Source organism: Azospirillum sp. ST 5-10, from assembly GCF_051225715.1.
Taxonomy (GTDB): Bacteria; Pseudomonadota; Alphaproteobacteria; order Azospirillales; family Azospirillaceae; genus Azospirillum.
In genome coordinates this window covers 1-55,906 of the sequence record NZ_JBPJSP010000010.1, presented here as the reverse complement: position 1 = coordinate 55,906, position 55,906 = coordinate 1, and the positions used below count along the sequence as shown (strand labels likewise).

Annotated in this window: 54 protein-coding genes (1 of these 54 cut by a window edge); 14 read left to right on the top strand and 40 right to left on the bottom strand. The window is 71.4% G+C overall.

Annotated elements, in window-relative coordinates; all coding sequences use genetic code 11:
• From ACSBPG_RS13585 to ACSBPG_RS13555, 7 genes are all read left to right on the top strand, one after another.
• Positions 1-551 carry the end of a PLP-dependent aminotransferase family protein gene (locus tag ACSBPG_RS13585; protein WP_435537709.1) on the top strand. The gene continues 955 nt to the left of window position 1, outside the view, so 551 of the gene's 1,506 nt are visible here — the last part of the coding sequence; its start codon lies beyond the left edge, outside the window; it ends in the stop codon at positions 549-551.
• A gap of 228 nt (positions 552-779) precedes the next feature.
• Complete coding sequence (locus ACSBPG_RS13580; protein WP_435537708.1) at positions 780-2,261, top strand: NAD(P)-binding domain-containing protein; 1,482 nt, start codon at positions 780-782, stop codon at positions 2,259-2,261.
• 4 nt (positions 2,262-2,265) lie between these two features.
• Positions 2,266-2,808, top strand: a complete 543-nt coding sequence (locus ACSBPG_RS13575) for an ureidoglycolate lyase (protein ID WP_435537707.1) — start codon at positions 2,266-2,268, stop codon at positions 2,806-2,808.
• Positions 2,809-2,844: 36 nt separating this feature from the next.
• Entirely contained in the window at positions 2,845-3,714 is an 870-nt protein-coding gene (locus tag ACSBPG_RS13570; RefSeq protein ID WP_435537706.1) for an amino acid ABC transporter ATP-binding protein, read from the top strand.
• A gap of 98 nt (positions 3,715-3,812) precedes the next feature.
• Positions 3,813-4,613, top strand: a complete 801-nt coding sequence (locus ACSBPG_RS13565) for a transporter substrate-binding domain-containing protein (RefSeq protein WP_435537705.1) — start codon at positions 3,813-3,815, stop codon at positions 4,611-4,613.
• 59 nt (positions 4,614-4,672) lie between these two features.
• On the top strand, positions 4,673-5,326 hold the full coding sequence (locus tag ACSBPG_RS13560) for an amino acid ABC transporter permease (protein WP_435537704.1): 654 nt from the start codon (positions 4,673-4,675) through the stop codon (positions 5,324-5,326).
• An 8-nt stretch (positions 5,327-5,334) separates the two neighbouring features.
• Complete coding sequence (locus ACSBPG_RS13555; protein WP_435537703.1) at positions 5,335-6,705, top strand: amidohydrolase family protein; 1,371 nt, start codon at positions 5,335-5,337, stop codon at positions 6,703-6,705.
• Between the two features lie 31 nt (positions 6,706-6,736).
• Here ACSBPG_RS13555 and ACSBPG_RS13550 read toward each other — a convergent pair whose 3' ends face one another.
• From ACSBPG_RS13550 to ACSBPG_RS13540, 3 genes are all read right to left on the bottom strand, one after another.
• The gene (locus tag ACSBPG_RS13550; protein ID WP_435537702.1) at positions 6,737-7,138 is read right to left on the bottom strand and encodes a formate hydrogenlyase maturation HycH family protein; all 402 of its coding nucleotides are present in this window, start codon (positions 7,136-7,138) and stop codon (positions 6,737-6,739) included.
• A 150-nt stretch (positions 7,139-7,288) separates the two neighbouring features.
• Positions 7,289-8,797 carry a lysozyme inhibitor LprI family protein gene (locus ACSBPG_RS13545; RefSeq protein ID WP_435537701.1) on the bottom strand — a complete coding sequence of 503 codons (1,509 nt, stop codon included), beginning with the start codon at positions 8,795-8,797 and terminating at the stop codon, positions 7,289-7,291.
• Between the two features lie 135 nt (positions 8,798-8,932).
• Entirely contained in the window at positions 8,933-10,036 is a 1,104-nt protein-coding gene (locus tag ACSBPG_RS13540; RefSeq protein ID WP_435537700.1) for a glycerol dehydrogenase, read from the bottom strand.
• 392 nt (positions 10,037-10,428) lie between these two features.
• Here ACSBPG_RS13540 and fdhD point away from each other — a divergent pair, with 392 nt between their 5' ends.
• Positions 10,429-11,262 carry a formate dehydrogenase accessory sulfurtransferase FdhD gene (gene fdhD, locus ACSBPG_RS13535; RefSeq protein ID WP_435537699.1) on the top strand — a complete coding sequence of 278 codons (834 nt, stop codon included), beginning with the start codon at positions 10,429-10,431 and terminating at the stop codon, positions 11,260-11,262.
• 26 nt (positions 11,263-11,288) lie between these two features.
• Here fdhD and moaA read toward each other — a convergent pair whose 3' ends face one another.
• The 13 genes from moaA to ACSBPG_RS13470 all read right to left on the bottom strand — a co-directional run bounded on the left by moaA (position 11,289) and on the right by ACSBPG_RS13470 (position 24,525).
• Positions 11,289-12,314: a GTP 3',8-cyclase MoaA gene (gene moaA / locus ACSBPG_RS13530; RefSeq protein WP_435537698.1), complete on the bottom strand. Its 1,026-nt coding sequence runs from the start codon at positions 12,312-12,314 to the stop codon at positions 11,289-11,291.
• Positions 12,315-12,394: 80 nt separating this feature from the next.
• Entirely contained in the window at positions 12,395-13,306 is a 912-nt protein-coding gene (locus ACSBPG_RS13525) for a formate/nitrite transporter family protein (protein WP_435537697.1), read from the bottom strand.
• A 64-nt stretch (positions 13,307-13,370) separates the two neighbouring features.
• On the bottom strand, positions 13,371-13,829 hold the full coding sequence (gene hycI / locus ACSBPG_RS13520; protein ID WP_435537696.1) for a hydrogenase maturation peptidase HycI: 459 nt from the start codon (positions 13,827-13,829) through the stop codon (positions 13,371-13,373).
• A complete protein-coding gene (locus tag ACSBPG_RS13515) occupies positions 13,826-14,233 on the bottom strand; it encodes a formate hydrogenlyase maturation HycH family protein (RefSeq protein ID WP_435537695.1) in 408 nt (135 codons plus the stop codon). Before ACSBPG_RS13515 ends, hycI begins: the two co-directional genes overlap by 4 nt.
• Complete coding sequence (locus ACSBPG_RS13510; protein ID WP_435537694.1) at positions 14,230-15,021, bottom strand: NADH-quinone oxidoreductase subunit B family protein; 792 nt, start codon at positions 15,019-15,021, stop codon at positions 14,230-14,232. The genes ACSBPG_RS13515 and ACSBPG_RS13510 overlap by 4 nt, the downstream gene beginning before the upstream one ends.
• Entirely contained in the window at positions 15,018-15,566 is a 549-nt protein-coding gene (locus tag ACSBPG_RS13505; RefSeq protein WP_435537693.1) for a formate hydrogenlyase complex iron-sulfur subunit, read from the bottom strand. The genes ACSBPG_RS13510 and ACSBPG_RS13505 overlap by 4 nt, the downstream gene beginning before the upstream one ends.
• Before the next feature lie 12 nt (positions 15,567-15,578).
• Positions 15,579-17,294 carry an NADH-quinone oxidoreductase subunit C gene (locus tag ACSBPG_RS13500; protein WP_435537692.1) on the bottom strand — a complete coding sequence of 572 codons (1,716 nt, stop codon included), beginning with the start codon at positions 17,292-17,294 and terminating at the stop codon, positions 15,579-15,581.
• Entirely contained in the window at positions 17,291-18,886 is a 1,596-nt protein-coding gene (locus tag ACSBPG_RS13495; RefSeq protein ID WP_435537691.1) for a hydrogenase 4 subunit F, read from the bottom strand. Before ACSBPG_RS13495 ends, ACSBPG_RS13500 begins: the two co-directional genes overlap by 4 nt.
• A gap of 5 nt (positions 18,887-18,891) precedes the next feature.
• On the bottom strand, positions 18,892-19,545 hold the full coding sequence (gene hyfE, locus ACSBPG_RS13490; RefSeq protein ID WP_435537690.1) for a hydrogenase 4 membrane subunit: 654 nt from the start codon (positions 19,543-19,545) through the stop codon (positions 18,892-18,894).
• Positions 19,546-19,557: 12 nt separating this feature from the next.
• Positions 19,558-21,021 carry a hydrogenase 4 subunit D gene (locus tag ACSBPG_RS13485; protein WP_435537689.1) on the bottom strand — a complete coding sequence of 488 codons (1,464 nt, stop codon included), beginning with the start codon at positions 21,019-21,021 and terminating at the stop codon, positions 19,558-19,560.
• 19 nt (positions 21,022-21,040) lie between these two features.
• Positions 21,041-21,979 (bottom strand): respiratory chain complex I subunit 1 family protein, encoded by a 939-nt coding sequence (locus tag ACSBPG_RS13480; RefSeq protein WP_435537688.1) that lies wholly within the window; start codon positions 21,977-21,979, stop codon positions 21,041-21,043.
• A gap of 12 nt (positions 21,980-21,991) precedes the next feature.
• The gene (hyfB, locus tag ACSBPG_RS13475) at positions 21,992-24,028 is read right to left on the bottom strand and encodes a hydrogenase 4 subunit B (protein ID WP_435537687.1); all 2,037 of its coding nucleotides are present in this window, start codon (positions 24,026-24,028) and stop codon (positions 21,992-21,994) included.
• Entirely contained in the window at positions 24,025-24,525 is a 501-nt protein-coding gene (locus ACSBPG_RS13470; protein WP_435537686.1) for a 4Fe-4S dicluster domain-containing protein, read from the bottom strand. The genes hyfB and ACSBPG_RS13470 overlap by 4 nt, the downstream gene beginning before the upstream one ends.
• Before the next feature lie 819 nt (positions 24,526-25,344).
• Between ACSBPG_RS13470 and ACSBPG_RS13465 the strand changes: the two genes are divergently transcribed.
• The 5 genes from ACSBPG_RS13465 (at position 25,345) to ACSBPG_RS13445 (ending at position 29,841) form a co-directional block, all read left to right on the top strand.
• Positions 25,345-25,821 (top strand): 4Fe-4S dicluster domain-containing protein, encoded by a 477-nt coding sequence (locus tag ACSBPG_RS13465; protein WP_435537685.1) that lies wholly within the window; start codon positions 25,345-25,347, stop codon positions 25,819-25,821.
• Positions 25,822-25,849: 28 nt separating this feature from the next.
• Positions 25,850-28,021, top strand: a complete 2,172-nt coding sequence (fdhF, locus tag ACSBPG_RS13460) for a formate dehydrogenase subunit alpha (RefSeq protein WP_435537684.1) — start codon at positions 25,850-25,852, stop codon at positions 28,019-28,021.
• Positions 28,022-28,114: 93 nt separating this feature from the next.
• Entirely contained in the window at positions 28,115-28,456 is a 342-nt protein-coding gene (gene hypA / locus ACSBPG_RS13455) for a hydrogenase maturation nickel metallochaperone HypA (protein WP_435537683.1), read from the top strand.
• Positions 28,457-28,494: 38 nt separating this feature from the next.
• Positions 28,495-28,791 (top strand): HypC/HybG/HupF family hydrogenase formation chaperone, encoded by a 297-nt coding sequence (locus ACSBPG_RS13450; RefSeq protein WP_435537682.1) that lies wholly within the window; start codon positions 28,495-28,497, stop codon positions 28,789-28,791.
• Positions 28,792-28,941: 150 nt separating this feature from the next.
• Positions 28,942-29,841 (top strand): LysR family transcriptional regulator, encoded by a 900-nt coding sequence (locus tag ACSBPG_RS13445; protein ID WP_435537681.1) that lies wholly within the window; start codon positions 28,942-28,944, stop codon positions 29,839-29,841.
• Between the two features lie 59 nt (positions 29,842-29,900).
• On the opposite strand, the gene ACSBPG_RS13440 is transcribed toward ACSBPG_RS13445, so the two are convergent.
• The 13 genes from ACSBPG_RS13440 to ACSBPG_RS13380 all read right to left on the bottom strand — a co-directional run bounded on the left by ACSBPG_RS13440 (position 29,901) and on the right by ACSBPG_RS13380 (position 42,220).
• On the bottom strand, positions 29,901-30,926 hold the full coding sequence (locus ACSBPG_RS13440; RefSeq protein ID WP_435537680.1) for an MBL fold metallo-hydrolase: 1,026 nt from the start codon (positions 30,924-30,926) through the stop codon (positions 29,901-29,903).
• Positions 30,927-30,955: 29 nt separating this feature from the next.
• The gene (locus ACSBPG_RS13435; RefSeq protein WP_435537679.1) at positions 30,956-32,038 is read right to left on the bottom strand and encodes a YeeE/YedE family protein; all 1,083 of its coding nucleotides are present in this window, start codon (positions 32,036-32,038) and stop codon (positions 30,956-30,958) included.
• A gap of 18 nt (positions 32,039-32,056) precedes the next feature.
• Positions 32,057-32,491 carry a DsrE family protein gene (locus ACSBPG_RS13430; RefSeq protein WP_435537678.1) on the bottom strand — a complete coding sequence of 145 codons (435 nt, stop codon included), beginning with the start codon at positions 32,489-32,491 and terminating at the stop codon, positions 32,057-32,059.
• A gap of 38 nt (positions 32,492-32,529) precedes the next feature.
• Positions 32,530-33,111 carry a rhodanese-like domain-containing protein gene (locus ACSBPG_RS13425; RefSeq protein WP_435537677.1) on the bottom strand — a complete coding sequence of 194 codons (582 nt, stop codon included), beginning with the start codon at positions 33,109-33,111 and terminating at the stop codon, positions 32,530-32,532.
• A 32-nt stretch (positions 33,112-33,143) separates the two neighbouring features.
• On the bottom strand, positions 33,144-34,865 hold the full coding sequence (gene soxB / locus ACSBPG_RS13420; protein WP_435537676.1) for a thiosulfohydrolase SoxB: 1,722 nt from the start codon (positions 34,863-34,865) through the stop codon (positions 33,144-33,146).
• Positions 34,866-34,911: 46 nt separating this feature from the next.
• Positions 34,912-35,550: a sulfur oxidation c-type cytochrome SoxX gene (gene soxX / locus ACSBPG_RS13415; protein ID WP_435537675.1), complete on the bottom strand. Its 639-nt coding sequence runs from the start codon at positions 35,548-35,550 to the stop codon at positions 34,912-34,914.
• Positions 35,551-35,561: 11 nt separating this feature from the next.
• Complete coding sequence (gene soxA / locus ACSBPG_RS13410; protein WP_435537674.1) at positions 35,562-36,371, bottom strand: sulfur oxidation c-type cytochrome SoxA; 810 nt, start codon at positions 36,369-36,371, stop codon at positions 35,562-35,564.
• A 60-nt stretch (positions 36,372-36,431) separates the two neighbouring features.
• The gene (gene soxZ, locus ACSBPG_RS13405; protein ID WP_435537673.1) at positions 36,432-36,743 is read right to left on the bottom strand and encodes a thiosulfate oxidation carrier complex protein SoxZ; all 312 of its coding nucleotides are present in this window, start codon (positions 36,741-36,743) and stop codon (positions 36,432-36,434) included.
• A 23-nt stretch (positions 36,744-36,766) separates the two neighbouring features.
• Positions 36,767-37,225, bottom strand: coding sequence for a thiosulfate oxidation carrier protein SoxY (gene soxY / locus ACSBPG_RS13400; RefSeq protein ID WP_435537672.1), 459 nt, complete (start codon positions 37,223-37,225; stop codon positions 36,767-36,769).
• A gap of 23 nt (positions 37,226-37,248) precedes the next feature.
• Entirely contained in the window at positions 37,249-38,280 is a 1,032-nt protein-coding gene (locus ACSBPG_RS13395; RefSeq protein ID WP_435537671.1) for a c-type cytochrome, read from the bottom strand.
• On the bottom strand, positions 38,264-39,613 hold the full coding sequence (gene soxC, locus ACSBPG_RS13390) for a sulfite dehydrogenase (RefSeq protein WP_435537670.1): 1,350 nt from the start codon (positions 39,611-39,613) through the stop codon (positions 38,264-38,266). Before soxC ends, ACSBPG_RS13395 begins: the two co-directional genes overlap by 17 nt.
• 226 nt (positions 39,614-39,839) lie before the next feature.
• A complete protein-coding gene (locus tag ACSBPG_RS13385; protein ID WP_435537669.1) occupies positions 39,840-40,472 on the bottom strand; it encodes a response regulator transcription factor in 633 nt (210 codons plus the stop codon).
• Positions 40,469-42,220: a sensor histidine kinase gene (locus tag ACSBPG_RS13380; protein WP_435537668.1), complete on the bottom strand. Its 1,752-nt coding sequence runs from the start codon at positions 42,218-42,220 to the stop codon at positions 40,469-40,471. Before ACSBPG_RS13380 ends, ACSBPG_RS13385 begins: the two co-directional genes overlap by 4 nt.
• Positions 42,221-42,809: 589 nt before the next feature.
• On the opposite strand from ACSBPG_RS13380, the gene ACSBPG_RS13375 reads away from it, so the two are divergent.
• Positions 42,810-43,937 (top strand): hypothetical protein, encoded by a 1,128-nt coding sequence (locus ACSBPG_RS13375; protein WP_435537667.1) that lies wholly within the window; start codon positions 42,810-42,812, stop codon positions 43,935-43,937.
• Positions 43,938-43,961: 24 nt separating this feature from the next.
• Here the strand turns inward: ACSBPG_RS13375 and ACSBPG_RS13370 are convergent, their stop codons facing one another.
• From ACSBPG_RS13370 to ACSBPG_RS13320, 11 genes are all read right to left on the bottom strand, one after another.
• Positions 43,962-45,431 (bottom strand): ATP-binding protein, encoded by a 1,470-nt coding sequence (locus tag ACSBPG_RS13370; RefSeq protein ID WP_435537666.1) that lies wholly within the window; start codon positions 45,429-45,431, stop codon positions 43,962-43,964.
• A gap of 7 nt (positions 45,432-45,438) precedes the next feature.
• Complete coding sequence (locus tag ACSBPG_RS13365) at positions 45,439-46,176, bottom strand: response regulator (protein WP_435537665.1); 738 nt, start codon at positions 46,174-46,176, stop codon at positions 45,439-45,441.
• 79 nt (positions 46,177-46,255) lie between these two features.
• A complete protein-coding gene (locus ACSBPG_RS13360; protein ID WP_435537664.1) occupies positions 46,256-47,371 on the bottom strand; it encodes an ABC transporter ATP-binding protein in 1,116 nt (371 codons plus the stop codon).
• A gap of 5 nt (positions 47,372-47,376) precedes the next feature.
• Complete coding sequence (locus ACSBPG_RS13355; protein WP_435537663.1) at positions 47,377-48,264, bottom strand: carbohydrate ABC transporter permease; 888 nt, start codon at positions 48,262-48,264, stop codon at positions 47,377-47,379.
• A complete protein-coding gene (locus ACSBPG_RS13350) occupies positions 48,257-49,165 on the bottom strand; it encodes a carbohydrate ABC transporter permease (RefSeq protein WP_435537662.1) in 909 nt (302 codons plus the stop codon). Before ACSBPG_RS13350 ends, ACSBPG_RS13355 begins: the two co-directional genes overlap by 8 nt.
• An 11-nt stretch (positions 49,166-49,176) precedes the next feature.
• Positions 49,177-50,433, bottom strand: a complete 1,257-nt coding sequence (locus ACSBPG_RS13345) for an ABC transporter substrate-binding protein (protein ID WP_435537661.1) — start codon at positions 50,431-50,433, stop codon at positions 49,177-49,179.
• Positions 50,434-50,527: 94 nt separating this feature from the next.
• Entirely contained in the window at positions 50,528-52,378 is a 1,851-nt protein-coding gene (edd, locus tag ACSBPG_RS13340) for a phosphogluconate dehydratase (protein WP_435537660.1), read from the bottom strand.
• Between the two features lie 31 nt (positions 52,379-52,409).
• Positions 52,410-53,105, bottom strand: a complete 696-nt coding sequence (pgl, locus tag ACSBPG_RS13335) for a 6-phosphogluconolactonase (RefSeq protein ID WP_435537659.1) — start codon at positions 53,103-53,105, stop codon at positions 52,410-52,412.
• A complete protein-coding gene (zwf, locus tag ACSBPG_RS13330) occupies positions 53,105-54,568 on the bottom strand; it encodes a glucose-6-phosphate dehydrogenase (RefSeq protein ID WP_435537658.1) in 1,464 nt (487 codons plus the stop codon). Before zwf ends, pgl begins: the two co-directional genes overlap by 1 nt.
• A 247-nt stretch (positions 54,569-54,815) precedes the next feature.
• Entirely contained in the window at positions 54,816-55,172 is a 357-nt protein-coding gene (locus tag ACSBPG_RS13325) for a PTS transporter subunit EIIB (protein ID WP_435537657.1), read from the bottom strand.
• Between the two features lie 26 nt (positions 55,173-55,198).
• The coding region (locus ACSBPG_RS13320; protein WP_435537656.1) for a glucose PTS transporter subunit EIIB at positions 55,199-55,906 on the bottom strand (708 nt) is incomplete at its 5' end.

Sequence of the window (55,906 nt, the reverse complement as noted above, 5' to 3'; positions counted from 1 at the left end):
TGGCCGGGGCCGAGGAGACGGTGTTCTACGCCCGCGGATTCGGCAAGGCGATGCTGCCGGGTGTCCGCCTCGGCTTCCTCCTGGCGCCGGCCTGGGCCCACAAGCGGCTGGCCGAGCTGAAGGCGCTCACCGACCTGCAGTCCAACGCCTTCATGCAGGGCGCGCTCGCCGACTGGCTGGGCGGCGACCGCGCCGCCGTGGTCGACCGGCTGGTGCGCGTCTACGGCGCCCGCCAGCAGCGCCTCGTCGACTGCCTGCGCGCCGGGCTGCCGCCGACGGTGCGGATCGTCCAGCCCGACGGCGGGCTCAGCCTGTGGATGGAGCTGCCGGACGGGGCGGCCGTCGGCGAGCTGTACTACCGCGCCGTGAACCGGGGGGTGGCGTTCGCGCCCGGCACCCCGTTCTACGCCGCCGCTCCCGATCCGCGCACCCTGCGCCTCAGCTTCGGCCTGGTGCCCGACGACCGCATCGCCGAGGGGGCCGGCCGGCTGTGCTCGCTGGTGCGCGACCTCGTCGACCCGACCGGGCCGTGGAACGGCTGGGTCGTCTGACGCCGACGCGAATTGTATTAGTATAAATTTCCGATGCACTAGTCTGTTTTGCGCGCACATCGCCCCGCGCGTGGGCAGCCGCCGCCCAAAATGCGGGCGATCCCCCCTTCTGGCCTTGCCGCACCCGCGGCAAACCGCCGCTGCCCAGTTGGCACGACGCTTGCTGATGGATGTATCATCAGACAAACGCTTTGTATCAATGGAGGCGGCGGGCATGGGAGACAGGCGATGAAGGCGGGCGGCGAGGAGCGGCTCGAGGCGCTGGCCCAACGGGTGCGGCGCGACCTGGAGATCCTGGCCTATCCCAACGTCGACTGGGTGCAGCCCGTCACCCATTCCTCGGGGGCGCGCGTGCACGACGTCGCCGTCGTCGGCGGCGGCCAGTCGGGTCTCGGGGTGGCGCTCGGCCTGAAACGCGACGGCGTGACCGACGTGGTGGTGATCGACCGCAACCCGGCCGGCTTCGAAGGGCCCTGGGAGACGTTCGCGCGCATGGACAAGCTGCGCACGCCGCGCTTCCTGGTCGGCCTCGACCAGGGCCTGCCGAACCTCTGCCTGCGCACGTGGTACGAGGCGTGCCACGGCGAAGAGGCGTGGCTGGCGCTCGACCGCCTGCCGCGCCCGGAATGGATGGCCTACCTGCGCTGGTACCGGCAGACCCTCGGCATCGCCGTGCGCAACGAGACGGTGCTGGAGGCGATCGAGCCCGACGGCCCGGTCCTCGCCCTGCGCCTGGGCACGCCGGCGGGGCCGGAGGTCCTGCTGGCGCGCCGGGTGGTGCTCGCCACCGGCTACGACGGCGGCGGCGAATGGCGCGTCCCCGCCGAGATCCGGGCGGCGCTGCCCGACCCGGTGTGCCGCCACTCCAACGGGCCGATCGACTTCGCGCCGATGCGCGGCAAGCGGGTCGGCGTGCTGGGGCACGGCGCCTCGGCCTTCGACGCCGCGCTGGCCGCGCTGCGCCACGGTGCGGCGTCGGTGGACCTGTGCTTCCGCCGCCCCGCCCTGCCCGGCGTCAATCCCCACCGCTGGATCGAGTTCGCCGGCTTCCTCAAGCATTTCCCCGACCTGGACGACGCCGTCCGCTGGAGCGTCAACCACCATTTCGACGCGGTCGACCAGCCGCCGGCGCGCCACAGCTTCGACGCCGCCCACGCCTTCGACGCCTTCCGCGTTCACCCCGGCGCGCCGTGGAGCCGCGTCGCCTGGGTGGACGGCGAGGTCCGGGTCGAGACGCCGGCCGGGCGCTTCGCCTTCGACACGGTGGTGTGCGCCACCGGCTCGGCCATCGACCTCGCCCACCGTCCCGAACTGCGCCCCTTCGCCGGCGCCATCGCCCTCTGGGAGGACCGCTACGTCCCGCCCCCGGAGGAGGCGCACCCGACGCTCGGCCGCTACCCCTACCTCGGGCGCCACTACGAACTGCAGCCGCGCCGCCCGGGCGAGGCCGACTTCCTGCAGCGCATCTACGCCTTCAACTTCGCCGCCATCGTCAGCATGGGGCCCCACTCGACGTCGATCAGCGGCCACAAGTACTCCATCCCCCGCGTCGTCGCCGGGGTGACCCGCAGCCTGTTCCGGGAGCAGTCGGACTGGCTGGTCCCCGCCCTCAGGGCCTACGACGAGGTCGAGCTCGAACTGCCGGTGCGCGACAGCGCGCCGCCGGTGTCGCTGTTCGACGGCACCGACCAATTCACCGCAGCGGAGTGACGCCGTGACCGAACCGACGACCGCCCCCGACGCGACGCGCATCCTCGATCTGCCGCTGGAGCCGATCTCGCGCGCCGCCTTCGCCCCCTTCGGCCACCTGGTGGAGGCCATCGAGGACGGCGTCCTCTACGGCCCGGACGACGCCCGCCTCGACCTCGCGCAGGGCACGCCGCGCTTCTACATCATGCGCCTCGACCCGCGGCCGATGCTGGTGCGCCGCATCACCCGCCACCGCCGCGTCACCCAGTGCCTGGCCAGCGTCGGCGGCCGCCCCTGGGCCATCGCCGTGGCCCCGCCCGACGGCCTCGACGACGCTGCGGCCGAGCCGGCTCCGGAGCGCATCCGCGCCTTCCTGGTGCCCGGCGACGCCGCCGTGGTCCTGCACCGCGGCACCTGGCACGCCGGCCCCTACTTCGACGGGGACTCGCTGTCCTTCTTCAACCTCGAGCTCAGCGACACCAACGAGGTCGACCACCACAACGCGCACCTCGACCGCCGCCACGGGGTGGCGCTGCGGCTGGTGCCGCCCGGCCCGGCCACGGCCTGACCGTCCCGTGCCGGCGACGAACCAACGGAGGCGCCGATGAGCGAACCCATGGTGCACATCTGGAACCTTCACAAGAGCTTCGGGGCCAATCCGGTGCTCAAGGGCGTCGACCTGTCGGTCGCCCGCGGCGAGGTGGTGGTCATCATCGGCCCCTCCGGGTCGGGGAAGAGCACGCTGCTGAGCTGCATCAACTTCCTGGAGCCCTTCGAGAGCGGCACCGTCAAGGTCGACGGCGAGTACGTCGGCTTCGGGCCGGAGCACGGCGGCGTCCGCGCCCGCCTGCCGGAACGCCAGCTCGACCGGCTGCGCACGCGCATCGGCATCGTCTTCCAGCACTTCAACCTGTTCCCGCACATGACGGTGCTGCAGAACCTCATCGAGGCGCCGGTCCACGTGAAGCGCGAGCCGCGCGACACGGCGGTCGCGCGGGCCCGCCTGCTGCTCGGCCGGGTCGGCCTGGCGGCCAAGGAGAACGCCTATCCCGGCGAGCTCTCGGGCGGCCAGCAGCAGCGGGTGGCGATCGCCCGGGCCCTGTGCATGGAGCCCAGGGTGATGCTGTTCGACGAGGTCACCTCGGCCCTCGACCCGGAATTGGTGGGAGAGGTGCTGGAGGTGATGCGCGGCCTCGCCCGCGACGGCATGACGATGATCATCGTCACCCACGAGATGGCCTTCGCCCGCGACGTCGCCGACCGCGTCGTCTTCATGGACGGCGGCGTGGTGGTCGAGCAGGGAAGCCCGGCCGAGCTGTTCGGCAACCCGCGCGAGCCGCGCACCCAGGCCTTCCTGCGCAAGTTCCGCGACCACGACCGCGACGCGGCCCCGCCGCGCGCCGCCGCCGGCGAGCCGCCGCGCCAGCACGACGGAACGCTGGCGCGCTTCCTCGGCGGCGCGGCCGGGGCGTGAGGCGGCGGAGACCCGACGAGAGCCGGCGGCGAAGCCGGCCGCGAGCGTGAACGAAACCAGCGGATCGGCGAGCGTCGATCGAACAGAGGAGAGTGGAGATGATCGCGAAGGCTTTCCTGGCGGCGACCGGCCGCATCGCCCTGGCCGCCGTGCTGGCGGTCGGCCTGTCGTCCGCCGCGGCGCGGGCCGAGACCACCCTCGAGAAGGTGATGCGCACCAAGACCCTGGTGGCGGCGAACTCGTTCGCCTACGCCCCCTTCGGCTACATCGAGAACGGCAAGCCCGCCGGCTTCGACGTCGACCTCGGCGAGGCCATCGCCGGGCGCATGGGCGTCGCGCTGAAGTGGGAGAAGATCGACTTCAAGGGCATCATCGCCGCCCTCACCTCGGGCCGCGTCGACGCCCTGGTCACGGCGATGACCTGGTCGCCCGAACGGGCCGAGCGCATCCTGTTCTCCAAACCCTACTACGACGCCGGCATCGGTGCCGCCTACCGCACCGGCGCGCCGGTCGAGAAGCCGGAGGATCTCCAGGGCAAGGTGGTCGGCGTCCAGCTCGGCTCCGCCGGCGAGCGCTGGGCGCGCGAGCATTTCGGCTCGGCCATGGAACAGGTCAAGACCTACGACGAGCTGCTGCTGGCCCTCAAGGACCTGGAGAACGGCCGCGTCGAGGCCGTCGTCTCGGCCCTGCCGGCGGTCAAGTACGCCGCCCGCGCGATGCCGACCCTGCACACCTCGCCGGTGTGGGACGGGCGCGAGGTCGGCATCAACACCCGCAAGGACGACGCCGACCTGATGGCCGAGATCGACAAGCACCTGGCGGCGCTGAAGGCCGAGGGCTTCCTCGACACGCTCGAGGCGAAGTGGTTCGGCCAAGCCACCGTCGTCGCCAAGCCCTGATGCCGCAGCCGGCGGGCCGACGGCAACGCCGGCCCGCCGGACGCCGAGGAGAGTGTGCCATGGACTTCGAGTTCTCGATCTTCGTCCAGTCCCTGCCGGCGCTGGTCGACGGATCGCTGACCACCGCCAAGCTGACCGTCGTGTCGATCGCGCTCGGCCTGTGCGTCGGCCTGGCCGGCGGCCTGGCGCGGATCTCCGCCAACCCGCTCCTGCGCTGGCCGGCGGCGGTCTACGTCACCCTGCTGCGCGGCGTGCCGATGCTGGTCACCCTGCTGTTCCTCTACTACGGCCTGCCGTCGGCCGGCATCCAGCTCAGCGCCTTCACCGTGGGCGTGCTGGCGCTGGCGCTGACCAACGGCGCCTACGTCGCCGAGATCGTGCGCGCCGGCATCCGCTCGGTCGATCCCGGCCAGCTCCGCGCCGCCCGCTCGCTCGGCATGTCCTACGCCACGGCGATGCGCCGCGTCGTGCTGCCCCAGGCGCTGCGCCGCGTGCTGCCGCCGATCACCAACGAATCCATCACCCTCCTGAAGAACACGGCCCTGGTGTCGACCATCGCCCTGACCGACCTGCTGCGCGCCGGGCTCGAGGTCATGACCTGGCAGGCCAACACCTTCAGCCCCTTCGCCGGGGTGGCGCTGTTCTATCTCGCCATGACCCTGCCGCTGCAGGCGGTCAACCGGCACCTGGAACGCACCTACCGCATCCGCTGAGCCGCGCCATGCCCCGCACCGCCATCACCCGGACCGCCATCACCGGCGTCGCCGCCCTGACCCTGGAGGCGGACGGCGGCGTGCTGTCCGACGCCGACATCCTGATCGAGGCGGACCGCATCGTCGCCGTGGGGCCGGGGCTGGCGGACGCCTGGCCGGCGGCGACGCGGATCGACGGCCGCGGCCGCCTCGCCCTGCCGGGGCTGGTCAACGCCCACACCCATTCGCCGGAGACCCTGGCCCGGGGGACCGGCGAGGGGCTGCCGCAGGCCGGCTGGCTGGCCACGGTGTGGCGGCGCCTCGACCGGCTGTCGCCGGAGTGCATCCGCCTGGCGGTGCTGCTGGGGGCGGTGGAGATGCTGCGCGGCGGCGTCACCGCGGTGCTCGACCATTTCCGGCAGACGCCGATGCGCCCGGAGGCGGTCGAGGCGGCGGCGGCCGCCTACGAGGAGATCGGGCTGCGGGCGGTGGTGGCGGTGATGCTGCGCGACGCCGTCGACGGCGACGGCCGGCTGGTCGGCGCGCCGTGGGCGCCGGCGGAGCCGGCCGGCCGCCTGCTCGACCTCTGCGAGGCGGCGGCGCGCCGGCGCGGCGGGCCGGACGCGCCGGTGCGCATCGGCGTGGCGCCGTCGGCGCCGCTGCGCGCCACCGACGCCCTGCTGGCCGGCGCCGGCGATCTCAGCCGGCGCCGCGCCCTGCCCTTCCACACCCACGTCGACGAGACGGCGGCGGAGGCCGCGGCGGCGCGCGCCGGCGACGGCCGGTCCGCCACCGCACGGCTCGACGCGCTGGGCGCCCTCGGCCCCCGCGCGTCGCTGGCCCACTGCGTCTGGCTCGCCCCGGGCGACGCCGACCGGATCGCCGCCGCCGGGGCGACGGTGGTGCACAACCCGGTCAGCAACCTCCGCCTCGGCGCCGGCGTGATGCCGCTCGGCGCCCTGCGCCGCGCCGGCGTCCGGGTGGCGCTCGGCACCGACGGGGCGGCCAGCAACGACGGCCAGTCCCTGCTCGAATCCGTCAAGACGGCCGCCATCCTGCACCGCGCCGGCCACGCCGACCCCGGGCTCTGGCCGTCGGCGGCCGAGGCCCTGCGCATGGCCGTCGACGGGGGCGCCGCCGCCCTCGGCCTGGCGCCCGGCCGGCTGGCCCCCGGGGCCCGCGCCGACATCGCCCTGTTCGACCTCGACGCGCCGGCCTTCGTGCCGTTGAACGGGGCGGCCGAGCAACTGGTGCTCGCCGGTGCGGCGTTGCGCGCCGACCGCGTCCTGGTGGCCGGCCGGGAGGTGCTGCGGGACGGCCGTCCCACCCGCATCGACGAGGCCCGGCTCTACGCCGAGGCGCGGGCCGCCTTCGCGTCGACCGCCGCCGCGCCGGCGTGATCCGGCACCGCCGCGCCGGCGCCGCCGGCCGTCAACGCAAGCGGGCGATCACGTAGAGCTCCGGTTCCGTCTCGATCAGCCGCAGGGCGGCGTCCAGGATGCGGGTCCACGCCGCCTCCACCTCGTCCAGCCGCGGCAGCGCCTCGGCCAGGGCGGTCCGCAGCAGGCGCGCGTGGGTGGCGTCGATCGTGGTTTCGCCCCAGTGCAGCGCCCCCGCCAGCTTGCGCCGGGCCTCCGCGTGCGGGATCTTGCCGATCCAGGCGGTGTAGGCCTCGTCCGGCAGGTCGAGAATGACGGTGAAGCGCTCGGTGACGCCGACCTCGTGGCCGAAGCCCAGCGAGTAGTAGACGAGCCGGGGCGGCCGACCGATGCCGGCCGCCCCATGCGCGAACTGGCGGGTCAATTGGTGGAAGACGACGCGACGGTCCGCCATGGCCACTCCTCCGGCGAGCGCCGGCCGATGCGGCACGACGGGCCGGCGACGATCGCCCCGCGGACCCGGGAGCACGCGGGGCGTTCCGGGAATCCTGCGCCCGGGCGGCGGAAAGGACCATGCGACAATCCGGCTCATGCCGGCGGCGCCCTACTTCGCGCGGGTCAGCACCGTCGCCGGGGCGCCGTCACCCTGCACCAGGACCGACCCGTCCGCCAGGCGCAGGGCGGCGAAGGACTCGTCCATGGCCTCGCCCGTCGCGACGACCGCCTGCAGCGGCTCCGCGGGAACGCGCGGCGGCGCCAGCGAGGCGGCCGCGTCGAGCAGCCCGGCGCGGGCGTCGTCCTCGGCCTCGACGGCCTCCAGGCTGCGGCAGGATGTGTCACCGGTGAGGCAGACCGCCGCGGCGTCGACGGTGATCCGGCCGCGCCGCTCGGTCACCGGGAAGGCGGCCTCGCCGGCGGCGCGGTCCCAGGTCCAGGCGCCGCGCAGCCACTCCGGCACCCGGGTGTCGGCGGCCAGCTCGACGTAGTCGGTGATGAACGGCACCATGGTGCCGAGCATGTCGGCCGCCGCCCCGCGGGCGACCGACCGCACCGTCGCCGGGTCCAAGCCGTCGGCGGACAGCCGCTTCTCCCAGGCCAGGAGGGCCGCGTCCATCGCCGCGCGGAAGCGGGACGGCCAGCCCTCCCCCACCCAGCGCGGGTTGCGCCAGGCCGCGACCTCCGCGACGATCCCGTCGAACGCGGCCGCGGCGTCCGCCAGCCGGCGCGGCTCGACCGCTGCCATGAGCCGGCTGATCTCCACGGCCCGGCCGACCGTCGAACGGATGGTGCCGGTCCGGCCGTAGGCCGCGCCCATCATCGGGTCGAACAGCGCGTCGACCGCCCGCCAGGCCGGATCGTCGAACAGGCCGCCGTCCCCGGCGGCGCAGTCGGGCATCGGCGCCGCGCCGTCGCGCGTGGAGCCGTAGATCGGCTGCACCGCCGCCCAGCCGGCGGCGCCGTGCCGGGTCACGACGAAGCACGGCAACGCCATGTCATGGACGTCGTTCACCAGGCGCAGGGCCGTGAGGAAGCCCTCGTCGGTGCGGAGGTCCTGGTCCCGCGCGATGTCCTGCGGGTAGGAATCCGTCAGGGCGGCGACGGCGGCCGACAGGGTGGTGGCCGCCTTGGCCGGGTCCGGCCGGGCGCCGTAGCGCTGCGCGTAGGCGAGCCATGCCCGGCCCAGGGCGCCGCGGCGCTCGCCCAGCGAGCGCGCCGCCGCGTCCGGATCGTCGGCGATCGAGCGCACCACCTGCGCCAGGCCCTCCGTCGCCGGCGCCACCGCGGCTTCGAGCTGGCGCGCCCGCGCCTCCATCACGCCGGCGAGGCAGGCGGCCGCGGCGGGATGGGCGGCGCAGCCGTTGCGGACCTTGGCGATCCATCCCTTCTGCTCGGCGCGCAGCCGGTCGCGGCCGGCGGCGTCGACGACGTCCATCACCGCCGAGAAGGCCTCGGCGATGCGCTGGTCCAGCAGCGCCAGCGCCTCGTCGGCGCAGATGGCCTTCTCGACGGCGGTCGACGCCGCCTTGCAGTCGAAGGAGGGGGCGCCCTGGGCGCGCCCCGCCGCGAGTCCGACGGCCAGCCCGGCCGCCAGCACGACACCGATCATCCGCATGACACGCCCCGCCGCTCCGTCCTGACGGTCGCCCGTCCCCTGCCCCCGTGTCTGCCACGGCACTCGGCGTCCGACAAGGGTCCGGAGCGGCGGGGGCGGCGGCGCGTCAGTCGCCGCGCGCCGCCTTGCGGCGGCTCAGCCGACCCGCGCCGCCTTGCGGCGGCGGCCCTCCGCGTCGGCCGCCTTCAGCGCCGCCAGGACGTGCCGCGCCGTCACCTCGTAGGGCTCGTTGTGGATGGTCTCGCCGGGCACGCAGGCGGCCTCGGCCGCCTTCAGGAGACGCTCGTCGCTCACCCCGGCCAGCCCGATCTCGGCCAGGGTCGTCGGCAGGCCCACCGCCTCGCAGAAGCCGTAGACCTCGTCGATGACGGCGGCGGGGCGGCCGGTGAGCATCAGCAGGCCGAGAGTGCCGATGGCGACCTTCTCGCCGTGCCAGTACCGGTGGGTCTCCTCCAGCATCGTCAGGCCGTTGTGGATGGCGTGGGCGGCGGCCAGCCCGCCGCTCTCGAAGCCGAGGCCGGAGAGCAGCGTGTTCGCCTCGACCACACGCTCCAGGGCCGGGGTGACCACGCCCTGCTCGCACGCCGTCCGCGCCAGCACGCCGTATTCCAGCAGGGTGTCGTAGCACAGCCGGGCGAGGCTGAAGGCGGTCATCGGCCCCATCCGTCCCGTCATGTTGCCGCCGCGCTTGATGCGGCAGTCCTCCGCCTCGAACCAAGTGGAGAGCGCGTCGCCCATGCCCGACACCAGGAAGCGCACCGGAGCCTTGGCGATGATGCCGGTGTCCACCAGCACGAGGTCCGGGTTGCGCGGCAGCACGAGGTAGCGCTTGAACGCGCCGTGCGCGGTGTAGATCACCGACAGCGCGCTGCACGGGGCATCGGTGGAGGCGAGCGTCGGGGCGACGGCCACCGGGACGCGCATGGTGTGCGCGACGGCCTTGGCGGTGTCCAGCGCCTTGCCGCCGCCGATCCCGACGACGACGTCGGCGCCGGCGTCGAGCGCCACGCCGACCAGGCGCTCGATCTCCTCGTCGCAGCACTCGCCGCCGAACGCCTCGACGGCGAGGGGGAGATGCCCGGCCATCGACGCCTCGACACGGGCGCGCAGGAACGCCAGCGTCGCCGGATCGACGACGACCAGGGCCTTGCGCCCGAGCCGCCCCACCTCGCCTCCGAGGGAGTCGATGGCGCCGTCACCCTGGACGTAGCGCGCCGGGAAAATGGCGGTTGTAATCATTGCCGGCCTCTTTCTCAGGAGGAGAGAAATGCACCCATGATTACGGGATCGCGCTCGTCCGGACCGCTTGCAGGGCCGGAGAGATGCGGCAGCGGAGTGCCGCGCTGACGCGGGCGGCCCGGATCAGGATCGGCCCCGCGCCATCCCCTGTAAAGCCGTTCCCCGGTGACCGGCCTGCAGCAAAGAGTCGCACGCGAGGGCGCACGCCTTGCGCCGCATGCGCGAGAGTCGCGCCGCCACGCAACAGTCGGACCATCACCAGAATACTTAGAGGTTAACACCAAGTCCCGCAGTTTTTGCGCGTCAGCCTGCCGATATATACTTGTGGATTGACCCACGAATCCATCGATGATACTATACCTATATTGCACATCAATTCGGCAGGCAGCGCCATGGATTGCGTCGTTTGCGGCACCGGGCCGGGCAGTGTTTCGACGGACGGGGCGCGCTCCGTTCCGGCCCTGCTCGTCACGGCCGACGAAACCCTCGGCCGGGAGGACAGCGTCGTCGAGGAGGTCCCCGTGGCGCTGGAGTACGGGCGCACCACCTTCGCCGTCATGCTGGCGACGCCGACCGATCTGGAGGACTTTGCCGTCGGCTTTTCCCTGACCGAGGGGATCGCCGGCACCGCGGACGAGGTCGCCGTCGACGGCGTCGAACGGCTGCGCGAGGGCGTGCGCGTGCGCATGTCGCTGCCCGTCGACCGCCTCGCCCGGGCCCTGCAGCGCCGGCGCAACATGGCGGGCGGTTCCGGCTGCGGCCGCTGCGGCACCGACAGCTTCGCCGAAACGCTGCGTCCCCTGTCCCCTCTTTGCTCCGACCGCCGCTTCGCGGCCGACGCCATCCGCACGGCGATGGCCGCGCTGCCGGCGCGGCAGAGCCTCAACCGCCGGGTCGGCGGCGTCCACGCCGCCGGCTTCGCCACCCCCGACGGGCGCCTGGTCGCGGTGCGCGAGGACGTCGGGCGGCACAACGCCCTGGACAAGCTGATCGGCCATCTCGCCCGCGCCGGCATCGATCCCGCCGCCGGGTTCGTCGTCCTGTCGAGCCGCTGTTCGTTCGAGCTGGTTCATAAGACCGCCGCCGCCGGCATCCCCCTCGTCGCCACCGTGTCCGCCCCGACCGCGCTCGCCATCGACGTGGCGCGGTCGCTGCAGCTCTGCGTCGCCTCCTTCGTCCGCGACGGCCGCTTCACCCTCTATTCCATGCCGTCGCGGGTGCTCTGACCGGCACCGGCGGCGGGCGGCGGCCGTCAGCCGCCGGTGGCGCTCATGAAGCGGCCGACCGCGGGGCGATCCGCGGTCGCCCGGGCGAAGGCGTGGCCGCGCGGCTTGCGCGCCAGCGCCAGGTCGATCGCCCGGTGCAGCGGCCCGTCGTCGGCCGACTCGCGCACCGCGCCGCGCAGGTCGACCATGGCCTCGCGCCCCAGGCACAGCGCGAGCTGGCCGGTGCAGGTCAGGCGCAGGCGGTTGCACGAGGCGCAGAACCCGTGGCTCATCGGCGTCACGAAGCCGACCCGCCCGCCGGTCTCCCGCACCCGGACGTAGCGCGCCGGCCCGCAGGTGCGGTCGGCCACGTCCTCCAGGGTGAAGCGCCGCGACAGCGCCTCGCGGACCTCCGACAGCGGCACGAAATCGTCGCGCCGTCCCGTCTCGACCGCGCCGAGCGGCATCGCCTCGATCAGCGCCAGGTCCATGTCGCGGGCGTGGGCGTACCACATCAGCCGCTCGATCTCGCCGTCGTTGACCCCGCGCAGCACCACCGCGTTGATCTTCACGCGCATGCCGAACGCCAGCGCCGCGTCGATGCCGGCGAGCACGTCGGCGATGGCGCCGCGCCGGGTCAGGGCCGCGAACCGCTCGGGATCGAGCGTGTCCAGCGACACGTTGATGCGGCGCACGCCGGCCGCCGCCAGCGCCGCGGCGTCGCGGGCCAGCAGCGAGCCGTTGGTGGTCAGGGTGATCTCGTCGAGGGCCCCGGAGCGCAGGTGCCGCGACAGGGAGCGCACCAGCGACAGAACGTTCCTGCGGACCAGGGGCTCGCCCCCGGTCAGGCGCAGGCGGCGCACCCCGCGGTCGACGAAGGCCGAGCAGATGCGGTCGATCTCCGCCAGGCTGAGCACCTCCGCCTTGGGCAGGAAGCGCATCCGCGCGCCCATGCAGTAGCTGCACCGGTAATTGCACCGGTCGATGACGGACACCCGGAGATAGTCGATCGACCGGCCGAACCGGTCGACGAGGCCCGTGCCGCCGGGAGCCGGCGCGCTGTCGTCTCTCATGGTCGTCGTCCTGGAGTCGGAACGGTTGCCGGTTCGGCCGCGGCGGGACGCCCGGCCCCGCCGCGGCCGAACCCGGCGGCTCAGCGGCCGGTCGCCGCCTTCGCCGCGACGACCTGCACCGGGGTCCGCTCGGGCAGCGGATGCAGCCCGCCCAGACCCTTGCGGTAGATCAGCCAGTAGATGCCGCCGACGAACACCGAGCCACCGACGATGTTGCCCAGCGTGGCGAACAGCAGGTTGTGCAGCACGCCGTTCACCGTCAGCGCGGCGACGTCGATCCCCTCCGGCACGTGGCCGGTGAACTTGAGGAGCAGGGCCAGCGGCAGGAAGTAGAGGTTGGCGATGCAGTGCTCGAAGCCGGCGGCGACGAAGGCGGCGACCGGCAGGGTCATGGCGAGGATCTTGTCGGCCACCGAACGGCCGGCGTAGGCGAGCCACACCGCCAGGCAGACCAACAGGTTGCACATGATGCCCTTGAAGAAGATCGTCACCGAATCCGGGGCGGTCTTGGCCAGCGCCAGCTTCAGGGTCGCGCCGGCGATGGCGCCGTTGCCGAGGTCGGGGTGATGGGACATGAAGATCAAGAACACCAGCCCCATGGCGCCGACGGCGTTGCCGATCCACACGGTGATCCAGTTGCGCAGCACCTGCGCGGTGGTGATCTGGCCGTTGGCGCGGGCCATGACGATCAGGCAGTTGCCGGTGAACAGCTCGGCGCCGCCGATCATCACCAGCGACAGGCCGAGCGAGAACACGACGCCGCCCAGCACCTTCTGCACGGCGAAGGAGAGCGTCGGATCGGCCAGCACGATGAGGAAGAACATGCCGCCGAGGCCGATGCTGCCGCCGGCGACGATCGACAGCATGAAGCTCGGCAGGAAGGGCATGGTCGCCTTCTTGACCCCCAGCTTCTCGACCTTCTCCTGGATCTCGGCGGGCGAATAGGCCTCCATGCCGAGGACGACCGTGTCTTGATTGGGACCCGTTGCCATGACGGAGCTCCTCGATGTCTGATGTTTGCAGATGGGCCGCAGGGCTCGCGCCCGCGGCGGTGGTTCAGGCCACCGCTTCGTAGTCGTCCACCCCCTCCCCTCGAACCAAACGGTCGTGGATACCGGCGACGGCGGCGGATACCGGTGCGGAGACCGGTTCCCAGAACTCGGTGGAGGCCGGCTGGATGCCGAGGAACAGGATGTCCTCCACCGATTCCTTCAGGCTGTCGATCAGGAAGTTCAGCGGGATCGCGTGGGTGGTCAGCAGGAAGTGCTGGGCCACGCAGTCCTGGTCGATGCGCCGCACCGAGCCGGGCGGCAGCTCCATGTCGGCGGCGTCGACGATCACCACCCGCCGCGGCGCCAGGGTGCGGATGCGGTGGGTGTGGTTCTCCGGCACGTCGGCGCCGTCGATGACCAGCCAGCCCGGCGCCGGCGCCTCCTCCAGCAGCCGCGCCAGCAGCGGCCCGGCGCCGTCGTCGCCGCGCAGCACGTTGCCGACGGTGAAGACGAGATCGCTCATGACATGCGCCTCCCCATGAGGTAGATCGCCGGCTCGCGCCGGATGGCGTCGAGCGAGGCCTCCAGGCCGGCGAACCAGTCCGCCACCTCCGGATCGGCGGCCGGCAGGGCCTCGGCGATCGCCTCCTTGAGCATCCGCGTGTGCGTGGAATCGACGATGATCTCGCCGAAGCGCAGCAGGCCGGCCAGCTTGCGCCGCGCCTCGCTGCCGTCGGCCAGCGTCTCGAGCACCCGGTCGTAGACCGCGCCGGAGCACTTCAGCTTCGGCTTGAAGCAGTCGAAGACGCCGATGTGGTGGCCGATCGCCAGCGAATAGTAGACGACCTGCTTGGCCTGCTCGGGAATGTCCTCGGCGCGCTCCAGGACCTTGGAGTGGAGCTGGTAGAAGATGACGTCGCCGCTCATGACGCGGCCTCCCGGATCGCCTCGTCGACGACCCCCTGCAGCCGGGCGAAGATCTCGGCGCGCCGCGGATCGGCCTGGGCGCCGACGAAGTCGGCGACCCGCTGCGGCAGCGGCTTCCCGGCGGGCCGCTCGAGCAGCGCCAGGAACTCCTCGACCAGGTCGCCGCCCTGGCGGTAGCCGGCCATCCGCCGCGCCTCGCGCTCCAGCCGCACCCGCAGCCCGTAGGGAAGGTCGGGATGGCGCAGGGCCGCCGCCTCGCCCTCGGCCTCGACGTGGGTCTCGGCCTTCAGCTTCTGCTCCAGCAGGCCGAGCGCCACGGCGAAGCCGTGGATGGTGGCCGCCGGGGTCGGCGGGCAACCGGGGATGTAGACGTCCACCGGGACCACCTGGTCGGTGCCGCCCCACACGCAATAGAGGTCGTGGAAGATGCCGCCGGTGCAGCCGCAGGCGCCGTAGGACACGACGATCTTGGGGTCGGGGGCAGCCTCGTAGGCGCGCAGCGCCGGCGGCCGCATCGCCCGGGTGACGGCGCCGGTGAACAGCAGGATGTCGGCGTGGCGCGGCGAGGCCACCACCTTGATGCCGAAGCGTTCGGCGTCGAACACGGGCGTGATCGAGGAGAAGATCTCGATCTCGCAGCCGTTGCAGCCGCCGCAGTCCACCCGGTAGACGTAGGCCGAGCGCTGGATGTCCTTGAGAAGCGTGCTCTTCATCCGGGCGATCTCGCCGGGGATGGAGACGTGCGGCATCTCCGGCACCAGGCCGCGGTCGGTCAGCGGAAGTTTCATGGCGTCGTCTCCATGGTGCGGGCGATGTCCATCCGGGCGATCTGGCCGACATCGTGCTTGCGCTTGCAGTCGGGGCAGGTGGCGACGAGCTGGCGCTGCAGCTCCGCCTCCTCGGTCGTGCGGGCCGCCTGGGTCAGCAGGGCGGCGACGTAGGCGACCTCCTTGGCCGGCGCGAAGGGCCGGCCGCAGCATTCGCACGCGGCCAGCGTGAAGACCGCCTTGCGGGTCAGGTCCTCCTTGCTGCCGACCGCCAGCTCGAAGTCCGTCGACAGGCGGATGGCGCCGGTCGGGCAGGATTCCTCGCAGCGGCCGCAGAAGATGCAGCGCCCGTAGTTGATCGACCAGGTGCGGGTCCCGGCCGTCACGTCCGTGTCCATCGCGATCGCGTTGGGCGGACAGGCGACGGTGCAGGCCGCGCACGCGATGCAGTTCTCTGCCGTGTGTTCCGGCTTGCCGCGAAAATCCTTGCACACCTCGTACGGTGCGAAAGGATACTTCACCGTGGCTTCACCGGTGCGGAAGACTTCCTTGAGAAGCTTGAGCATTGGAGCCTCGCCTTACTTCAGCGGTGAATCCTTGCGTTCGCGGCAGTAGCGTTCCATCTCCTTGTAGGCGATGGTCTTGGAACGCGCCTTGCGGACGTCGACCACGGTGACGCGGTCGGTGCAGGAGTAGCAGGGGTCGATGCTGCCGACGATCAGCGGGGCGTCGGACACCGTGTTGCCGCGCAGCATGTAGCGCAGCACCGGCCAGTTGTTGTAGGTCGAGGCCCGGCAGCGCCAGCGGTAGAGCTTCTGGTTGTCGCCGGTCATCGACCAGTGGATGTCCTCGCCCCGCGGCGCCTCGGTGAAGCCGAGGGCGAACTTGTGGGGCTGGTAGGTGAAGGTCTCCGTCAGCACCGGCCCGCCCGGCGCCAGGTCGAGCAGCCGCTCGACGATGGTCAGGCTGTCGAAGAACTCGGCGACGCGGATCAGGGTGCGCGAGAGGACGTCGCAGCCGTCCTCGACGTGGACCGGCATGTCGATCAGCGAATAGCCGGCGAAGGCATGGTCGGCGCGGGTGTCGCGGCGGTGGCCGCTGCCCCGCACCACCGGCCCCACCGGGCTGTAGTCGCGGGCGATCTTGGGATCGAGCCGCCCCACCCCCTTGACGCGGCCGCTGACGTTGGCGGTGGACAGCAGCACCTCGACCAGCCGGGTGACGTCGTCGCGCAGTTCGGCGATCAGCTCGCGGGTCTTGGCCTGCTGCTCGCCCAGGATGTCGCGGCGCACGCCGCCGATCAGGTTGATGGCGTAGGTCTTGCGCGCCCCGGTCAGCAGCTCGGCCAGCACCATGGCCTTCTCGCGCACCCGGAAGAACTGCATGAAGCCGCTGTCGAAGCCGACGAAGTGGCAGACCAGCCCGAGGTTGAGCAGGTGGCTGTGCATCCGCTCCACCTCCAGCAGGATCGAGCGGATGGCCTGGGCGCGCGGCGGCGCGGTGATGCCGAGCGCGTTCTCCACCGAGCTGGTGTAGGCGACGGAATGGGCGTAGCCGCAGATGCCGCAGACCCGGTCGGCGAGGAAGGTGACCTCGTTGTAGCCCATGCGGGTCTCGGCCACCTTCTCCATGCCGCGGTGCACGTAGAACATGCGGTAGTCGGCGTCGATGATGTCCTCGCCGTCGACGAAGAGGCGGAAGTGCCCGGGCTCGTCGGAGGTGATGTGCAGCGGCCCCAGCGGCACCACCGTCGTCTCGACCGGGCTGTCGTTGACGAAGGGGTAGGTCTCGGTCTCGGTGGTCGGCGCCGGCCGCAGCCGGTAGTCCATGGAGTCCTTGCGCAGCGGGAACAGGTTGTCGGGCCAGTCGTCGGGCAGCACCAGCCGGCGCTCGTCGGGCAGGCCGACCGGGCGCAGGCCGAACATGTCGCGCACCTCGCGCTCGCCCCACACGGCCGCCGGCACCCGCGGGGTGACCGACGGGTATTCCAGCGTGTCGGCGGGCACCGCGGTGCGCACCACCACGTGGCACTTGTCCGCCCCTTCCATGGACAGGACGTAGTAGACGGCGAAGGCGCCGTTGAGCGGGCGTTCGTCGTTGCCGACCACCACCGACAGCCAGCCGTTGTGGCCGTAGTAGAGCAGCGCGACGACGTCGGGCAGCGAGTCCGGCTTGACGGTGATGGTCACCTGGCGGTCGGTCTGCCAGGCCTCGTCGAGGATGGCGTGGGGCAGGCTGTCGCGCACCGCGGCGATGTAGCCGCTGCCGACCCGCTCCGGAGCGAGGGCGTTCATGGGGTGGCCTCCGTGTGCGAGGGAAGGTCGGCGGCGCTGGCGACGGCCTTGCCGTCGACGGCGTCGATCCGCTGCCAGGGGGCGGCGATCACCGGGCGCGTGTCGCCGTTGAGGACGATGGTGGTGGCTTGTTCGATCATCTGCGAAACCGGGCGGGGAACCGCGAAGCCCATGGTGAGGACGAGGACGAAGAGGACCGCCATCGGCGCCAGCACCGGCCAGCCGACGTCGCCCTTCGGCGTGGCCTCAGCATTCTTGCCGAGCACGGAGTCGGCGATGATCGAGATCAGGGCGGCGATGGTTATCGTCACGAAGAGCGCGACCACCAGCATCAGCCAGAGGTGCCCCTCGTTGATGCCGGCGGTGAACACCAGGAACTCGCTGACGAACATGTTGAAGGGCGGGAACCCGGCGAGCGCCAGGGCGCCGCCCATGATCAGCAGGCCGGTCGCCGGCGCCACCCGCAGGATGCCCTTCACCGCCCGCAGGTCGCGGGTGCCGAACTTCATCAGCACGTTGCCGGACGCGCAGAACAGCAGGGACTTGGTCAGGCTGTGGTTGACCGCGTGCAGGAGCGCCGCCCCGATGCCCAGCGGGCCGCCGATGCCGAGCCCCAGCACGATCAGGCCGACGTGCTCGATGCTGGAATAGGCGAGCTTGCGCTTGAGGTCCTGCTGCACCAGGAAGAGCAGCGCCGCCACGCCGACCGACAGGGTGCCGACGATCAGCAGCAGGGTCTGCGGGAAGTCGGGGCCGACGGTGCCGACGGTGACGATGTAGTAGCGGATGATGACGAGCAGCGCGCACTTCAGCAGCACGCCCGACAGCAGGCCCGACACCGGGCTCGGCGCCTCGGAGTGGGCGTCGGGCAGCCAGGCGTGCATGGGGAAGATGCCGGCCTTGGTGCCGAAGCCGATCAGCGCGAAGACGAAGGCCAGCTTGACCAGCATCGGGTCGAGCTCGGCGGCGTGGGCGGCCAGCGCCGTCCACAGCACCGCCTGGTGCGGGTCGGCCAGCACGTCGCTGGCGTTGGCGTAGACCAGCACCGTGCCGTAGAGGCCGAAGGCGACGCCGACCGTGCAGATGATGACGTACTTCCACGCCGCCTCCAGGGACGACTTGCGGCCGTAGAGGCCGACCAGGAAGGCCGAGCCGAGCGTGGTCGCCTCGATCGCCACCCACATCAGGATGATGTTGTTGGCGGTGACCGCCAGCAGCATGGTGAACAGGAACAGGCTGAAGAAGCCGTAGTAGGCCTTGGCCTTGGCGGCGTCGAGTTCGCCGGTCTCCAGGTCGTGGCGGATGTAGCCGAGCGAGTAGTAGCCGGTGAGGCCGCCGACGACGCCGATCAGCATGACGAAGATGGCGCCGAGGGAGTCGACGAACAGCCACTCCCCCATCGCCGAGAGCGGGTCGCCGGCGATGACGACGCCGACGATGGCGAGCGCCAGCACCAGCACGAAGCCGACGGAGGCGAGATGGACCCGTTCGACGAGGGTGGTGGTGACCTGGCGGGACGGCACCATCAGCATGTACGCCGCTGCCGCCAGGGGACCGCTGAGAAGCAGCGGTGGCAGGATTGAGGACACCATGGCGGTCATCCCTTCAGGGTCGTGAGGGTGCGGGCGTCGAGCGTGTGCAGCGTGCCGAAGATCCGCGAGGCGAGTGCCGCCATGACGACGACGGCGAAGATCGCGTCGGTGGCGATGCCGACCTCGACCAGCTCCGGCGCCTTGGCCGCCAGCAGCGCCAGGGTCAGGTGGGAGCCGTTCTCCATCAGGCAGTAGCCGAACACCTGCTTGAGGATGTTGCGCTGGGCGACGATGCAGCCCAGCCCGAGGAAGAAGAGCGCCAGCGAGACCGCCAGCGCCGGCTTGATGGCCTCGGCCGCCGGCAGGGCCACGCCCTGGACGACGAAGAAGCACAGCACGACGATGGCCGCGGCGGCGACCACCGACAGGGCCGCCGGCATGACCGCACCGGTGCCGACCGCCGGATCGACGAGGCGGCGGAAGGCGCTGTACATGATGACCGGCACCAGCACGACCTTGGTCAGCAGCGCCGAGGCCGACCACAGGTAGAGCTCGCTGGAGTCGGTGGCCCCGGCCAGCGCCACGAACAGCAGCACCAGCACGAAGGACTGGACGGCGTAGAGCCGCGCCGAGTTGACCGGCTTCCCGGCGAGGATCACCAGGAGCGAGGTGACGATCAGCAGGCCCGAGAGGCCGTTGACGATGAGGAACCCGTTCATGACCGTTTCTCCTCAGCCGAGCCACGAGGCGGCGATGGCGCTGGACCACACCGTCATGATCACCAGGGCCACCAGGACGAACCGCATGCCGGCGGGCAGCGGCGCCGCCGCGGCCATGGTGGCCGACGGCTTACCGGGGACGGAGTGGCCGAGCCACTTCAGGAACCAGGCGAAGGCGCCGATCGATTCGGCGAGCGCCACCACCACCAGCACCATCAGCAGCCCGTGCCCGGCGCCGACCTCGAAGCCGCCGGCGAAGATGGCGAACTTGCTGAAGAAGCCGTTGAAGGGGGGCACGCCGGTGATGGCGAGCGCCGCCGCCACGAAGGCGACGCCGAGCAGCGGCGACTTGGTGACGATGCCGCGCAGCGACGGCAGCAGGCGCGTGCCGGCGGTGTAGCTGAGCGCACCGGCGACCAGGAAGAACAGGGTCTTGGCGAAGGCGTGGTTGAAGATGTGGGCGATGGCGCCCTTGAAGGCGAGGTCGGAGCCGAAGACCGACAGCGACAGCGCCAGCAGGATGTAGGCGAGCTGGGTGATGGTGGAGTAGGCGAGCAGGCGCTTCAGGTCGACCTGCGGCAGATACATGAAGAAGCCGAAGACCAGGGTGACCACCGCCATCACGGCGCCGACGTAGCCGACGATCTCCGGGGCGCCGCCGGCCGACATCAGGCCGCGGGCGAAGATGTAGACGCCGACCTTGACCATGGACGCCGCGTGCAGGTAGGCGCTGACCGGGGTCGGCGCCTCCATGGCGTCGGGCAGCCACATGTGGAAGGGAAGCTGCGCCGACTTGCCCCAGGCGGCCACCAGGATGGCCAGCAGCACCACCGTCTTGGCCGTCGGCCCGAGGGCGGAGATGGCCGAGAGCGCGAAGGTGCCGGTGGACAGGAACAGGACCGCCGCGCCGACGTAGAGGCCGAGCGAGGCGATGTGGGTGATCAGCAGCGCCTTGGCGGCCGAGCGCAGGGCCTTGGGCGACTCGTAGTAGCCGATCAGCGCCCAGGAGCAGGCGCCGGTGAGCTCGAAGAAGGCGAGCTGGCCGGTGATGGTCGAGCTGAAGACGAGCCCGGTCATGGCGCCGATGAACACCAGGAGGAAGGCGTAGAAGCGGCGCCGTCCGGGGTCCGGGTGCTCGCGGTTGCCGGCGTTGAGGTAGGCCGCCGAATAGACCGCCACCAGCAGGCCGATGGCGATCACCGCCAGCGCGATCAGCACGCTGACGCTGTCCACCGTCAGGCCGAAGATGGAGACGTCGGCGAAGCGGATGAGGTCGTGGGTGACGCCGACCTTGCCGGCGGCGGAGAAGGTCATGGTGAGGATGCCCATCACCGCCAGGGTGGCGGCGGCGAAGGCTTGGCACAGCCATTTGGCCAGGTGCGGCGGGGCCGCGGCGATCGCCACCGCTCCCGCCATGGGAACGAGGATCGCCGCCAGGGCCAGCAGGCTGAGTGCGTCTGTGGGGAGGGTTGTCATGATGCTACCCCTGCACGGCTCACAGGCCGACCAAGTAGAAGACGAAGGCCAGCGAGGCGGCGCCCACGCCCACCCAGCTGTGCTGGGGGGTCAGGCGGAAGCGGGTGCGGGCCACGGAGTTCTCGATGACGCCGACGACCAGGAAGATCGCCAGGACCTTGACGACGAAGGCGACCAGGCCGACCAGCAGGCCGAGGACGGTCATCTCCGGAGCGCTGCCGAAGGGCAGGAAGACGCCGATGAACCAGGCCACGACGACCGTCTGCTTCAGCGACATGGCCAGCTTGATGAGGGCCAGCGACGGGCCGGAGTACTCGGTCAGCGGCCCTTCCTGCAGCTCCTGCTCGGCCTCGGCCATGTCGTAGGGCAGCTTGCCCAGCTCGACGTAGACGGCGAAGGCGAAGGACAGGGCGGCGACGATGGTGGCGGTCATCGAGTGCACGGTGCCGCCGGCGATGGCGGCGCCGATGGCGCCCAGGTTGGTCGAGCCGGCCAGCAGGGCGGCGACGAACAGCGAGAGCACCATCACCGGCTCGACCAGGACGCCCATGGTCAGCTCGCGGCTGGCGCCGATGCCGGAGAACGAGCTGCCGCTGTCGATGCCCGACAGCGAGAAGAAGAAGCGGGCCAGCGCGAACAGGTAGATGACGGTGATCAGGTCGCCGATGGCGGCCAGCGGGGTGAAGCGGGTCAGCATGGGGATGCCCATGGCGATGACCAGCATGGTGGTCAGCATGACCGCCGGCATGACGCGGAACGCGGCACCGGCGTTCGGCGGGCGCACGTCCTGCCGTTTCAGGAGCTTGGCGAGGTCGCGGTAGTCCTGGAACAGGTCGGGGCCGTGCCGGGTGTGCATCCGTGCCCGCACCTTGCGCGCCAGGCCGGAGACCAGGGGGGCCGCCGCCAGCAGCGCGAGCGCTTGGAAGACGGCGAGCAGGAGATGGGAGAAGGTCAACACGGGGGAGCCCTCCTATCGCACGGCCAGGGCGAGCAGCGCGATCAGCGCGGCGACGATGTAGAGGCAGTAGATCCGGAAGTCGCCGCCCTGGATGCCCTGCATCCACTTGCCGGTGGCGTCGACGCCGCGGGCGATCGGGGCGATGACGGAGCGGTCGACCGCCGGCTCGCTGTGCCGGGCGAAGGCGACGACGCGGTCGAAGCCGATGGTCACGCCGTCCCAGCGCCCGGCGATCGCCTTGCGCACGCTGTAGAGCGGGGCGAAGAACATGCGGATCGGCTGGGCGAAGCTGCCGGCGGTGGCCGCCATGTGGCGGTCGGGCAGATAGCCGGCGGCCCACGGCGCCTCGGCGCGGCGCGCCACCAGCCGGCCGCGCGCGAACACGGTGGTGATGACGACCGGCAGGGCGGCCAGGGCGAGCAGGAGGATGGCGATCAGCGGAGTCGACAGGGCCGCCTGCTCCGGGTTGCCGGGCAGCAGCACGGCGCCGTCGGCGACGGTGATGGGGGCGGTGCCGAGGGTGGCGGCGGCCACCGCGCCGATCACCGGCGCCACCACCGGGGCCAGCAGGCCGAGCCCGACGCAGGCCAGCGCCAGCACGGCCATGCCGACCACCATGGGCAGCGGCACCTCGCGGGTCTCCGCGGCGTGGCGGCTGCGCGGCGCCCCGGCGAACATGACGCCGTAGGCCTTGACGAAGCACATGACGGCGAGCGCGCCGGTCAGCGCCAGCATGACCGCGGCGATCGGCGTGGCGAACTTGACCAGCGGCGTGCCGTCGAGCGCCGCGGCGAACAGCGCCTGGTAGGTGTACCACTCCGACACGAAGCCGTTGAGGGGCGGGATGGCGGAGATCGCCAGGGCGCCGATCAGGAAGGACAGCGCCGTCCAGGGCATCGTCCGGGCGAGTCCGCCCATCTCCTCCATGTCCTTGGTGTGCATGCGGTAGATGGCGGAGCCGGCGCACAGGAACAGCAGGCCCTTGAAGACCGCGTGGTTCACCAGATGGTAGAGGCCGGCCATCAGGCCGAGCGCCGCCACCACCGGCTGGTCCAGCGCCGTGCCGATCATGGCGACGCCGACGCCCAGCAGGATGATGCCGATGTTCTCCACGCTGTGGTAGGCCAGCAGCTTCTTGATGTCGTGCTCGGCCAGCGCGTAGATCACGCCCAGCACCGAGGAGACGGCGCCGGACAGCAGGACCAGCAGGCCCCACCACAGCAGCCCCGCGGTCTCGCCGGGGCCGAGCAGGTCGAGGCCGACCTTGACGATGCCGAACACGCCGATCTTGATCATCACCCCCGACATCAGCGACGAGGCGTGCGACGGCGCCGCGGGGTGGGCGCGCGGCAGCCAGATGTGCAGCGGGATCATGCCGGCCTTGGCGCCGAAGCCGAGGAAGGCGAGCAGGAAGACGACGGTGTCGAGGGGTGCCGGGACGCGCGCCGTGCGGAACGCCGCGAAGTCGAAGCTGCCGGCCTGGTTCGCCATGATGAAGAAGGCGGCCATGATGAGGACCGAGCCGGCGTGCGCCACGAGGAAGTAGAGGAAGCCGGCGTTCACCGCCTCCTCGTCCTGGTCGAAGATGACGAGGAAGTAGGAGGCGAGCGACATCATCTCGAAGAAGATGAGGAACCAGAAGGCGTTGTCGGCCACCACCACGAGCATCATCGAGGCGATGAAGGCGTGCATGAAGAAGCCCATCGCGGCGGTGCCGCGCCCGGCGTACTCGCGCACGTAGGCCACCCCGTAGACCCAGGCGACCAGCGACAGCAGCGCGATGACCGAGACCATCAGGCCGGCCAGCGGGTCGAGGCGCAGGACGAAATGGGCGAAGGGATAGGGGCCGGCCAGGTCGAGCACCTGCGGCGGCCCGCCCAGCGCCGACAGGCCGGCCGCCAGGCCGGCGAGCGCCGCGGCGGCGCCGATCGCGTTGGTGATGCCGGTCTCGAGGGTCTCGCCGCCCTCCCAGGTCTTGAGGAGGAGGCTGACGACGCCGCCGCCTGTCGAAAGCAGCAGCGACAGGATGAGGAGATAGAGCGCGGTCATGGGTTCTGCCCCTCCAGTGAGGCGAGCGGCAAATCCACGCCGCCGGCGGCGGCCGAGAACGCGCGCTTGGCGGCGTTGGCCCGCCCGACGGCGGCGTTGTCGACGGTGAAGAGGGCGTTGGTCGGGCAGACCCGCACGCAGGCCGGGCCGGCCCCGGTGGACTCGCAGAGGTCGCACTTCACGGCGACGCTGCGCACCCCGGTCTCCCACGCCAGCAGCGGGTCGAGCGCCGCCGAATGGGTCGGCGTCGCGGTGCGGATGCCGGCGACCCCGGCGATGCCGGTGCCGCTCGGCGTGATGGCACCGAACGGGCAGGCGAGCGCGCACATCTTGCAGCCGATGCAGGTCTTCTCGTCGAGCACGATGGCGCCACCGGCATGGGTGATGGCGTCGACCGGGCAGACCCGGGCGCACGGCGCGTCCTCGCAGTGGTGACAGAGGACGGGCGCGGTGCCGTCCGCCGTCCGCGTGACGGTCAGCCGCGGATGCGCCTGCATCCCCTCCCTTCTGTGCGCGTCGGTGCATGCGGCCATGCAGGTGTTGCAGCCGATGCACTTCCTTGGTTCAGCGATAACGAAGCGGTTCATTCCAGACCTCCGGATGCACGGGCGGAAGTGTCGTAACGGCCGAAACACCGCAAATCCGCCGGCTTTAAGCCGATAAGCAATCTTTATCGATCAATAAACATTGAATATACGTGGACACAACAGAGCTTTGCCGCCTGGAGATCCAAGCGGTGCGACAAAATGATCCAGTAAAGTCTATTGATTCTTGTCTTCTATGTTCGGGATAGCCGGACCTGTCGGCTGGTGTTGAAATTATGCCGACCGACATACGCTTGTCAACTGGACAGCAAAAAAAGATTGGCATATGGTTCTGGCGAATGGTGACCGAGCTAATCGCCAAAACGACTGAGGCCGCTTCTCCATATCCTTCAATCGACATGAGCAATTGAACGATACGGATCTCTGATCGAGTTTGATTACTTCAGCGGATCGGGGCATAAGCGAAATCGATCGGAACCGGCCAGGCACGGCCATCCACGGCGGAACGGCGCCGGCCGCGCTCCGGACGTCCCGGGCCGGCCGGCCCGCTCCGCGTCATGCGAAGGAGAGCGGAGGCGGCCGGCGGCCGGCGCGGTCCTTCGCGGATCGGGACCGACGTCCGGGCGCGCCAGGAAGGAGGGAACGACCGCCCGAGACAGCAATCCGTCCGCCGACCGGCGACATCTTCAAACAAGGACGACAGGAATGAACAGATTCGTTGCAGCAAACCCGAGCAAATGCATCGGCTGCCGCACTTGCGAGATCGCCTGTGTGCTTGCCCATTCCCAGGACGCGGGCGTCGAGGGGCTGTCGAGCAGCAGCTTCACGCCGCGCCTCAAGGTGGTCAAGACGGCGACCGTCAGCACCCCGGTGATGTGCCACCACTGCGAGGACGCGCCCTGCGTCAACGCCTGCCCGAGTCACGCCATCGGCTACCGGCAGAACAGCGTGCAGGTCGACCAGGAGCGCTGCCTGGGCTGCAAGAGCTGCATGATGGCCTGCCCGTTCGGCGCCATGGACGTGGTGACCGTGACGGCCGTCAAGCAGGTCGCCGGCATCAAGATGAGTCTCGGCGTCAAGGCGCAGGCCCACAAGTGCGACCTGTGCGTCGGCCGCGACGGCGGCCCGGCCTGCGTCGAGACCTGCCCGACCAAGGCCCTCTACGTCATGGACCGCGCCGCGGTGACGCAGACCCTGGCGCTGCGCCGCGAGCGCGCCGCCCTCGAAGCCGCCGAGATCGCGGTCTGATTCCCCGTTTGGACAACGAGGTGGAGACATGGAAAAGCATATGGCTGTCTGCCCGTACTGCGGGACGGGGTGCAAGCTCAACCTCCTGGTCGAGGGCGGCAAGGTGGTGGGTGCCGAGCCGTTGAACGGCGTCACCAACCAGGGCGAGCTCTGCCTGAAGGGCTATTTCGGCTACGACTTCATCAACGACACGAAGATCCTGACGCCGCGCCTGCGCAACCCGATGCTGCGGCGCAGCCGCGACGCCGCCTTCGAGGCGGTGTCCTGGGACGAGGCGATCGCCTACGCCGCCAAGCGGCTGTCCGAGATCAAGGCGAAGCACGGCCCCGACTCGATCATGATGACCGGCTCGTCGCGCGGCACCGGCAACGAGACCAACTTCGTCATGCAGAAGTTCGCCCGCGCGGTGATCGGCACCAACAACGTCGACAACTGCGCCCGCGTCTGCCACGCCCCGTCGGTGGCCGGCCTGATGCAGACGCTGGGCAACGGCGCCATGAGCAACTCGATCGGCGAGATCGAGGACACCAAGTGCATCCTGGTGTTCGGCTACAACGTCGCCGACAGCCACCCGGTGATCGCCCGGCGCATCATCAAGGCCAAGGAGCGCGGCGCCAAGATCATCGTCTGCGATCCGCGCAAGATCGAGACGGCGCGGCTCGCCGACCTGTACCTGCCGTTGAAGAACGGCTCGAACATGGCGCTGGTCAACGCCTTCGCCAACGTCCTGATCACCGAGGGGCTGTACAGCAAGGAGTACGTCGCCAACCACACCGAGGGCTTCGACGAATACAAGGCGATCGTCGCCAAGTACACGCCGGAGTACGTCGAGTCGATCACCGGCCTGGCCGCCGCCGACATCCGCGAGGCCATGCGCATCTACGCCGCCGCTCCCACCGCCACCATCCTGTGGGGCATGGGCGTCACCCAGTGGGGCCAGGGCGTCGAGGTGGTGAAGGGCCTGTCGGGCCTGGCGCTGCTGACCGGCAACCTGGGGCGCCCGAACGTCGGCGTCGGCCCGGTGCGCGGCCAGAACAACGTCCAGGGAAGCTGCGACATGGGCGTGCTGCCCAACGTCTTCCCCGGCTACCAGAGCGTGACCGACGCCAAGATCCGCGCCAAGTTCGCCAAGGCGTGGAGCGTGCCGAGCCTGCCCGAAAAGGTCGGCCTGAGCCTGACCGACGTGCCGCACATGGCCGAGACCGGCAAGCTCAAGGCCTTCTACATCATGGGCGAGGACCCGGCGCAGACCGAGCCCGACCTGGCGACGGTGCGCAAGGGCTTCGAGGCCCTGGACTTCATCATCGTCCAGGACATCTTCATGACCAAGACGGCGATGTTCGCCGACCTGATCCTGCCGGCGACGTCGTGGGGCGAGCACGAGGGCGTCTTCAGCTCGGCCGACCGCGGCTTCCAGCGCTTCAGCAAGGCGGTGGACGCCAAGGGCGACGTCAAGCACGACTGGGAGATCATCAGCCTGATCGCCACGGCGATGGGCTATCCCATGAAGTACGAGAGCACCAGGCAGATCTGGGACGAGCTGCGCGAGCTCTGCCCGCTCTACTACGGCGCCACCTACGAGAAGATGGAAGGGCTGGGCTACGTGCAGTGGCCGTGCCGCGACCTCGACTCGCCGGGCTCCCGGTATCTCTACGAGGGCAACGTCTTCCAGCGCCCGGGCGGCAAGGGGCTGCTGTTCGCCGCCGAATGGAAGCCGCCGGTGGATCAGGTGGACGAGCGGTTCCCGATGATCCTGTGCACGGTGCGCGAGGTCGGCCACTATTCCTGCCGCTCGATGACCGGCAACTGCGCCGCCCTGCAGACGCTCGCCGACGAGCCGGGCTACGTGACGATCAATCCCAAGGACGCCCGCAAGCTGGGCATCAAGGACCAGGAGCTGGTCTGGGTCGCGTCCCGGCGCGGCAAGGTCATCACGCGGGCCAACGTCACCGACCGCACCAACGAGGGTGCGGTGTACATGACGTACCAGTGGTGGATCGGCGCCTGCAACGAGCTGACCGTCCATCACGTCGACCCGACGTCGAAGACGCCGGAGTACAAGTACAGCGCCGTCCGCGTGGAGCCCATCGCCGACCAGATCTGGGCGGAGAACCACGTGCAGCAGGAGTATGCGACGCTGAAGGGTAAACTGAGCAACGCCGTGACGACGGCGGTCGCCAAGGTGCCGGAGTACGCCTGACGCGACGCTGTTCGTTACGGTCGTCGGAGCGGCTGCCCCTCTCCTCTCCCCGGGGGCAGCCGTTTCCGTCGCGCCCCCCTTGGGATGCGTGCCATGCATGAACTGACCATCTGCCAGGCCCTGCTCGACCGGATCGCCGAGGAGCGCGCCGCCCGCGCGTTCCACCGGGTGGTGCGCGTCCGCGTGGAGGTCGGCCGCTTCGGCTGCCTGGAGCCCGACTCGCTGCGCTTCGCCTTCGACGTGATCAGCCGCGACACCTTCATGCAGGGTGCCGTCCTGGAGATCGACGAACCGCCGGGCCGGGCGGTCTGCCTGGACTGCGGCGCCGCCGTGGAGGTCGACTCGCGCCTGGCCGCCTGCCCGGTCTGCCAGGGCCTGCGCCTCGACCCGACCGGCGGCGATTCCCTGCGCTTCATCGAGATGGAAGTGGCCTGAGCGGCCCGCCCCTAAACGGCCCAACGAGGAGAGCCCCCATGTGCATCGCCCTGCCGGTCCAGATCGTCGCCGTGACCGACCCGCGCGCGCCGTCGGTGGCCGTGCAGGGGCGCCACGGCCGCGACGAGGTCAGCGCCGCCCTGGTCGCCCCGCCCGGCGGCGACGCCTCGGCGCTGCTCGGCCGTTGGGCGGTCGTCCATGCCGGCTTCATCCTGTCGCTGCTGGACGAGGCGGACGCCCGGTCGCGCCTCGCCGTGTTCGCCGCCATGGACGGCGAGGACGGCGGTACCGGCGATCTGCGCACCGGCGATGGCGATGCGGATGACGACGCCTGACGCCTCGAGCGGGATCGCTCCAGGTGAGTCCACCTGGAGCGATCCCGCTCGAGCCGGACGGCCTAGGCGGGACGGATGGTCCCATTCCCGCTTTCACCCCGTGCGTGCTATGGGTTTCAATGACGTAAGCCGTGGCTGAGAGCTGGGCCCATGCAGGAAAAGCTGGAATTTCTGATCGCCCTCTCGAAGGAGAAGCATTTCGGGCGGGCGGCCCAGGTCTGCGGCGTCTCGCAACCGAACCTGTCGGCGGCGATCAAGCAGCTCGAAGCGCTGCTCGGCGTGCCGCTGGTCGACCGCGGCGCCCGCTTCATCGGCTTCACCGCCGAGGGCGAACGGGTGCTGGAATGGGCGCGCCGCATCGTCGGCGACTACCAGGCGATGCACGCCGACATCGAGACCATGAAGCGCGGCCTGACCGGCAGCCTGCGGATCACCGCCGTGCCGACGGCGCTGCCGCTGGTGTCGCGCCTGACCGCGGCCTTCTGGTCGCTGCATCCCGGCATCAAGCTGTCGATCGCCTCGCACAGCTCGACCGAGATCCTGTCGCGGCTGGAGAACCTGCAGGCCGACGCCGGCATCACCTATCTCGACAACGAACCCCTCGGCCGGGTCGACGAGGTCCCGCTCTACCGCGAGCGCTACCATCTCGTCACCTCGGTGACCTCCCCGCTGGGCGCCCGCGACACGGTGACGTGGGACGAGGTCGCCGACCAGCCCCTGTGCCTGCTCACCCAGGACATGCAGAACCGCCGGATCATCGACCGCGTCTTCGCCGAGGCCGGGGTGAACGCCGAACCCAAGCTGGAGTCCAACTCGATCATCGTGCTGGAGACCCACCTGATCACCGGCATGTGGTCGACGATCATGCCGAAGATCATGGCCGATTCTCTGCTGATGCCGCCGACCATCCGGGCCATCCCGATCGTCGCGCCCGAGGTCAGCACCCTGATCGGCCTGGTGGTCGCCAAGCGCGACCCGCAGCCGCCGCTGACGGCGGCGCTGATCGCCGACGCCCGGCGCCTGGCGCCGCAGCTCGCCGCGATGGCCTGAACGGCCCCGCTCGCACGACGGCCGCCCGAAGGCGTCGGGCGGGTTTCGCGGTTCCCGGATCAGAAGTTCGCCTGCTCCGCCTCGAGATAGGCGAGGCTGACGTATTTGCCGATGTTGCCGTCCCAGCCCTTGGTCTCGGCGGCGCGCGAGGCGACCCGCGGGTCCGCCAGCACCGCCGCCTTGGCCTCCTCCATGCTGCGGCCGGCCGCCACCGCCGCGGCGCAGGTCTCGTAGATGCCCTCGAACAGCGCGCGCTGCCAGGCGAGGACACCGGGGCCCGGCACGCCGTGGCCGGGCAGCCAGACCTCGGTGTCGCTGTTGGCGCGCAGCGCGTCCATGGTCTCGAAGGTGCCGACGTAGGAACCGTCGTCCATGTTGGCGATGCGCCGGTCCATCAGCACGTCGCCGACGCACATCACCCGGTCCTCCACCACCTCGACGCAGACGTCGGCCGGCGTGTGGGCGCGGCCGTAATGGTGCAGGCGCAGGCGGACGTCGCCCAGCGACAGCTCGTCGCCGTGCGCCACGTCCCGGTTGGGCGGGACGATCCGCGTGCCGGCCGTGGCCTGGTTCGTCCACTTGACCATGGCGCCCTGCCAGAAGCTGCCCTCCACGCCCTCGACCGCCTCGCGGGTCTGCGGGTGGGCGTAGCGCGGCAGATCCGCGCCGTACGCCTCGACGAAGGCGTGGTTCCCCAGCCAGTGGTCGCCGTGATAGTGGGTGTTGACGATGCCGACGACCGGCTTGTCGGTGACCGTGCGCAGCCGGCGGATCGCCATCTCGCCGATCTGCAGCGACGCGCCGGAATCGACGACGACGACGCCCCCCGCCCCCACCACGAAGGTGACGTTGGCCATCATCCCCTGGTTCTGCGGCGTCGGGAAGCCGTCCGGCGACGGGATGACGTAGACGTGCGGGCTGATGCGGCGGACCGGAAGGTCCGGCACCGGCGGCCCCTTGACGAAGGCCTCGACGTCGGCGGCCAGCGCGCCGACCGCCGTGCCGTCGAACAGGCGCGCCACCGCGCCGGCCGCCGCGGCGAGCACGGCGCCGCCGAGGACGCGGCGGCGGATCATGATGCCCATGTCCCCTCCCCTACGGTTCATTGCGCCACTCATTGCGCCACGGCGGCCGGCCGGCCGAGCAGGCCGCCCGACGGACGGTCGACGAGGATGTCGGTCAGCACCGCGCCGATCCACATCGACCACAGCACCAGCCACGCGGTGAGCACGAAGATCGAGGCGCCGGACACGCCGGCGCCGACGGCGCAGCCGCCGGCCAGCACGCTGCCGAAGCCCATCAGGCAGCCGCCGATGATGTAGCGGCGCATCGACGAGCCGTCCCGGAAGCCTTCCAGCTTCAGCTCGCGCGCCAGCAGCCCGGCGAGGAAGGAGCCGGCGAAGACGCCGGGGATGAGGCCGGTGTCGAAGGTCCAGCGCCCTCCCGGCGGCGACAGCACGAGCATCAGGAAATCGGCCGACGGGGCGGTGAAGCTCAGGGAATGGACGGCCACCGGCTCGAAGGCCGAGGCGGCGGTGCGCCAGGTGAACCACCAGGCGGCGGCGACCGTCAGCCCCACCCCCATGCCGCCCAGCCCCATCCAGACGGAAACGCGGTTGCGCCGGGCGATCACCACGCCGGCCGCCAGCCAGCCGAGGCCGAACAGCAGCGCGCCGCCGTGGCCGACCCCGGTCACCGCCAGCAGGTCGCGCTGGTGGGCGTCGATCGTCCACAGCGCGTTGATGGCCGAGCGCGCCGGCGACAGCGCCCCCACGGTCGCCGCCTGCGCGGCCACCGCGAACACCAGCCCCGACAGCAGGGCCCGCAGGTTGCCGGTCGCCGACAGCACCAGCATGCGGCTGGCGCAGGCGCGGGTCAGCGTCATGCCGCAGCCGAACATCAGGCCGCCGATCACCGCCCCCGACAGGCTGCCCGCGTTGTTGAGCTGGCGCACGCTGCCGGTGTCGAACAGGCCGAGCAGGATCAGCCCCTGGGTGGCGATCAGGGCGGTGGAGAAGGCGAGCAGCCACACCGCCAGCCGGTCGCCGAGGCGGCCGTGCGCCACCTCCAGGGTCGACGCGCGCAGGCAGAAGCGCGAGCGCTGCGCCAGCGCCCCGAACAGGCCGCCGACCAGCAGCCCGCCGAGCGCGACGAACCATTCCTCGCCGAGGAGGTCCATGAAGCCGTCGAACGTCACCGCCTGCGCTCCCCGCGCTCAGGGTTTGATGTACGCGTAGTGGTCGCGCGTCTGCAGCTGGGTGATGCGGACGACGCCGGACGGCGTGAACTCGGCCTCCAGCACGAACGCGTCCTTGTCCAGCTTGCGCCGGCCGATGGTGATCTCGCACACCTCGAAGTGCACGCCGCGCGCCTTGAGATCGGCGATCAGCGGGGCGTACTCGATGTCGTTCTTGGCGTCCTTCGCCCCTTCCAGCAGGAGATCGATGCCGTCGGCGTGGGTCACCACGCGGACCTCGGTGTCGGGCGCCACGTCGAGATGGTTGCGGATGTTGCGCAGCGCCTTGGTGCCCTGCACGGCGGCGTCGTCGATGTGGTAGACCACCTTGTCCTGGGCCTGGGCCACGACCGGCACGCCGATCAGCAGCAGGACCGGCAGCAACAGGCGGGCGAGACGGCGGATGATGCTCATGGTGGATCCTTTTCCGGTGCGGCGCCGCTCGGGGCCGTTCAGCGCAGGTAGGCCTTGCCCTCGTCCATCGCGTAGGTCCATGGCAGGCCGGCGTTCTTCCAGCCGTTGACGGTGCGCCGGCCGTCCTTGTCGAGGTCCCCCTCGAAGCCGTCGACCACCGAGTAGACCATGGTGTAGCCGGCCTTGCGGAGCAGGTCGGCGGCGCGCGCCGAGCGGTCGCCCGACCGGCACATGACGATCACCGGCGCGCCGCGGTCCAGCCCGCGCTGCTCCAGGCGCGCCGCCACCGCCGCGACGAAGTCGGAGTTGAGCGCCAGCTTGTAGCGCTTGTTCGCCGCGTCCCAGGTCACCGGCTCCTCGAGGTCGGCATAGGGGATGTTGGCGTCCGTCACCGTGGGCGAGCCGAGGAACATGAACTCGCCCCTGGTGCGGACGTCGATGAACAGCACGCCGTCGCCCCGCTCCGTCTTCATGGCGAACGCCTCGGGCGCGCCGAGATAGAGCCCGGCCTCGGTGCGCTTGGCCTGCGGCACGGCGGCCGTGTCGACCGGCTGGTAGGAGCCGGCCAGGGCGGGCGCCGCGACCAGCAGGGCGGCGAGCGCGAGCCACGTCTTCATCATGGGACCTCCTGCGTGCGCGGGGGCCGGCCGGTTCAGGCGGCCAGGCCGGGGTTGCCGTCGACGCCCTTCAGCGTCGGCAGGTTGAGCGCCGGCGGCCGGACGGTCTTCTGCGCCCGCAGGTGGCGGGCGACGACCTCCCAGACCGGATCGCCGCCGGCGTCGCGCGCCTGCTCCGACACCGGCGCCCAGCCCGCCACCTTGTAGGTCTTTCCGGCCTCCACGGGCTGGCCGCGCAGGGTCATGTCGGCGATGCGCCGGCCGGCGGGAGCCGAGGGGTCGCAGGAATAGGCGAGGCCGCCGACGCGCACCATGTCGCCGCCCTGCTGGTAGTAGGGGTCGGGGTTGAACAGGTTGTCGCAGACGTCCTCGAGCACCGTCTTGATCTGCTCCCCCGTCATCGCGTTGAGGGTGACGTAGGGATAGGTGATGGCGGTCTGGTCCAGCAGGTTCTCCATGGTGATCGCCTGCCCCGGCAGGATCGTCGTGCCCCAGCGGAAGCCGGGGGAAAAGGCGATCTCCGCATCCTGCTCGGCCATCAGGGCGTCGAGGATGAGCTGGTCGAAGCTGCCGTTGAAGTTGCCGCGCCGGTACAGCAGCCCCTCGCTGACCGCCAGCACCTCGCCCAGCCGGTCCTCGTAGGGTGCGCGCACCTTGGTGATGAGCGCGTCCATCTCGGGATCGGCGGGCAGCAGGTTGGCGAACACCGGCATCAGCGCGTAGCGGAAATCGCTGACCCGGCCGTCCCGCACGTCGAGGTCGAGGACGCCGAGGAACTTGCCGTTGGAGCCGGCGTTGGTGACCAGCGTCCGGCCGGACGGGTTCGCCACGATCGTCGGCGCCGGCATGCCGTCGTGGGTGTGGCCGCCGAGGATGGCGTCGATGCCGGTCACCCGCGAGGCCATCTTGAGGTCGACGTCCATGCCGTTGTGGGAGATCACCACGACCACCGCGGCGCCGGCGGCGCGGGCGTCGTCGACCGTCTTCTGCATCTCCTCCTCGCGGATGCCGAAGGTCCAGTCGGCCACCATGTAGCGGGGGTTGGCGATCGGCGTGTAGGGGAAGGCCTGGCCGACCACCGCCACCTTGACCCCGTTGACCGCGCGCAGGGTGAAGGGCTTGAACACGTCGTCGCCGAAGTCGGCGGTCTTGATGTTCTGGGCGACGATCTCGACGTGCCCGGCGAAGTCCTTCTCGGCCACCTCCTGCACCCGCTCCTGCCCGTAGGTGCATTCCCAGTGCAGGGTCATGATGTCGACGCCCAGCAGCTTGGCCGCCTCGACCATGTCCTGCCCCTGGGTCCACAGCGCCGTGCCCGAGCCCTGCCAGGTGTCGCCGCCGTCGAGCAGCAGGGCTCCCGGCCGGTTGGCCCGCACCCGCTTGACCAGGGTCGCCAGATGGGCGAAGCCGCCCACCTTGCCGTAGAGCGGCGCCAGGCGTTCGAAGTCGACGCTGGTGAAGGCGTGCGCCTCGGGCGTGCCGGCCTTGACGCCGAAATGCTCGAGGAACCGCCCGGCGACGAGGTGCGGCGCGCGCCCGGCCATGTCGGCGATGCCGAGGTTGACGCTCGGCTCGCGGAAATAGATCGGCTTGAGCTGGGCGTGGCAGTCGGTGATGTGCAGCAGCGACACGTTGCCGAAGGCCGGGGCGTCGTAGAAGGCGGCGGCCGCCGCCTCGGCGCGGGCCAGCCCGGCGGGCAGGACCATGCCGGTGGCGGCGGCGGCGGACAGGACGTGGAGGAACTCGCGACGGTTCATGGAACGGGCCTCGGTTGCCGGTGGACGGGTGTTGACCGGCCGGCGGTTACTGGTTGACCGGGGACTGGGGATCCAGCAGCAGCGCCATGACGTCCTTCATCTGCGCCTCGCTGAGGATGCCCATGTGGCCGGCACGCGGCATGTTTGAGCAGGCGTTGTTGGACTTCGCGTTGTAGATCTTGGCCCAGGTCGCCCTCATGACCTCCTCGTCGGCGCCGCGGATCTTGCCGTAATTGTAGAGGCTGGGGCCGATGGTGCCGTAGGAGATCTCCTCCGAGGTGATCTGGTGGCAGTTGTAGCAGTTGCCGCCGTTGACCTGGTCGGCCTTGTCGGTCCAGGTGTTGCCGCGGCCGCTCTGGGCGATCGCCTCGCCCGACTTCCAGTCGCCCAGCCATTTGCCGTCGGCCGGCCACTTGACGGTCGCCAGGTTGGCCTTCTCGATCTGCTCCCGGCGTGCCGCCGACGCCGGACTCGACGCGGCATCGGGGTCGGAGCAGAAGGTCTGGGTCTCGTCCTGCTTCAGCCGGTCGAGCTTGACGATGCCCTTCTCCTTGAAGCTGGTCTTCAGCATCCGCTCGAAGGCGGCGTCGTCGGCGCCGGGTCCCCAGGACGACGGCTGCGACTGCGCCAGGGCCGGGCCGCCCGCCAGGAGGACGGCGGCGGCGAGGAACGCGGTGCGGATCATGACGGCCTCCTTCAGCGCTTGATTCCGGGGGTCTGCATGATCGCCCCGTTGGAGTTGGCGGCGATGTACATGGACAGGGCGATGGTCGCCTCGGACGCGTAGACCGGCTCGGGGAAGCGCTGCTGGCGGAAGCAGTCGTTGAGGCGCTGCTGCATCGACCACATCTGGCCGTTGCTGACGCGGTAGGCCGGCCAGGTGGTCCAACCCGCCGCCGCACCTTCGGCGCTGGGGATGTAGGGCAGGTTCTGCATGCGGATGCGCGTGCCGTCCTGCCCGTGGCAGGTGGCGCAGGCGAAGTCGTACGGGCCGCCCTGGTAGAAGAACAGGCGCTTGCCCAGCTCGTACATCGCCTTCTCCTTGGGGTGCGCCGGCGCGACGGCCACCGGCACCTCCCGCGACTGCCCGGAGATGTAGGCGGAGAGCGCGGTCAGCTCCTCCTTGGCCGGGTCCTTGAACGATGCCGCGACGTAGGCCTTGGGGTCCTTGCCCTGCAGCGTCTCCATGCAGGTGAGCAGGCGCGATTCCAGGTCCTGCACCCGGTCGGTGTCGGCGAAGTAGCGCGGGAGGTGGGCGTAGGCGCCCTGCACCACGCCGGCGCCGAGGCCGAGGTCGCACCGCTCCAGCGACGCGTTCTTGGGCCCGGACGGCGTCGTCCACAGCTCCTCGCCGGTCATCTCGTACAGCTCGGCCGGGTTGCCGTCCTGCAGAGCCTCGCGGTAGGCGTCGATGCCTTCCTGCACCTTGTCCTGGGCGTGGACGGCCGGCGCGGCGAAGGCCGCGACGGCGACGAACGCCGCCATCCCCATGCTTGCGCGGTTCATGATTCCTCCCGGATGCCTGTCGTTCTTGTCGCAAGGGCGCCGGCGGGCGGCGCCCCCGCGTCAGGTCACGGTCGCCTCGTCGGTGCGGGTGTCGCCCTTGTTGTCGACCCAGGTGATGGTGACCTTGTCGCCCGCCTGGCCGCCCTTCACCTTGAAGGCGAGGTACGGGTTCTTGGAGACGGACGGCCCCCACTGCGCCTGCAGGACGGTCTTGTCGCCCAGCTTGGCGGTGACCTCGTTGATGAACCAGGCCGGGACGACGGCGCCGCTGGCGTCCTTGCGCTGGCCGGTCTCCATCTCGTGGTTCATCAGGACCTTGATCTCGGTGACGCCGTCCTTCGAGGCGGCGCGGATCTTCATCGGCTTGCCCATGTCGGTGCTCCTCTTCTCTCGCCTCAGCCGCCGCAGCCGCCCAGCGTGACCTTGATTTCCTTGGACGTCGTGTAGAACTTGCCGTCCGCCTTCACCAGGACGTGGACGTTCGACGTCTGGCCCATCTTGATGCGCGCGGTGACGTCGGGGACGGTGTCGGGGCCGAGGTCGAAGGCGGCCGCCAGCATGTTCGGGTTCTTCTCGACCAGGATGGCGATGCGCTCGGTCTTGGGCAGCTTGCTGACCGCCTGGACCGGCACCACGGCGCCGTTCTCGGCGATGTCGGAGGCGATGATCTGCACGTCGCCGCTGTCGGCGGGCGAATCGGCGCCCAGCGCCTTCAGCGCGTCGCCCATGGTCTTGGCCTCGAAGGCCGCCTTGTCCCAGTTGGCCAGCGCGGCGCGCGGGACGACGATCCCCGCCGCCGCCAACGCCCCCAGGAGCGTGAGCACCCGCCGGCGCTCCATCGGTTGCTGCATCATGGTTCGATTTCCTCCTCGATGGGTCAGTTGCCCGGCGCGCCCGCCAGGATCCACTCGACGAGCGTCTTCACGTCGTCGTCCTTCAGCTCGGCCTGGGGCGGCATCGGCACGTCGCCCCACACCCCGTCGCCGCCCTCCTTCACCTTGGCGATCAGCGCCTGGGTGCTGTCGGTCCCGCGGTACTTCGCGGCGATCTCGCCGTAGCTCGGGCCGACGATGCGGCTGTCGATGCCGTGGCAGGACAGGCAGCCGGAGCGCTCCGCCAGGTCGTGCGGCGTCGGTCCGGCGTCGGCGGTCTCCGCCTCCTCGGGGCCGGTGCGCTGGCCGCGGACCGGGCCGACGATGCGGTTCTGGGCGGCGAGGTTGCCGTGCGACCCCTCGGCGTGCTCGGGCAGGCGCGAGACCAGCTCGACCGTCGGCTTGCAGTTCTTCATGCAGGCCGCGTTGGCGGTGTCGGGCGTCGCCGCGCCGAACGCCGCGCCGGGCCACAGGGCGTGCGCCGTGGTCATGCCGTCGCGGTTGGGCATCCGCGCCTGGACGTCGCGGATCGTCTGGTCGCTGAGCACGAAGTCCTCGGGCACGATCTCGGCGAGGTTCAGCAGATAGGCCAGCACCGCGTAGACGTCGTCGTCGCTGAGCGACTTCGGCGCGTTCCACGGCATGGCGCGGCGGATGTAGTCGTAGAGCGTGGAGACCGTCGCCACCTTCATGAAGGTGGTGCGCTGCGGGTAGTCGGTCCGCTTCAGGTTGGCGACGTGGCCGCGCTCCATGTCCTCGGCCGTGGTGCCGCCCACCAGGGGCGTGAAGACGCTGTTGCTCTCGCCGAAGATGCCGTGGCAGCTCTCGCACTTCCCTTCCCAGATCTCCATGCCGCGCTCGACGGTCCCGGAGCCCGGCGGCAGGCCGGCGAAGTCCGGCCCGACGTCGATGTCCCAGGCCTTGAGCTCGCCCGGGGTGGCGGGACGGCCGATGCCGGAGAAGTCGTCGGCGGCGAGCGCCGGCACGGCCGTGACCAGCAGGCCGGCGAGAAGGGCCGCTTCAAAGGATCTGGACATTGCTCACGTCCCCGCTCTCGGCGACCTGCCAGGACTGGATCGCGTTGTTGTGGTAGATCGAGCGCGAGCCGCGCACGCCGCGCAGCTGCCCGTAGCTCGGCTGGACGTAGCCGGTCTCGTCGGTGGCCCGCGACTGCAGGAGCGCCGGCCGGCCGTCCCACCGCCAGGGCACGCTGAAGCGGGTCAGGCACTTGGAGAGGAGCGGCGTCTGCAGGGTCGCCTCGACCCAGTTGATGCCGCCGTCGAACGACACGTCGACCCGCGCCACCTTGCCGCGCCCCGACCACGCCAGGCCGGTCACCGTGAAGAAGCCCTTGTCCAGCAGCGTCTGGCCGCCGGACGGGGTGGTGATCACCGACTTGCACTCCTGGATCGAGGTGTACTGCCGGTGCTGCCCGTCGGGCATCAGGTCGACGTAGTGGATCGCCTCGTCCTTGGCGGCGTAGGGGCGGTCGCCCACCTCGATCCGGCGCAGCCACTTCACCCAGGACACGCCCTGCACGCCGGGCACCACCAGGCGCAGGGGATAGCCGTTCTCCGGCCGCAGCATCTCGCCGTTCTGCCCGTAGGCCACCAGCACCTCGCCGGACAGCACCAGCTCGATGGGGATGGTCCGGGTCATCGACGAGCCGTCGCCGCCTTCGGCGAGCACGAACTTCGCCGCCTTCAGGTCGGCGCCGCAGTCCTCCAGCAGGGTGCGCAGCGGCACCCCGGTGAACTCGCTGCACGACAGCATGCCGTGGGTGTACTGCACCGTGGGGACGGCGACGTTGCCCCATTCCATCCCGGTGTTGGCGCCGCACTCGATGAAGTGCATGCGCGACACCGACGGCAGCCGCATCAGATCGTCGAGCGTGTAGACCTTGGGCCGCCCGACGAGCTCCGGCCGCGCGCCGTTGACCATGAAGCGGTGCTTGGTGGGATCGATGTCGTGCCAGCCCTGGTGGTGCCGCTCGAAATGCAGGCCGGACGGCGTGATGATCCCGAACAGGCCCTGCAGCGGGGCGAAGGAGACGCTGGCGGCGGCGACCTGGGTCAGGCCGGGGCTCTGGCGGCGCGCCAGCCCGCGCTCGTACTTGGAGGGCATGCCGTAGGGGTTGGCCGCCACCGGCTGGCCGAGGCTGCTGCCCCAGGGCGTCGGCTCCAGGATGTTGGCGTCGCCGTCGGCCGCCAGGGCGCGGCCGCCCGCGCCGGCGGTGGCGGCGGCGACGGTGGCGGCGCTCGCCGCGAGGAAGCTGGCGCGCAGGAAATCGCGCCGTCCCTTGCTGACGAGCTGGACCTGCTCCTTGGTGAGAAAGTTTTCGGGGGCCCGCCGCAGACGTCCGGAAGACAAGTCCGCGCCGGGGTCAAGCAGGTCGGTGCGGGGAATCGCCCCGCCCATAGGCCGCAACCTGGTCATTTCCATCCCTGTCCTAGCCGGTCGGCACCGCAAATCTCTTACCCGTGAAACTATAGGGAATACGAGCAATCCGCGCCAACCGGGTAGAACCCGGTGCCAACCCAGGGTTTTCCCGGGGTCCTATGACGTTTTCTATGACGAACGGCCGGGCGTGACCCGGTCAGGCCAGGGTCACGCCGTCGGGAGCAAGCATCATCCGCGCAAGTTCCGCGACGGATTTGGCGCGCATCTTCTCCATGGCCATCTGCCGGTGGCCTTCGACGGTCTTGATGGAGATGTTGAGCGCCGCGGCGATCTCCTTGTTCTGCTTGCCGTCGAGGACCAGGGTCAGCACCTCGCGCTCGCGCCGGCTGAGCTGGGCGAGGCGCGCCTGGACCACCTCGTGGCCGGCGCTGCGCTCCAGGATCAGGCGGCACTTGCGGATGGCGGCGTTCACCGCGTCGAGGAGGGCCTGGTCCTTGTAGGGCTTCTCGATGAAGTCCTCCGCCCCGGCCTTCAGGGCGGCGACCGCCAGCGGCACGTCGCCGTGGCCGGTGACGATGACGACCGGCCGCTTGCAGCCCTCCTGCTTGAGATGGCGCAGCAGCTCGATGCCGCTCATGCCGGGCATGCGGATGTCCATCAGGATGCAGCCGGGGCGCAGCGGCGGCTGCAGCCAGGACGAGCGCAGGAAGTCCTCGGCCGAGGCGAAGGTCTCGCAGGGGATGCCGACCGAGGCGAGCAGGTAGGCGACCGAGGTCCGCATCCCCTCGTCGTCGTCGACCACCAGGACCATGGGGGTGTCCGTCATCATGTCTCCTCCTCGGCCGGCGGCAAGATGAATCGCATGGTCAGCCCGCCGCCCGGATTGGCCGCCGCCCAGATCCGGCCGCCGTGCCGCTCGACGATGGTCCGGCAGATCGCCAGCCCGAGTCCGAGCCCGTCCGGCTTGGTGGTGTAGAAGGGCTCGAACATCCGCGCCGCTCCCTCCGCCGGGATGCCCGGGCCGTCGTCGCGCACCGCCACCTCGACCATGCCGCCGGACGCGGCGGTGCGCACGGCCACGGCGCCGCGGCCGACGTCGAGGGTCGCGTCGACGGCGTTCTGCAGGAGGTTCAGCAGCACCTGCTGCAGCTCCGCCTTGTCCGCCCGCACCGTCGGCAGGGCGGCGGCGAGGTCGGTGTGGATGGGAACGCCCCGCGGCGCGCCGAACAGGGACAGTGTCTCGACCACCACGGCGTTGAGGTCGACGGCCGAGCGCTGGGCGTCGCGGCGGCGCACGAAGCCGCGGGTGCGCTGGATGATGGCGGTCGCCCGCTCCGCCTGCTGCGCCACCGCGCCGGCCCCCTGCCGGAGCATCGCCAGGTCCGGCTCCCTGGCGTCGAGGATGCGGCTCATGCCGTGGGCGTAGTTGGCGATGGCCCCCAGCGGCTGGTTGAGTTCGTGGGCGATGTTGCTGGCCATCTCGCCGACGATGCCGAGGCGGGAGAGCTGGTCGCGCTCCTCGCGCAGGCGCAGCGCGGCCGCCTCGGCCCGCTCGCGCTCGGCGATCTCGCGCTCCAGCTCGCGGGTGCGCCGGCGCACCAGCACCTCGACGCGGGCGGCGTGGACGACCCACCACGCCACGGCGGCGGCGACCGCCACCAGCCACTGCCAGTTCCGCCGGATCAGCTCGTCCAGGCCGGGCGCGGTGCGCGGATAGGGACCGATGTGCAGCGTGCGGAACAGCTCGTGCACCGAGGTGTAGTCGAGCGGCGCCGTCCAGGTCTTGCCGTCGGTCTGCGGCATGGTCAGGAGCGCCGCCGCCACCCGCCGCGCCAGGTCGCGCGGCGCGTGCGGCACCCGCGCGAACGGCCAGTCGGGATAGAGCCGGGACGACAGGCGGCACGGCAGCTCCGCGGCCGGGCGCTCGTCCAGCACGGCGAACTCGCCGGGGACGACCCGGCCCTGGGCCTCCAGCTCCTCCAGCAGGCAGGTGCGGACGATGCCGGCGTCGGCCTCGCCGTTGCGGACGGCCTCGACGACGCCCTCCATGGGGAAGTCCACCAGGGTCAGCGCGCGCAGGTCGGAGAACGGCCGGACGCCGGCCTCCTCCATCTCCCGCCAGGCGATCTGGAAGCCGCCGAAGGCGTCGGTGGAGACGGCCGCCATCGTCTTGTCCCTGAGGTCCTTCAGCCCGGCGATGTCCCGGCGGTCGGCGCGGCGGATCACCGTCGACCCCACCGCCGCCATGGGCGAGCCCACGGGCGCGACCTCGACGGTGGCGATCCGCGTCACGGCGAAGCGCGCTTCGAGGGTCACGTAGTTGCCGGGATTCGTGATGACGAAGTCGACCTCCCGGCCGGACACCGCCATCACCATGCCGGGAAGGTCGAGAGGCACCATCGTGAACCGGTGGCCGTCCACGGTCCGGTTGAGATAGGCCAAGGTCGGCTCCCAGTCCCGGGCCGCCCGCTCCGACCCCTGGTAGGCGAGCACGCCGACCCGCACCACGCCCGTCTCCGCACGGGCGCCGCCGCCCCACAGGCCGACGACGAACAGAAGGCACAGCCAGCGCAACATCGGCTGCAGTATAACGCACTTTGCGGACTGTCAGCGCAGCAATCTGTCGCACCGGCATCCCGCGGGACGCGGCGATGCGTATCGCGTGTTTTTCCTTCTCCGCGCGCCACGCCGGGCAACGGTTCCCGTCACGGTCGACTTGACCGCACGTCCCTCGTGTCGGAAGATGGGCCGCCGGTCGATACCGGAGGAGGAACGCATGGGCTCCTCGGCTTCTCGGAAACGCGTTCCCCGGCCCGCTCCGGCCGGATCATCCTCGTCCACCCCGCGACCCGCCACACCCGGTGTGATCCTGCTGCGGCCCGCCGGTCCGATCAGGTCGCCGACGCGCACGCCGCCAGCACCGCCCACCCGGTTCCCGGCGCAGCCCTCCCTTCAGGCGAAGCCGGCCGGCCGGCCCACCGCCGCGCCGGGGCCGCCGCCGACCCGTTTCGCCGCGCCGCCCAACCTCCCGGCCCGGCCGACCGGTGCGCCCCCCGTGGCGCCGCCGCCGGTCGCACGGCCCCACGCCAACACGCCCGTGCAGGCGAAGCCCGCCCGGCAGGCCAACGGGGCACCGCGATTCCTGCCCCGGGTGCCCCCGCCGACCGTGCGACCGCACCCGGTCGCCGCCGCGCCCGGGGTGCTGCAGCGCGCCGCGGCGGTGGAGGTGCACATGGACGCCACGGCGCTGGCACGGTTCAAGCTCTCGGGAAACCGGGGAGGGACCCTGGACGCGCTCACCCGCGCGACGAAGATCAAACTCCTCCGCGGGACTCACGCCTTCTCGCCCAGCACCGTCGTTCGCCTCGCCGGCCCGGAGTTCCCGGTCGAGGCGTGGGCGACCAAGGATGGGACGGTGGTGTACTACGCGGGGTTGCTCAGCGTCCAGCGATTCCACCAGTATTACAGCTACCTCAGGCAGCTCGGCTTCGAGGACAAGATCGAGCAATACCTGGACGACGACGAAGCCGAGGAGGCGCTGCCGGCGGACATGGTGAGCGCCGCCCTGGAACCCTGGGCCGACTATCTCTCGAAATTCCCCCACGTCCCGGTCCATCTGTCCATCATGCCGTTTTCCATGATCGATGCGATGGGGGGACACAACGGACTGCAGATCCTGTCCTGCGAGCGGCCGTTCTGCATCGCCTATCAGGCGACGCGCGACCGGTCGAAGCAGGTCCTGCACCTCATCGTCGACATCGCCTGGGCGCACGGCGAGATCGCCGGCCTCGTCGTGACGGCGCTGCGGGAGGAGGGCATCCGGCCGAGCGCCGTCAACCTCCACGGCATCTGCGGTTCGCTCACGCCGGCGGTCGGCCGCGACACGATGGTCGTCCCGTCGACCCAGGTGGTGCCGGCCAGCTCCGGCCTGGCTCCGGTGTCCCTGCCCCACAACCAGTTCAGCAGCGCCGTGCCCCGCGGTCCCGACCAGCCGACGGTCTTCCACACCGGCGAACACGGGCACGTCTACAGCCTTCTCGAGGAAACGCCGTCCACCGTCGGCCGGCTGCTCGACAAGGGCGTCCACACCCTGGAGATGGAGTCCTATTTCCTCGCCAGGGCCTTCGCGAAGCACGGCATGCCGGGCACGTTCCGGATGGCGTTCACCGTCAGCGACGTCGTGACGTCGGCCCACGAGAACATGACGGTGCCGGCCGAGCGGAGCGACGCGTCGTGGCGCCGGCGAACGGCCCGCAACCAGCACGTCCTCAACCAGTTCTTCCCGACGCTGTAAGCGGCGGCGGGCCCGGCACGGCGTTCACAGCAGGCGCGGCAGGGTGACCCGCACCCGCAGGCCGCCGCGCAGGCGGTTGATCAGCTCGATACGGCCCTGGTGGGCGTCGACGATGGACTTGACGATGGCCAGGCCGAGGCCGCTGCCGCCGGTCTGGCGGTTGCGCGAGGGCTCCAGCCGGACGAAGGGCTTCATCACGTCGGCGAGACGGTCCTCCGGAATGCCGGGACCGTCGTCGACGATGTCGACGATCACGTCCTGGCTGTCGGCGTGGACCGAGACCTCGGCGCGCACGCCGTACTTCACCGCGTTCTCGATGAGGTTGGCGAAGGCCCGGCGCAGGCTGCGCGGCCGGCCGCGCAGCAGCAGCGGCCGGTGCTGGTCGAAGCTGACCCGCCCGCCGGCCCCGCCGAAGACGGTGCGGACCGTCTCGAACTCCAGCGGCGCCGGCGCGGCGAAGTCGACCGGCAGGCCCATGTCGGCGTAGTCGTCGCACAGGCTCTGCAGCAGGCTGGAGAAGGACACCACCTCGACCTCCTCGCGCATCACGTCCTCGACGAGGAAGTCGAGGATCGAGGCGATCATCGCCTGCATGTCGTCGAGGTCGGACAGGACCTTGGCGCGCAGCGCCTCGTCGTCGATGAACTCGGCGCGCAGGCGCAGGCGCGTGACCGGCGAGCGCAGGTCGTGGGAGATCGCGGCGAGCAGCCGCGTGCGCCCCTCCAGCAGGTCGCAGAGGGCGACCCGGGTCTGGTACATGGCGTCCGCCAGCGTCTCCACCTCCAGCGGTCCCCGGCGCGGCAGCGGCTCGGGCTTCAGCGGGTCGTTCGCCCGGGCGACGGCGTCCGCCAGCCGCTCCACCGGCCGCGCCAGCCGGGCCGCCGACCACAGGGCGAGCCCAAGCGCCGCCGCCATCGCCGCGACGACCATCAGCCCCACCTCGACCGGCGTGGCCCGGGCCCGCCAGTGGCGCGGGCTGGAGACCTCCAGCCAGCTCCCGTCGGACAGCTCGAACATCAGCCGCGCCGGCCGGAGGTGCCGGGCGAGCGCCGCCGCCAGGTCGGCGAGCCCGGCCTCCAGCCCGGCGTCGCGCGGCAGCGGCGGCGCGACGGTCTGCAGGGTGCCGCCGTCGATGGCGACCAGCGCCGACCGCGGCCCGCCGGAGCCGGCCAGCGGCACCGGCAGGACGCGCCAGCCCTTCGGCACCCCGGGCTCGGGGCCCGGCTGCCAGCGCGCCTGCAAGGCGTCGTCGTCGCCCGCCGGCAGGGCCGCCACCACCGACCCGCCGCCGGCGAGCGCCCGCTCGCAGTCGCGCAGGATGCGGGCGATCGGCGCGCCGAGGCGCTCGGCGGTCAGCAGGTCGGCCTGCCGCCGGGCGAGCCGGTCGGCGCCGACCAAGGTCGCGGCGAAGATCAGCAGGACGACGGCCGCGGCGACGGCGCCGATGCGGTAGCGCAGGCGCCGCGGCAGCAGCGTGTCGGCGAGCGTCCCCACCGCCGCGTCAGCGCCGCGGGCCGGTGGCGGAGCCGGCCGCCAGCTCCTCCACCGCGGCGGTGAACTGGTAGCCGAAGCCGCGCACCGTCTTGATGAGCTGGTCGCCGGAACCGCCGGTCTCCAGCTTGCGGCGCAGCCGGCTGACCTGGATGTCGATGCTGCGGTCGAACGCCGACACGCTGTCCCTGCGCTGCGTCAGCAGCTCCTCCCGGCCGATCGCCCGCTGCGGGTTGCTGAGGAAGGTGTTGAGCAGCTCGAACTCGCCGGAGCTGAGGTGGACCACCACGCCGTCGGGCGAACGCAGCTCGCGCTGGCCCTGGTCGAGCGACCAGCCGGCGAACCGCAGCACCTTCGGGCGGACGGCCGCCTCGGCGTGGGTGGTCCGCCGCAGCACCGACCGGATGCGGGCCAGCAGCTCGCGCGGGCTGAACGGCTTGACCAGGTAGTCGTCGGCGCCGACCTCGAGGCCGACGACGCGGTCGACCTCGCTGTTCACCGCCGTCAGCATGATCACCGGGACGTCGGACTGGGTGCGCAGGGTGCGGCACAGGCTGGTGCCGTCCTCGCCCGGCAGCATGACGTCGAGGATGATCAGGTCGATCGCCCACTGGTGCAGCGCGTTGAACATGGCCACGCCGTCGACCGCCGTCGACACGCGGAAGCCGTTCTTCACCAGGAAGTCGTGGAGCAGGTCGAGCAGGTCGCGGTCGTCGTCGACGACCAGAATGTGCCGGTCCTTGTCCATGCCCTCTGCCCACCCCCGCCCCGTCGACGGCGCCCCCGGACGCCGGAACCCTAGCCAAAAAGCGGACCACCCGCCAGCCTCAGATGCGGCGCCCGGTCGCCGGATCGAACAGGCTGGCCCGCGTCATGTCGACGACGAAGTCGGCGGTGGCGCCCTCCGGCGGCGCGTCGCCCGGCTTGACGCGCGCGGTGGCGCCGCCGTCGCCGAGGTCGATGTGGGTCAAGGTGTCGGCGCCGGTCGGCTCCAGCACCCTGACCCGGCATTCGATGCGCACCGCTCCCGGCTCCGCCCCCGGCGCGCCGCGGGTGATCGCCTCGGCGCGCAGGCCCAGCACCAGGTCGCGGCCGATGCGGTCGGCAAGGCCGGCGCGGTCCCCGGCCAGCGGCAGGAACTGCGGCAGCCGCCGGCCGTGCGCCAGGGACTTGACCAGCACCCCGAGGCGCCCGTCCTCGACGGCGACGGTGGCCGGCAGGAGGTTCATGGGCGGCGCGCCGACGAAGCCGGCGACGTAGACGTTGGCGGGTTCCTCGTACACCCTCTGCGGTGGCCCGACCTGCTGGACGACGCCGTCGTGCAGGACGGCGATGCGGGTCGCGAGCGTCATGGCCTCGCTCTGGTCGTGGGTGACGTAGACGATGGTGGCGCCGAGGCGCTGGTGGAGGCGCTTGATCTCGGTGCGCAGGTCGACACGCAGCCGGGCGTCGAGGTTCGACAGCGGCTCGTCGAACAGGAAGATCCGCGGGTTGCGGATGATGGCGCGGCCCATGGCGACGCGCTGGCGCTGGCCGCCGGAGAGCTGCGCCGGCTTGCGGTCGAGCAGGTGCTCGATCTGCAGCATGCCGGCGACCCGGCGCACCGCCTCGGCCCGCTCGGCGCGCGGCACGCCGCGCATCTCCAGCCCGAAGCCGATGTTGCGGGCCACCGTCATGTTGGGATAGAGCGCGTAGGACTGGAACACCATGGCGACGTCGCGGTCCTTGGGCGGCACGTCGTTCATCGCCCGGCCGTCGATGCGGATGGTCCCGCTGGTCACCGTGTCGAGGCCGGCGATCAGGTTGAGCACGGTCGACTTGCCGCAGCCCGAGGGCCCGAGCAGCACCAGGAGCTCGCCGTCCTCCAGCGCCAGGTCGATGCCCTTGAGCACCTCCTGGCCGGCGAACCGCTTGTGCACCTGGTCGAGGGTGAGGGTGGCCATCGGCGTCATCCCTTGACGGAGCCGGCGGTCAGACCGCGGATGAAGTAGCGGCCGGCCAGCGCGTAGACGGCCAGGGTCGGCAGGGCGGCGATCATCGCCGCGGCCATGTCGACGTTGTACTGCTTCACCCCGGTCGTCGTGTTCACCAGGTTGTTGAGCGCCACCGTCACCGGCTGGGCGTCGCCGGCGGCGAACGACGCGCCGAACAGGAAGTCGTTCCAGATCTGCGTGAACTGCCAGATGACGGTGACGACCAGGATCGGTCGGGCCAGCGGCAGCATGATCTTGAAGAAGATCTGGAAGAAGCCGGCGCCGTCGATGGTCGCCGCCTTCACCAGGTCGTCGGGCAGGCTGACGAAGTAGTTGCGGAAGAACAGGGTGGTGAAGGGCAGCCCGTAGACCACGTGCACCAGGACGAGGCCGGTGGTGGTGCCCGCCACCTGCAGCCAGCCCAGGGTCTGCGCCATCGGCAGCAGCACGAGCTGGGTCGGCAGGAAGCTGCCGAAGAGGATCAGCCCGAACACCAGGTTGGCGCCGCGGAAGCGCCACTTGGTGAGGGCGTAGCCGTTGACGGCGCCGAGCAGCGTCGAGACCAGCACGCTCGGCACCACCATGACCAGGGAGTTGCGGAAATAGGGGGCGAGGCCGGAGCAGTCGACGCCGATGCACGCCTCGTCCCAGGCGTAGCCCCACGCCGCGACGCTGATCTCGCGCGGCAGCGCCAGCAGCGAGCCGGAGCGGATCTCGTCGCTGCCCTTGAGCGACGTCGACAGCATCACGAGCAGCGGCGCCAGGTAGTAGAGGGCGAACAGGCCGAGCACGGCGAAGAGGACGAGGCGGCCGACGCGCCCGGACCATCCGCCGCCGCCCGGCAACGAGGCGCCGTCAGACACGCTTGGTCTCCCTCAGCTCGGAATAGAGATAGGGCACGATGATGGCCATCACGGTCGCCAGCATCATGATGGCGCTGGCGGCGCCGATGTTGATCTGGCTGCGGCGGAAGGTCATCTCGTACATGAAGGTGGCCGGCAGGTCGGTGGCGTAGCCGGGCCCGCCGCCGGTCAGCGCCACCACCAGGTCGAAGCTCTTCACCGCGAGGTGGGCGAGGATGACGACCGCGCTGAAGAACACCGGGCGGATCGACGGCAGGACGATGCCCCAGTAGATCCGCGCCACGCTGGCCCCGTCGAGGCGGGCGGCCTTGACGATCTCCTCGTCGACGCCGCGCATGGCGGCGAGGAACAGCGCCATCACGAAGCCGGACCCCTGCCACACCGCGGCGATCACCAAGGCGTACACCGCCATGTCCTGGCGGACGATCCAGTCCAGGGTGAAGCTCTCGAAGCCGAGGTCACGCACGAACCGCTGGATGCCGATCGTCGGGTTGAGCATCCATTTCCAGGCGGTGCCGGTGACGATGAAGCTGAGCGCCATGGGGTAGAGGTAGATGGTGCGCAGCACGCCCTCGGCGCGGACCCGCTGGTCGAGCAGCGCCGCCAGCAGCACGCCGACGGCGAGCGACACCAGGACGAACAGGCCGCCGAACACGACGAGGTTGGTCATGGCGACGTGCCAGCGCGCCATCTGCCACAGCCGCACATAGGCGTCGAAGCCGGCGAACTCGTAGACCGGCAGCAGGCGCGACGGCGTGAAGCTGATCCAGGTCGTCCACAGCACGAAGCCGTAGACGAACAGCAGGATGGCCGCGCACGACGGCGCCAGGACGAGCTTCGACATGTGGCGCTGCAGCAGGAAGGTCAGCCGCGCGCGCCGGCCGCCATCGGTCTGGGGCATCCGCGGTGCCGTCATCGCGCCAGCCTGACCGCCTCGACCAGACGCCGGACGGCCAGCGCCGAGGGCATCTCGGTGTTGAAATGCTCGGTGACGACGTCGAGGATGGCGCCGCGGACGGCGCCGGGCACGGCGATCTCGTGGGCCATGCTCGGCACCAGCGAATCCTCCTCCATGCCGCTCTTCAGGTCCGCCATCGCCTGCAGGGCGCAGACGTCGAAGCGCTCGCGCGGCGTGTCGAGGCGGGCCGGGATGGACCCCTTGTAGAGGTTGAAGGTCTCCTGGAACTTCGGCCCGAACATCAGTCGCGCCATCAGCCTCTGTCCCGCCGCCTGGTCGGCCCCGTCGACCTTGAACATGACGAAGCTGTCGCTGTTCAGGACGAAGCCGGGCGCCCCGGGGGCGGGGACGCACAGGACGTCCCGGCCGGGCTGCCGGCCGGCGGCGAGGAACTCCCCCTTGGCCCAGTCGCCCATGATCTGCATGGCCGCCTCGCCGTTCATCACCATGGCGGTGGCGAGGTTCCAGTCGCGCCCGGGAAAGCCCGGGTCGACGTAGCCGCGCAGCCGGCGCATCTGGTCGAACACCCGCACCATGGTGGCGGAGCCGAGCGCCGCCTCGTCCAGCCGCACCAGCGCCCGGCGGAAGAAGTCGGCGCCGCCGAGGCCCAGCACCACGGTCTCGAACAGGGTGGCGTCCTGCCAGGGCTGGCCGCCGTGGGCCAGCGGGGTGATGCCGGCCGCCTTCAGCCGGTCGGCGGTGGCGTTGAACGCCTCCCAGGTGGTCGGCACGGCGGCGCCGACCCGGGCGAGCACCGCCGGGTTCGCCCACAGCCAGTTGACCCTGTGGATGTTGACGGGGACCGCGACGTAGTGCCCGCGGTGCTTCACCACCTCCTGGAGGGCGGGCGGCAGCAGCTCGTCCCAGTGCCCCTCCGCGGCGACGTCGTCGAGCGTCACCAGCACGCCTTCGGCGGCCCACTCCTTGATGCTCGGCCCCTTGAGCTGGACCACCGTCGGCGGCACCCCGGCCAATGCGCGCGAACGCAGCACCGTCGCCGCGGCGTCGCCGCCGCCGCCGGCCACCGGGGCGTCCTTCCAGGTGCCGCCGGCCGCCTCGAAGTCCTGCTTCAGCACCGCCACCGCCTTGGATTCGCCCCCCGACGTCCAGTAGTGGAGGACCTCGACCCGCGGCTCGGCCGCCGCGGCGCCGGCGAGCAGACCGGCGGCGGCCAGGACCGTAATCAGGGGGCGCAAAAGGCGGCGGGGCATGGCATCCCTTGGGATCGCGGGCGGACGGGGGGCGAGCGTGACCGCCCGCCGCGCCGCCCGCCTTGATCTGTCACATGGCCCGGCGGGATTTCCGTCAGACCACGACCGAGGCGCCGGTGTCGGCGGTGCCGACGGTGCGCCGGAACACCGCGAACAGCTCCCGGCCGATGCCGTGCTCGTTGGCCGACAGGTCGGCCTCGGCCGCCGGCCGGGCCGCCAGCGCCTCGGCGTCGACCAGCACCTCGAGCCGGCCGGCGGTGGCGTCGAGACGGACGCGGTCGCCGTCGCGAAGCCGGGCGATCGGCCCGCCGGCCGCCGCCTCAGGGGTGACGTGGATGGCGGCGGGGATCTTGCCGGAGGCGCCCGACATGCGGCCGTCGGTGACCAGGGCGACGCGGAAGCCGCGCCCCTGCAGCACGCCGAGCAGCGGCGTCAGCGAGTGCAGCTCGGGCATGCCGTTGGCCCTGGGGCCCTGGAAGCGCACCACCACCACCACGTCGCGGTCGAGCCGGCCCTCGGCGTAGGCCGCCTTCACCTCCTCCTGGTCGTGGAACACCAGCGCCGGCGCCTCGACGACGTGCTGGTCCGGCTTGATCGCCGAGGTCTTGATCACCGCCTTGCCGAGGTTGCCGGTCAGCAGGGTCAGCCCGCCGGTGGGCTGGAACGGGTCGGCGTGGGGGCGCAGGATGGTGCGGTCCAGGCTCGCCACGGCCTCGCCGCTCCCCTGCCCGTCCGCCTTCTCGTCGCCTGCCTCGTCCCAGGTCACCTCGCCGTCGGCGCCGAGGCGCGGCTCGACGGTGTAGCGGGCGAGCCCGTCGCCGGCCACCGTGCGCACGTCGCCGTGCAGCAGCCCGGCGTCGAGCAGCTCGCCGATCATGAAGGCGAGGCCGCCGGCGGCGTGGAAATGGTTCACGTCGGCGACACCGTTGGGATAGACCCGGGCCATCAGCGGCGTGACGGCGGACAGCACGGCCATGTCCTCCCAGTCGATGATCACGCCGGCGGCGCGGGCCATGGCGACGAGGTGCAGCACCAGGTTGGTCGAGCCGCCGGTGGCGTGCAGGCCGACGATGCCGTTGACGAACGCCCGCTCGTCGAGGACGTCGCAGATCGGCGTGTAGGCGTTGCCGAGCCGGGTGATGGCCAGCGCGCGCCGGGTCGCCGCCCGGGTCAGGGCGTCGCGCAGCGGCGTGCCGGGGTTGACGAAGCTCGACCCCGGCAGGTGCAGACCCATGAACTCCATCAGCATCTGGTTGGTGTTGGCGGTGCCGTAGAAGGTGCAGGTCCCGGGCCCGTGGTAGCTCGCCATCTCGGCGGCCAGCAGCTCGGCGCGGCCGATCTCCCCCTTGGCGTAGCGCTGGCGCACCGCCGTCTTCTCGTCGTTGGACAGGCCCGACGTCATCGGGCCGGCCGGGACGAACACGGCGGGAAGGTGGCCGAAGCTGGCCGCCGCCATCACCAGGCCGGGCACGATCTTGTCGCACACGCCGAGGAAGAGGGCGGCGTCGAAGGCGTTGTGGCTGAGCGCCACGCCGGCCGCCAGGGCGATGGTGTCGCGCGAGAACAGGCTGAGCTCCATGCCCGGCTGCCCCTGGGTGACGCCGTCGCACATGGCCGGCACGCCGCCCGCCACCTGGGCGGTGCCGCCGGCGGCGCGCGCCGCCTCGCGGATCACCTCGGGGAACCGCTCGTAGGGCTGGTGCGCCGACAGCATGTCGTTGTAGGCGGTGACGATCCCGAGGTGGCCGGCCGCGCCCCCGGCCAGCGCCGCCTTGTCGTGGGCGCTGCAGGCGGCGACGGCGTGGGCGAGGTTGCCGCAGGCGAGGCGGGCGCGATGGGGGCCGGCCTCGGCGGCGCGGCGCGCCCGGTCGAGATAGGCGGTCCGCACGGCCGCCGAACGGCGGCGGATGGTGTCCGTGACGGTCGCGATCTGCGGATGAAGCATCGTCGTGTCCCTTTTCGGCGTTCGCGGGCGGTCAGTCGGCGTACCAGACGGTGGTCGGCCCGGGGCGGTCGAGCACGACCCGCACCGGCGCCTCCTCGACGGTCGCGCAGGCCAGCGCGCGCTCCAGCGCGTCGCGCTTGGCGGAGCCCACGATCAGGAGATGGACATGGCCGGCGCCGCGCAGCACGGGTGCGGTCAGGGTGACGCGGGGTTCCGGCGCGCCCGGGGCGTGGATCGGCAGCAGCGGGCGCCCGCCGGCAGGGTCCAGCGCCGCGGCCAACCCGTCGGCACCGGGGAACAGGGAGGCGGTGTGCAGGTCGTCGCCCATGCCGAGCACGCACACGTCGAGCGGCAGCGCCGTCTGCATCAGCTCCGCCGAACGGGCGGCCAGGGCCTCGTCCGGCGGCAGGGCCGCGTCGTGCAGGGCGACGAAGCGCGCCGCCCCCGCCGCGCCGGCGAGCAGGGTGGCGGCGGCGAGCCGCTGGTTGGAGCGGGGGTGGTCGGCGGGGACGCAGCGCTCGTCCGACAGCGTCACCGCCACCCGCTGCCACGGCAGGGCGGTGGCGCCGAGGCGGGTCAGGAACGGTCCCGGCGAGGTGCCGCCGGGGACCGCCAGGGCGGCGCGGCCGCGGGCGTCGACGGCGGCGCGCAGCTGACCGGCGACCGCCGCCGCCAGCCGGTCGGCGAGGACGTCGCGGTCGTCGAACGTGGCGATCTCCAGGGGCATCACGCCATCTCCCGCCAGCGGCGCTGGTCGCGGTGCAGCAGCATCAGCGCGTCCTCCGGCCCCGAGGAGCCGGGATCGTAGAGGTGCGGGCGGTCCTTGCGGTCCTCCCAGGCGGCGATGATGGGGTCGACCCAGGCCCAGGCGGCCTCCACCTCGTCGCCCCGCATGAACAGCGTCTGGTCGCCGCGGATCACGTCCATCACCAGCCGCTCGTAGGCGTCGGGCATGCGCAGCCCGTTCTCCTTGAGCGTCGCGGCGAACGACATGTCGAGCTCGGCCGGTGCCAAGCGCATGCCGCCGGGACCGGGATCCTTGATGGTCAGCGCCAGCTTGATGCCCTCGTTGGGCTGCAGGCGGATGCACAGGACGTTGGGGCCGGGGTGCCAGCTCTTGCCGCGGAAGATCGAGTGCGGCGCCTCCTTGAACTGGACGACGATCTCCGACATGCGGGTGCGCAGGCGCTTGCCGGTGCGCAGGTAGAAGGGCACGCCGGCCCAGCGCCAGTTCGACACCTCGGCGCGCAGGGCGACGAAGCTCTCGGTGCGGCTGTCGGCCGCCTCCGCCTCGTCGTGGTAGGACGGCGTCTGGGCGCCGCGCCGGTACTGGCCGCGCACCACGTGCAGCGGGTCGGTGACCGGGGCCAGCGAGCGCAGCACCTTGAGCTTCTCGTCGCGCACCACGTCGGGCTCGAAGCGCGCCGGCGGCTCCATGGCGACGAGGCAGAGGAGCTGCAGGAGGTGGTTCTGCACCATGTCGCGCATGGCGCCGATGCCGTCGTAATAGTGGCCGCGCCCGGTGATGCCGACGGTCTCCGCCACGGTGATCTGCACGTGGTCGATGTGGTGGGCGTTCCACAGCGGTTCGAACAGGGTGTTGGCGAAGCGCAGCGCCATCAGGTTCTGGACGGTCTCCTTCCCCAGGTAATGGTCGATGCGGTAGATCTGCGTTTCCGGGAAGCGCGACGACAGGCAGCGGTTGAGGGCGCGCGCCGAGGCGAGGTCGTGGCCGAGCGGCTTCTCCACGACCAGGCGCGAGCGCTCGTCGGCGATTCCCAGCTCGTGGATGCGTGCGGCGATCGCCTCGAACAGGCGCGGCGCCACCGACAGGTAGAAGGAGCGCACCGGCCGGTCGGAGGCGTCGAGCACCTCCCGCAGCGCGCTCCAGCCGAGGTCGGAGGCGGCGTCGAGCTGGCAGTAGCTCATGCACGCCAGGAAGCGCCGGCGGGTGTCGGGATCGAGGCTCTCCGGCTCGACGAACTCCGACAGGGCCTCGTCGACGGCGTTGCGGAAGCCGTCGGCACCCATGTCGGTGCGGGCGACGCCGATCACCCGCGCGCCCTGCGGCATCTGGCCGTCGTGGAAACGGTGGTAGAGGGCCGGCAGCAGCTTGCGCCGCGCCAGGTCGCCGGTGGCTCCGAAGACGACCAGGTCGAAGGGATCAACGGGAACGACATGGGCCACCATGGGCACTCTCCTGTCGGTGATGCGGGGCGGGTCGGAAAGGGGCGGCGGCGCGATCGGTTGTCCTGCCCTGCCGGGCGTCGTCGGGGGGATCGTGCCTGCGTTTTGCAGTGCGGTCAAACGCCGCACGCACCGACGCGCGGCGGCAAATTTCGGCTGGCGGGAGGCCGCCGGCCCCGCCCGGGGGGGAGGGAAGGCCGCGGAACGCATGCCCTCCCCTCCCCCGGGCGGATGGCCGCGGCCGCCGCGGTCAGGCGGCCGCCTCCACCCGGTCGGCGGCCAGGCCGACGATCAGATGCAGGACGCCGGCGGCGACGACGGCGACCGCGGCCACGCCGGCCCGGTCCAGGGCGGCGCGGTCGACCGCCTGTCCGTCCACCAGCTCGACGCGCAGCCGGGTCAGCGCGATCGGCTCGATCGTCCTGATGTTGGCGTCGCCGCCCAGCGCCCGGCGGATCGCCCCGGACTCCGCCGCGCGCCGCAGGGCCGCGGCATCGCCGTCCGGGGCCGGCACGGCCGCCGGAGCCGCCGGGACCGCCGGAGCCGGGACGGCGGCCGGCGCGCCGAGGGAACGGCCGATCTTCTGCAGGAAGGAGAAGGCGGACATCTGTGGACCTCCTGTTCCGGACGGGCTCAGCCGAGGGTGGGGACCAGGGCCGGCTGGACGTCGTCCGCAGCGCCGGCGGTGGCCTTGAGATACTCGCTCATCTCGGTCTTCAGGTTCTCCGACAGCGGGCCGAAGATCGCCTGGATGCCGCCGCCCACCACCATCACGCCGGCGGCCCCCATAGCCTTGAGCCGGGCGTGGTCGACCTTGGCCGGGTCGTTCACGGCGACGCGCAGGCGGGTGATGCAGGCGTCGAGGCTGGCGATGTTGGCGCGGCCGCCGAACGCCAGCACCAGGTCGCGGGCCCGCCCGCCGGCGACGGCGACGGCGCCCGTCTCGACGCTCTCCACCTCGCGGCCCGGCGTCTTCAGGTCGAACATGCGGATCGCCGTGCGGAACACGCCGTAGTAGATGGCGGCGTACGCCGGGCCGAGGATCAGCACCAGCCACCAGCGCTGGGCGTTCACGCCGAGGGCGTTGAACAGCACGAAGTCGATGCCGCCCTGGGAGAAGGTGAAGCCCATGTGCATGTCGAGCGTGTTGGCCAGGAACTGGGTGGTGGCGGCCAGCACGGCGTGGATCAGGTAGAGCACCGGGGCGACGAACAGGAAGGAGAACTCGATCGGCTCGGTGATGCCGGTGAGGAACGAGGCGAGCGCCGCGGAGATCATCATGCCGCCGACCTTGACCCGCTGGTCGGGCCGGGCCTCGTGCCAGATGGCGATGGCCGCCGC

Excerpts from the sequence above, each read along its gene's own strand:
- ACSBPG_RS13580 (WP_435537708.1), top strand. The coding sequence starts at position 780 with ATGAAGGCGGGCGGCGAGGAGCGGCTCGAGGCGCTGGCCCAACGGGTG.
- ACSBPG_RS13570 (WP_435537706.1), top strand. The coding sequence starts at position 2,845 with ATGAGCGAACCCATGGTGCACATCTGGAACCTTCACAAGAGCTTCGGG.
- ACSBPG_RS13565 (WP_435537705.1), top strand. The coding sequence starts at position 3,813 with ATGATCGCGAAGGCTTTCCTGGCGGCGACCGGCCGCATCGCCCTGGCC.
- ACSBPG_RS13560 (WP_435537704.1), top strand. The coding sequence starts at position 4,673 with ATGGACTTCGAGTTCTCGATCTTCGTCCAGTCCCTGCCGGCGCTGGTC.
- ACSBPG_RS13555 (WP_435537703.1), top strand. The coding sequence starts at position 5,335 with ATGCCCCGCACCGCCATCACCCGGACCGCCATCACCGGCGTCGCCGCC.
- ACSBPG_RS13550 (WP_435537702.1), bottom strand. The coding sequence starts at position 7,138 with ATGGCGGACCGTCGCGTCGTCTTCCACCAATTGACCCGCCAGTTCGCG.
- ACSBPG_RS13545 (WP_435537701.1), bottom strand. The coding sequence starts at position 8,797 with ATGCGGATGATCGGTGTCGTGCTGGCGGCCGGGCTGGCCGTCGGACTC.
- ACSBPG_RS13540 (WP_435537700.1), bottom strand. The coding sequence starts at position 10,036 with ATGATTACAACCGCCATTTTCCCGGCGCGCTACGTCCAGGGTGACGGC.
- fdhD (WP_435537699.1), top strand. The coding sequence starts at position 10,429 with ATGGATTGCGTCGTTTGCGGCACCGGGCCGGGCAGTGTTTCGACGGAC.
- moaA (WP_435537698.1), bottom strand. The coding sequence starts at position 12,314 with ATGAGAGACGACAGCGCGCCGGCTCCCGGCGGCACGGGCCTCGTCGAC.
- ACSBPG_RS13525 (WP_435537697.1), bottom strand. The coding sequence starts at position 13,306 with ATGGCAACGGGTCCCAATCAAGACACGGTCGTCCTCGGCATGGAGGCC.
- hycI (WP_435537696.1), bottom strand. The coding sequence starts at position 13,829 with ATGAGCGATCTCGTCTTCACCGTCGGCAACGTGCTGCGCGGCGACGAC.
- ACSBPG_RS13515 (WP_435537695.1), bottom strand. The coding sequence starts at position 14,233 with ATGAGCGGCGACGTCATCTTCTACCAGCTCCACTCCAAGGTCCTGGAG.
- ACSBPG_RS13510 (WP_435537694.1), bottom strand. The coding sequence starts at position 15,021 with ATGAAACTTCCGCTGACCGACCGCGGCCTGGTGCCGGAGATGCCGCAC.
- ACSBPG_RS13505 (WP_435537693.1), bottom strand. The coding sequence starts at position 15,566 with ATGCTCAAGCTTCTCAAGGAAGTCTTCCGCACCGGTGAAGCCACGGTG.
- ACSBPG_RS13500 (WP_435537692.1), bottom strand. The coding sequence starts at position 17,294 with ATGAACGCCCTCGCTCCGGAGCGGGTCGGCAGCGGCTACATCGCCGCG.
- ACSBPG_RS13495 (WP_435537691.1), bottom strand. The coding sequence starts at position 18,886 with ATGGTGTCCTCAATCCTGCCACCGCTGCTTCTCAGCGGTCCCCTGGCG.
- hyfE (WP_435537690.1), bottom strand. The coding sequence starts at position 19,545 with ATGAACGGGTTCCTCATCGTCAACGGCCTCTCGGGCCTGCTGATCGTC.
- ACSBPG_RS13485 (WP_435537689.1), bottom strand. The coding sequence starts at position 21,021 with ATGACAACCCTCCCCACAGACGCACTCAGCCTGCTGGCCCTGGCGGCG.
- hyfB (WP_435537687.1), bottom strand. The coding sequence starts at position 24,028 with ATGACCGCGCTCTATCTCCTCATCCTGTCGCTGCTGCTTTCGACAGGC.
- ACSBPG_RS13470 (WP_435537686.1), bottom strand. The coding sequence starts at position 24,525 with ATGCAGGCGCATCCGCGGCTGACCGTCACGCGGACGGCGGACGGCACC.
- fdhF (WP_435537684.1), top strand. The coding sequence starts at position 25,850 with ATGGAAAAGCATATGGCTGTCTGCCCGTACTGCGGGACGGGGTGCAAG.
- hypA (WP_435537683.1), top strand. The coding sequence starts at position 28,115 with ATGCATGAACTGACCATCTGCCAGGCCCTGCTCGACCGGATCGCCGAG.
- ACSBPG_RS13450 (WP_435537682.1), top strand. The coding sequence starts at position 28,495 with ATGTGCATCGCCCTGCCGGTCCAGATCGTCGCCGTGACCGACCCGCGC.
- ACSBPG_RS13445 (WP_435537681.1), top strand. The coding sequence starts at position 28,942 with ATGCAGGAAAAGCTGGAATTTCTGATCGCCCTCTCGAAGGAGAAGCAT.
- ACSBPG_RS13440 (WP_435537680.1), bottom strand. The coding sequence starts at position 30,926 with ATGGGCATCATGATCCGCCGCCGCGTCCTCGGCGGCGCCGTGCTCGCC.
- ACSBPG_RS13430 (WP_435537678.1), bottom strand. The coding sequence starts at position 32,491 with ATGAGCATCATCCGCCGTCTCGCCCGCCTGTTGCTGCCGGTCCTGCTG.
- ACSBPG_RS13425 (WP_435537677.1), bottom strand. The coding sequence starts at position 33,111 with ATGATGAAGACGTGGCTCGCGCTCGCCGCCCTGCTGGTCGCGGCGCCC.
- soxB (WP_435537676.1), bottom strand. The coding sequence starts at position 34,865 with ATGAACCGTCGCGAGTTCCTCCACGTCCTGTCCGCCGCCGCCGCCACC.
- soxX (WP_435537675.1), bottom strand. The coding sequence starts at position 35,550 with ATGATCCGCACCGCGTTCCTCGCCGCCGCCGTCCTCCTGGCGGGCGGC.
- soxA (WP_435537674.1), bottom strand. The coding sequence starts at position 36,371 with ATGAACCGCGCAAGCATGGGGATGGCGGCGTTCGTCGCCGTCGCGGCC.
- soxZ (WP_435537673.1), bottom strand. The coding sequence starts at position 36,743 with ATGGGCAAGCCGATGAAGATCCGCGCCGCCTCGAAGGACGGCGTCACC.
- soxY (WP_435537672.1), bottom strand. The coding sequence starts at position 37,225 with ATGATGCAGCAACCGATGGAGCGCCGGCGGGTGCTCACGCTCCTGGGG.
- ACSBPG_RS13395 (WP_435537671.1), bottom strand. The coding sequence starts at position 38,280 with ATGTCCAGATCCTTTGAAGCGGCCCTTCTCGCCGGCCTGCTGGTCACG.
- ACSBPG_RS13385 (WP_435537669.1), bottom strand. The coding sequence starts at position 40,472 with ATGATGACGGACACCCCCATGGTCCTGGTGGTCGACGACGACGAGGGG.
- ACSBPG_RS13380 (WP_435537668.1), bottom strand. The coding sequence starts at position 42,220 with ATGTTGCGCTGGCTGTGCCTTCTGTTCGTCGTCGGCCTGTGGGGCGGC.
- ACSBPG_RS13365 (WP_435537665.1), bottom strand. The coding sequence starts at position 46,176 with ATGGACAAGGACCGGCACATTCTGGTCGTCGACGACGACCGCGACCTG.
- ACSBPG_RS13360 (WP_435537664.1), bottom strand. The coding sequence starts at position 47,371 with ATGGCCACCCTCACCCTCGACCAGGTGCACAAGCGGTTCGCCGGCCAG.
- ACSBPG_RS13350 (WP_435537662.1), bottom strand. The coding sequence starts at position 49,165 with ATGCCCCAGACCGATGGCGGCCGGCGCGCGCGGCTGACCTTCCTGCTG.
- ACSBPG_RS13345 (WP_435537661.1), bottom strand. The coding sequence starts at position 50,433 with ATGCCCCGCCGCCTTTTGCGCCCCCTGATTACGGTCCTGGCCGCCGCC.
- edd (WP_435537660.1), bottom strand. The coding sequence starts at position 52,378 with ATGCTTCATCCGCAGATCGCGACCGTCACGGACACCATCCGCCGCCGT.
- pgl (WP_435537659.1), bottom strand. The coding sequence starts at position 53,105 with ATGCCCCTGGAGATCGCCACGTTCGACGACCGCGACGTCCTCGCCGAC.
- zwf (WP_435537658.1), bottom strand. The coding sequence starts at position 54,568 with ATGGTGGCCCATGTCGTTCCCGTTGATCCCTTCGACCTGGTCGTCTTC.
- ACSBPG_RS13325 (WP_435537657.1), bottom strand. The coding sequence starts at position 55,172 with ATGTCCGCCTTCTCCTTCCTGCAGAAGATCGGCCGTTCCCTCGGCGCG.